The organism is Aquimarina algiphila (assembly GCF_007489275.1).
GTDB classification, from domain to species: Bacteria; Bacteroidota; Bacteroidia; order Flavobacteriales; family Flavobacteriaceae; genus Aquimarina; species Aquimarina algiphila.
In genome coordinates this window covers 1-57,671 of sequence record NZ_VLNR01000033.1, presented here as the reverse complement: position 1 = coordinate 57,671, position 57,671 = coordinate 1, and the positions used below count along the sequence as shown (strand labels likewise).

The following is a 57,671-nucleotide window of genomic DNA, read 5'->3' as shown; positions in this document are numbered from 1 at the left end:
AGTCGCTCTGTTACCTTTGCTGCTGCATCCTGAAATATGTCCTTTTGCAGTTCCTTAGACTTTTGATGCCTTCGATCTTGTCTTTCCTGCTCTTGTGTACTTATGCCTTTCCGCTTATTTCTATATTTTCTAGCATTATGCAGGATGTCATCGCCTTTACTAAAGAAATTGGCAACACCACTCCAAGTAACGATTTTGTAAAATTCTCTTTCAAGCACAGCACTTGTGTTATCCCAGGTTTTCTTCTTATAATGAAGTGCTATACGTGATGTAATAGGATATTTCTTATAGGAAAATGTCTTAGACCTAGCTGGATTTAAGTAAATGGTTTTAGATGGTTTGTTACTAAAAATAATACCTAACTGGGTGCCTGACTTGTTGAAGACTTCAAATTGATTAACGTTTTTGGGTGTGACCTTGATATATTGATCGACTCTAACTCCTTTTTGCCCGTACATGGTTGAAACAGTGAGAAAAATAATAGATAGGGCTAACCACACGCGAAGTGCGTCATTTTTTAATGGTATCATAATGTGATGTTTTTGGGTGTTTTCCTTTATGCGGGGTAGTTAACTTAAAATTAGGCTTTTAGCATAGTTTAAGGAATATTCTCTCTGTTAAATATTTGTTAACCTTTTGATTATAAACTGGTTGTGTGAGAAAATACGGAACGCTAATCATGATAGATAACAACATAAAACAACAAGCTAGAGAGATTGCAAGGGAAGCAATAGCCAGTGACGTGCCAAACTCCACCCAAGAGACGAAAGTGCCTTTAAAAGATTGGGAAATCCTGTGGGAGAATGCCAAAGCCAATCTGGCTAATGATAGTAACACGCTGGATAAGAATGAGAAGAAATATGACAGTGTGATCTTTACCGCTTACATCGATGAGAATGGCGAAGTAAAAGAAACTGCGATTGTAGGACAATATTATTTCGATGATGATGGTAATTATTTTAGTAGAATGAATGAGCTTGGGTATGATCTACTTCCTCCAGATATTCAGGACGCCTTTGGTGAACGCGATGAAGTGGTAGGTAAATGGATCAAATGGACTGAAGAACAACGCACATTACATGATACATTTATTTATTATACCAGAAATGATGAAGGTTATGATACCTGGGAAGAATACCGCGATGCCAAGTTAGGTAAACAAGAAGACATCTCTATCTCTCCAGCTCAGGATGTTGAGGAAATAGAAACACCTAATAACACGCCTTCCGTGGAGGGAGATGAGAGATTAAACATCACCAAATAATACACTAAAAAAGGCGAGCTGACACATCAACCCGCCTCATCATATTCTCAGAATTGCTACCTACTCATCAAACTGCATAATCACCGGACAATAATTTTGCTTTATAAATTCCTGCTCCACATCCGTGAGTGGTTCCTCATTGGTGAAGTAGTTATTCAACTCACTGACCAATTCAGATTTCTTCAATCGGTCAAAGTACCGACCTTTCGCTGCTCCTGATGCTAAACTCATAGCAAGTAATTGGTCTTTTCGGTGCATATTCAGGAAATCGTTATCGGGTTTCCAGTAATCACGTACCCTCACTTCCAGATCACGACCTATGGTATTAAACAAACTGTCTTTCGGTTCTTCATGCTGAAATGTTTCCTGACCAAAACTCATTGCTATCAATATGGATAATAGCTTATCCAATTCCACATCGGTCAGCGTTTTCAGCCTTGCATAAATTTTAGCATAATCACGATGATAGTAGAGTTCAGTTTTCCAGTCCATATCGAGCAAAGTCTGTATTTCAGTGAGTAATACTTCCATTCCTAAGACACCTACTGACTTATGCTTGTTATCATCTGATTGGAATCGGTTAGCTTGATGCCATCCAATGCTCACCTCTCGACCCAAACCTAAACGCTGCAATATATCAATCTCTTTAGCCTTTCGGATATTGAGGGCTAGTACATTCTGTAAGGATACCGTTTTATGATTGGCTACATATTCATAAGCCGTTTTTGTGTAGGCGGATAATGAGCGTTTTTCTTGTTTGTCAGTAGTAGTTGTTTCTGCAGTAGGTTCTTCAGCAGAAACAACCGGCTTTTCTTCAACCTTTTTTATCAAGCCTTCAATGATATCCACCTCACCATCTGGTTGATAAAGGATCACGGCACCGCCTTTCTCGCCTTCTTTGGCATTGTCATAGCGCCATCGCTCAAAGTTATATCCTCGTATCACTTCAACCCAAGGCACATCGGACTTAAAGACATATTCGGCTTCCAATGCTTCGACTGCTTCATCCTGTAATCGTTCAAATTGATCGACATCATCAAAGAAGCTGTCTTTATCCTCACCAAACAAATCGGTTGTAATCGTTCCGGTGTATTTACTCAGATCAAACTTCGCCATAGCCACATTGGGCTTATCAGCAATCAGATAATCATTAATTTCTTCTGCATCCATTTCCCAGCCACTATGAATACGGTCTAAAACATCTTTCTGATCATCATCATTCGCGCGACCTATGGCTTCAGCCTGTGACAATTTTAAGCTTCCACCTCGATATTGCGCCTTAGCATCATCAATCAGGTTATGCAGCAGCAATCGCCGTTTTATGGTGTTAATACTGAGGCCCGATTGTGAGGATACGGTTTCCAAATCCACGCCTTTGCGAGTCAGTGTAAAAAAGGCTTCGGCTTCATCTAGCGGATGCATGCGTTTGCGTTGTACATTTTCAATGACGGCTAAACGCAAACAATCATCGTCGGATTGTTGCAACCTGACAGTAACCGGCACTGGATAGCTTTCATCGATCTCACCTTGTTCGACCAGATGTTTCAATGCCATAAAACGACGTTCTCCAGCAATGATCGTGTAGTGATCCTCTTTCTCATACTCGGTCACGACAAGATTCTGTAATACGCCATTTTCCTTGATACTCTGTGCAAGCTCGGCAATTTCCTCCTCGTTAAATTGTTTACGCGGATTGTTACCACTCACCGCAAGCGAGAATAAAGGCACTTTTTGCAGCCCTTCAGTAACAGAAGTTTTTGCATTAACAGCCTTCTTAGGTGTTCGTTTACGAGTGGATTTCTTTTTAATGGTTTCCATAGATACATATTTATGGGTTAGACAAATGGTTTTTATTTGCCCGTTTAATCAATACCAAAGAGGGCAATACGCCATGAGTGAAACGAAATGGCATTTGCGCTTTTGGTATTAGCCTTGCAAGCTCAAAAAACCGTTTGTCGGACACAAAATACGATCACCATATATGCAAATTTGTCGAAGCTCGTAAATAAGCTACAAGCCTTATATTTCTGCTAATTTTGGTACTTTTTTACTCGCTATATCTCCAGTAATATGCTATATAAAATTAGTAGAAAACAGTTTGTCCAAAGGAGGTATGAAACGATGTTGAATCATCAGATTAAAGAAACACTGGAACATCATCTAAAAACAAATGTTTCAGAGATTTTTATGGTAGAACCTGACGATTATCCGATGGAATGTATCGTGTTCAAGACAACGTTAAATGAAGACAATAAGGGAACTACATTTTCCGAGTTTATAGAGGTCAGTGCGGAAGATGAAAAAAGCGGTATAGCGCAATGCTATACTACTCCTGAAAAACTTGAAGTAATGCACAAATTAGGTACACCAAGCAATGATGTGGTGGTGTATGATCTGAATGGCTAAAGATAAGGGGGCAACAGCCCCCTCACCTCAATCGAATTTCAGCCTTAACTTTTTTGCCCTTTTGAAGTAGAATGAAACAAACTTGCCATAGGCACAATGTCACTCTTCGCAGTGACCGAATGATACAGTCCAGTAACCAACTTCATTTTATAGCGACTGCTCTCTGCTCATAGCGGAATGTCTTACATGTAAAATATGGACATTGGTTTCTTCAATAGAAAATAACACTCGATAATGACCAATTATCAGATGCCGAATATCTTGAGCCACATGTTCACTTTCTGGAGCAGAAGGACAACGTTCAGCTAACTGATCCAGTGATTCAATAGTTTTGATAATGGTTAAATACCAATTAATAGCATCTTGTTCAGAAGATTCTTTGATCTGATGATAACGGGTAGTAATATCCAGTTCAGCAGAAGGTTTTATCTGAACGATATAACTTTTCATCGCGTAATTCCATTATCTTTCTCAAACTCTTGGGTAAATGTTTCAATGGGCCTTCCTTCTTCAGATAATGCCTGTTTCACCTGCATTAAACTTTCCGCATAATCGGCCAGTTCAGCCATTCGTTCATAACTGGCTGCATCCTGTACGACGATAGCTGCTTTTCCATTCAGGGTAAGCACTTCTGGTTTTTTACTGATCGATAACCGTTTGATATGGTCTGAAGGGTTCCGGAAAAACTCTGTTACGGTATGAACATCTGATGTAGAAAACATATTTACCTCTTATATACAATTATAGTTGTATTATAAAACATTTTTAGTTGTTCGTGAAGCTTTAAGAAAAAACTTTTCCCATATAAAACCAGATGGATTCATATGCAGCCAGCCTAGTAAATAAGGGTGTTTACGGCATAATGGTTGAGGTGTTCATTGTGTAATATCACGACAATGAAACGGATTATCACACAGGAATGGTTTGGAATTCTGGCACTGACGATCATATTGATTCCGCAAGTGGCACATACTGTGTATGTCTTCAAGGTGAATAGCCAATATGATGATCCATTCTTTGCGTGGTTTTATGCGATCGGGGTTGATCTGGCGATATTGATATTTACGGTAAAGGGCTGGAAGAAAACGGCATTTATTTATTTGTTTGGAACCATCGCGCATAATGTCGTATATCAATTTTATCCGAATAGCATCTATAGTGCGATACTGATTGCAGTGATGTTATCGGGAACGATTTTCTCCTTCAGCCATTTATTCTATGCTACCAAATCGCAACCTGAAGCCGATGAAAAAGAAGAAAAGCCTAATACATTCGATGTACTTAAAGCAAATCACATAGAAATAGAGTTAAAGCCTTATCGTTGCCCGAAATGCCATAAGTCATTTAGCAGTACCAAACAACTTAACGGGCATATCAGTGGTCATAAACAAACGGGGCAATGGCATCCTGAACAATATGGCGATTGGGAAGAAGAAAACGATAAGCGGGGTAATCTAATCGAACGATTGAACATACTATCGTTCAGTGATAATGAAGTAATGTAATAATTGTTTATTCTTCCTTATTCATGTCTTTAATGGTTTTTGCTGCATAAGCAATTCCTGCACTCGATATGCCTGCCCCAGCTAATATGGCAGCTATAATTTCGCCCACATTATATTCAATGGTGATTTGCGTGTCCGCACTATCTGTGTAATTAAGTGTTACAGCACATATCGTGATGGATATGGCGAGTAACAGCATAAAAATCATTAAATGTTGCCTGTTATTTTTTTTGGTGTTTTTCATATGGTCGTAATTTAAGGGTTGTGTAATTGCACTCAATTTTTCTCGCAGTTTTTTGATGTATTTTTGTTCAGCAATTAGTTCAGCGATTTCCATTATAAAGGATGGTGATTTTCTTATTTTTGGCCATGGATATCCTTTTTTTAGTTCAGGAGAATGGATTTCTTTAGCTTTATGTTCTTTTTTAAACCCCCTTAACAATATCTTAAATGCTTCATCATCATCTTCTTCTTTAATGAAGTCTGATAGAATAGTAATATCAAAACACCCCTCATCATTAAGTTGACGAATATACTTGATGAAGCTGTCCTCAGGGTCTTTTGAAAATTGGGAACTCCAATTGGTTTTTGCTTTCATGATCTTTGGTTTTAAGAGTTAAACATAGAAAAACCCCATATACAGATGACGATCTGCATACAGGGTTGTTTACTTTAAGTATTTTAAAATTAATGGTTTAATTGGTTATTTCTGCCAATTAAATGTTAATAATACTACTGTTACCACTCCAGTTCTTCGTAATCCAGAATCATAAATTGATTGCAAACGGGTTCTCCTGTTTTGATATGGTGTTGAATCTGTGTTTCACTGATTCCAAACCAGAATATTTCTACATCCTTATCAGTCTCAGTGGTATTATCAACGTCCTCATAATCATCATAGTCAGTGACTAAAGCACTAGCCACTATACCATCATCAATCCATTTTAGCTGAATATTAAAATAGCGTTTCATAATGATAGATTTATGAGTTACTAGCATAGCGCTTTATATCCACACGCAGTTTCTCGTTTCTCACCCAATCCTTGATATATTGAGGAACACGAATCAATCCGGATGCTACTATCAGGTCAAAGCGTTTGATTCCCGCTTCATGGACTTCTATTACAGCCTTCTTGGTACAATAACGCCGCTCCCAATGAAGCCGTAGTAATGGTCGATTAGTAGGGATAAATAATATACCGTCTTCGGGGTTGGCATATCCCATACTGGCACAGCACCGTATAGCTCCTTCCCGTTTATAGGTTTCAATATTCCAGTCACAGCCGGAAATGTCATAGATGATAGTCTGTCGATGCCATCCAAGTAAATTACGGTTCACACAATCCTTATGTGAAGTTTCTATAGGAAATTGTTGCTGTTTCATCGTGTTCTGACAATTTGATTATTAAATAATACGAAGTGCTTTCCACATTCACAACTGCCACGATAGACAGGATCACCCGCTATGGTCTGGGCCAGAGTCATTTCACTTCCACAATCACAGGTCATAAATGCCAGTGAATGCATATAACGGACGGTTCTACGATTATTCGTTTTCATCTCTGGAAGTGATTTTTCCTGTGTTTAGGAGTTCAGTAAATTTCGCCAGTCCCTTGTCGTGAACCTCTTCCACGGCTTTTTCTGTGGCACGTCGTTTCTCATCATAGAGTCGGATAAGCGGGTCTTGAAAGAGTATAAAGCTGAATGATTCGTAGCCATCATTGTCTTTTAGTGTTCCCGCTTGCGCAGTACAGCTAATCTTTCCAGAACTCATCTTTAATGTGGTAATGTTCCAGTCATAGCCTAGAATGTCTTTCACAATCGTTTTCGCTTTCCAGCCAAACCCTTTGGTGTTTTTCAGGGTCGTGTGGTACTTGGGTTGTTCTTGATTTTGTTTCATTGTATAAAATTTAATAGTGAATAATGTGGTTTGATTTGCCACATCTCTACTAAAGGGCTGTTGTCCAATACGCCATGAGTGAAGCGAAATGGCATTTGGAGAACCGGCCTTATCCTTGCAGACTCAAACCGCATTATTCATCTATTCAATGAAATCACCTTACATGATTTGGAATTGTTACGGTAAAACCGTAATATTGTGTTGTCAAAATGTAAAAATTGGGGGATTACCCTTAACGTAAACACAGTAGAGTAATTGGTGTAGCCCCTAACTACACCTTTTTTTATGCAAAAATAAAAGCCAGTTGATGTACTGGTTTTGTATCATATATCTCAAAATATTTTTCACGTAACATGACACGGATGAGCTCACGTTCACTGGGTGAAACGTGCTTCTCATCCGCACTAAAATTATCAGAGAGTACCATATCGATATTACTATCCCACGGCTTATCATCTATGAAATACCCATATTTGGTAAACATACGATTGCTCATGGAAGCGGCTTGTCGTTCTTCAGCACTCTGTTCACGGATATAGGCGAGATGTGTTTTACGAAAGATCCATTCCAGATTCTTCATCGGGTTGTGATTGGCATTTTCATAGATGATGACCAGCTCATGTTTGCGCATCACTTTGGGAGTGAGTTTAGCAAACCCGTAATAAACCATCAGTCGTTCAGGGTTTGCTAATACACGATAATAAGGCCGGTTCTTCGGACTCGCCAACATCTCTTCGAGCTGACGATCCCATTCCTGATTTAATATCGCTCTATCGGTCATAGGGCTTTAAGGTTTTATGTGAATTGGTGTGACGAGCTGGTGTTACCGAACCATATTTGGTGCGTATATGATCCATTGATTTACTGCCTTTATGTTTACTGCGATAGGCTTCTGGTCGGAAATACCACGCTTTCTTTTTCGAGGCCCAATAAAAGCCCGCTTCTTTCAACACGGTTTTGTGGACTTTGGTATTGCCTGTAATCCAGATCCATGCCCCGCATATCTCAATCATCAGATCGTCGAGGTGAATAATGGCGTTAAGTGCTTCACTGAGTAAATCACTATAATTGCTCTGTTCATCCTTACTCTCACCGGAATAGTCTTTTAGCACCTCATAGGCTTCATTGATCATTTTCATCAATTCTTCACCTGCGGGATTCACATCGGGGTGATATTTTTTGCTCGCTTCCCGAAATGCTTTCTTCACAATTTTCGGGTTTATTTCTCCTGTTAGCCCTAGTATTCTGGCTGCATCATACACATTCATAAGGTTATGTTTTTACGGTTTCTAATGTGGTTTAATGCGAAAACCCACAAAGCCCAAGAATCCACTAAGCCATGACGTAGGAAATGGTGTGTGGATCCTTGGGCTTTATCTTTGCAACCCTAAAGCCATTAGAAACCGTAAAAAATAGAATGATGCGCTGTCGCGCCGGATTGGCAAAAGAAAAATAAGAGAGGTTAGTTGGTTATCTCAGGTAAGTATTTGTTGAGTAAATGCCCTGTGATGAAGGCTTTGATGTATACCACATTGTCACTATATCCTGTAAAGTGAATTTCCACAAAAAACCGATCAATGGCAAAGAGAATATATCGTTCCTGGTCTTCAATAAAGGTATCGACAAAGGTTCCTTGGGAAAAGACGATTCGATATTGTTGACCTTCCGATAAGCTATTGAATGCTTCGATTGTCATTTGCCAAAGAGTTTTAGAAACCATTTAAGGATAGAAAAACGTACAATCTGCTGACCACATCCTTCACATAGGAAAGGTGGTAGTTCTGGCTCTAAGCCAATTCGATTAGCACAAACGTTACAAAATTCAGCTATAGGTTTTGAATAATGAATGTAAAAATATACATCTTTCTGGGTGTAGAAAAAAATTGCGTGAGGGATTGCAGTGTAAATCCCACAGCCTGACTAGGGGGAAGTGCGAGGAATTGAAGCGTAAAGCCCGACCCTTGTGGTCACGCCCATATCTTGAACAGTAGAATAATCTGCAAAAATGATAGCAATCTTCTAACGGTCAATATCCATTCCCCTGTCTTTGTCTTGGCTTTTGGAGAAGTTTTCAGGAGTAATCCGGTAATCTTTCAGTTGTTCTTTAACTTCTTCGAGACGGGCTTCTCGTCCGTCATTGAAGGTGAGCAGATATACATTATGAACATGAGGGGTTTCCGAAATCTTCTGAGCCAATTCAGGTTCATAACGTTGCGTATAATAACCGTGGTTAAATGCTTTTTCGTATAGTTCCTCTTCGCGTTTTTCTAGGCTTTTCATCAGAGTGCTTTTTTACGGTGACGTTCCAGATAGGCATAAATTGAATCCCTGTCATATAGGATGATCTTGCGTGATGGTTGGCTAAATTCGATCTCCATAGTATCGCGTAGTTTCTGTAATGTGGTATCACTGGAGATATTGAGTATGCGCATTGCTTGCGTAGGGGAAATCCATTTATCTTCCTTGACGTTGTGCTTCTCCTTGATCTGCTCAACGACCTTATCCACCAGCATATAAAGTGCTTGTGATTCCAGACATATGACTTCCATTGTTTTCATATCAGTTATATTACAAAGTATGTGCCATACTGAGAGTTTAGATTGATTTTTTAGTTAACCCTTTGTTAATTAATAATATATACGTATTTTTATTTCATACTTAACATACACCACCCCATATTCAAATTCGTCATTTGAGTATGGGGTTTTGTTGTTTATTCACATAAAATATTTGAGTTATGGAGCAATTAAAATTTAAGAAAAAGGAATTCTTTATAGGGGCTTTTGTAATATTGGTATTGATCATTGCAGTTTTTGTATTGATTGGAAAAAAAGTATCTACCGATGCTTTTGAAACAGGGTATCAGAGAGGAAATAATGACGGATTCTTAAAGGGTAATAGTAGTGGATTCGAACGTGGTCAAATGTATGGTGATAGCCTTGGTTTTCACAGGGGAGATAGTACAGGTTTCGCCAGAGGGTTTGATTCCAAACATGCGGACATTTTAAAAATAGAAGAAGTATTTAAAAAACTGAAATACAAGTTTAAACCCACTATACACTACTCACGTATTATTGATAATGTGGCTTCTGTAGGTTCATCTGGTTCTGATGGAAGCTATAAGGAGTTTTCTACGGTTATGAATTCAATTAATACGGAACTCCTTACATTTCTTTCCGACAATTTTGAGTTAGAGAAGAAGGACAGAAATCACATTCTGGCTATGTACAGAAAGGAAAGTCATAAAATGAATCGTGTAGCCTATAAGCATCTTTCATATCTCAATAAGCAGACTCATCTGGAAAAAGAAAAAACCATTTTCTCGAAAAGAAACATTCAGGGGCTAAATAATTTTGATTCGGTTCTTGGGGATCAGATATGTGATGTGGTGAGCATCTTTATGAAAGCAACGGTTGCTGATCAATATTCTACATTTTTTATGCAAGCTGGAGCAAAGGAGGTATGCCCTTACGTTGCATCATATGCGGTCAGACCTTATTTGGTTAAACTTAAAGAAAAAGGGATTATTAAGGATTATGATAATTTAAAAATAAGTATAAAAAAACAAGTTACCAATCAGATTGCTGAGTTTGCAACCGCAGAAGTAATAACATATGGAGATGAGAAATTTACTTATGTTAAAGAAGGACCAATATTCGACTCAGAAGCAACAGCTCAAACAAGTTCTAAGGCTACAACTAAGTTAGGTTTCGATTTAATGGAACGGTTTGAACTCAAGATTGACCATCTGACCCAAGAAATCAAGATACAACTCCCAACACCTCATATTGTTTCTCATGAGGTTAGTACTAAGATTAGAGATATAGATAATGGCTGGTTAATCAAGATTGGCCCTAGCCAGTTAAATGATATTAATTACAGAATCAATAAATCTTTACGGAAACAAGCATGGGATGACACAAATGTGTATTACGATGCTATTGCCAATGCTGAAGAATTGTTGAAGGTGATATTTAGTCCTATATCATCCTCCATGCCCTATCCTTATTCGGTTAAAGTGAAGTTTGGTAATGGACGGGAGCGTATATTAATTGACCATTCTAATTTATCTATGCCTAAAGTCTTAAATGCATCAACGTTCAAAGGATGATGGATATCTCATTGGAGGTACGTTTTCATCTCTCTGGCTTTCTCTTTCCGTTTTTGCTCCAATGGACTGAATTGATTCTGGATTCAGAATGGGGGCTGTTGCAGTAAGAATATCCTGTTTCAGCTCAGGATTATCTTGGATCAAATCATCCACGATTTGTCGTGCTGATTCGTTAGGGCTATGTTGTGCAATTTCATGATCATCCTTAGAATGATTCAATTGTTTAAAGTAGATTTTCTCTGCTTCTGAGAGAGGTTCATCAATCACTTTGTTTATCGATTTCGCTTGCTCAACGGAGGTATAAAAAAGAACATCTGAAAGAGGTTCACTAAGTGTAATTGTTGCCATATAATGTTCTCGATCCGGTGTACCAAAGGATGATTCAAGTGTATTACTTCTTTCAACGACGCTATATTCAAGATGATTGTGTAGGCTATTGATAACAGCTTCTTCACTATTAACGTGCTCTTTAAATGCTATGGCAATATCTGAGTTTTGATAACGAAGATCGTGGTTGGTAACATTGGTGATATACTCTTTGAGAACATGTTCTTGATTCTTGAGGCTTGCCTCAATGTCACGCCCCTTCAAAATTTGTTCTGCATTAAACTCCTGAAAGGCGTATTGCATTTCCAATTGTACAGTATTTAGTTCTTTTGCCGTTTCTGCGTAAGCTTTGTATATGTTTGGTATGGCTTCACTATTTTCTTCTACCACCTCTTTGAATGATGTGTATTTTTCGTGTTTAAGATTAAATAATTGTTCATATGTATCGAGTTTTTCAGGGTTTGTATCATCTAACCCGTGGCCTAGTAATTCATGCTCAATAACACGATTTAATGTAAGCGGGATAACCTGCAAATCAGCATCTATATATGCCATTTGTTTTAGCATTTTTGGATCTAAAGATACAGTAGCTATACCATCATAGTAATCTGAATAGGATACCTTCCCTGATTCACTCTTGAACTGCACTTTATATTTCCCAGGGTCTTCTGTAGAGAGGAGGTTTTGTCCAGATTCCATACGTCGCCTTTCTTGCAGTGAATCCAGTTTTTCTTGCAACTTTTCCAGCTTTTCCTGACCATCAGGAAAGCTAAAGCGGAAATCCAGAACCTGCTCAATTTTAGAAGCAAATCCCTTATCTTCGATACCTGATAAATCGATTAAATCTCGCCATTCAAGAGGCATTAATATCTCCTTTCATAATGAATACATCTATTAAACCATTAAAACGTTAATAAATGGTAAACAATAAAAAATCCCCTCACAGAGATGTGAAGGGATGGAAGTGTTTAATCAATAAATCGAAGAATCTTGTCTGCTTCTGGATGTATCTTTGCGTAATCCAGCAAATGATAATAGGCATCATTGATATGTTGCCTTTCAAACTGATGCGCCATTTGACCAAGCGCAAATAGGTTCACACCAATACTGGCAGCATCGGCACTCATATCACTGAAAAAATAGTTTTCGTGATTCTCTACACGCATGTCACCTTTCTGATTCAGGCACAGATAAAACCCGCCATTACTGAGTATATAAAAATCCCAGTAACCTCCATTGTACGGTTTGCAAAACTCTTCCATAAATCGAAATACAGCTTGTTCAAAAGCCATTTCGCATCCCGGGAGAAAGGTTGGGTAAAAACGGTGTCGTTTATCAACCGGCCATAAAGTACGTTTGATAGATTCATTTCCTTCAAAGGGTGTCGCTGTAACGGATGTTTTCATAATCGTAAGATTTAGAATAACAAACCCCCTCACAAAGATGTGAGAGGGTTGATGCTATTCAGTTAGACATTACAGTTGAAATTTCACAATCTGTGCTTCGATCTCGGTTTTACGTTCTTCCAACGTATCCTTTAAAATACCTGTTACTAACGTAATCAGATTGTTGTTCGTGGTCTTGAAAGTTTTCCCTTCTTCATCCTTGACGCTAAACTCACAATTTGCCCCGTTATTGAATACAAACTTGTTGAGTTCTTCCAACTTGCTTTTCAGGCGTGTTCGTTGATTAGCCAATCCCGTCAATTGATCGAAAGCGGTCATACGATCCTCAATGCTAATCGGAGTTGTTTTTCCAACCGCTTCCTTAGCTAGTTTTTCGGTCACATCCTTTGGTGTTTCCTCTTTCTTCACGGTAGTTGCAGGTTTTTGAGTCCCTGTCGTGGTCGTTTTAGGCGTTACACCGTTCTTTTTGATGTCAGTGCCATTCTGTTTTGCAGTCGCTTTTGTTGCTGCCATAATCTAAAGATTTTAATGAAACAATTATTTTATCGTTCATATCACATCCAACCAGGATACTTACTGAACATGCCAGCAAATGCCGCAGCGGAGGGAAAGGCAAGGCAACACGCGCCCGTCCCTCACCTGTTATAGTAAAGCGTGTTCTTCAGCTTGCCTTGCAACAGCGCAAAGGCGAACGGCTAGATTTGCATCGGGCAGTAAGTGGAATGGGTGGTGGTTTTAAAATAGACTGGTAATAGAAAAATCAGCTATTGATAACGGCATCTAAAGCATCATCGACATCTTGGTGAATGAAGTTACCTTGATAATTGGTAGTTGTCGATAAATGTTGGTGTCTATATAGCTTTTGTAGTTTACGAGGTGCTATCTTGTCGCTAGCGATATTACCAAATGTATGTCGCGCTATATGCATCGACATTTTCTTAGTAATCTTTAGCTCTTTGGCTATCTTTTTCAGATTCTTATTGAATTTATCCGTTGCGCGTTTTGTGCGGTTGAAGATTTCTTCTTCATTTTTCGGATCAACCCCTTCCAGCTCTGGAAATATGTAGATTGAGTGTTCACCAGAATCGGGTCGATATTGGCTAATGATATGATCTAGCTGTTCTGATATTTTCAAGGACACAATTTGTTGGTTTTTACTCATGCGGTAATAGTAACGTCCGTCATTAAAATCCCTCCATTTGGCTTTAATTACATCTGCAACACGCATTCCTGCTAGATAAAAACTGAATAACCAGATGTTTCTTGCATGATTAAGGTGTTGCTTTTTACCAAAATCTGCCTCTTCCAGTTTAGTGACTTCCTCACGATTCAGTCCGATCTTGATCGACTCTGGTATTTTGATACGGATTTTACCATCACTATCACCAAACGGATAGGATTCACGGTTGGCCAAGTTTTCTGTAATAGCGAGGTTATATATTTTACGAATAAACATGAGTACATTGGCGATACTTCTTTCACCAATCTTGCCTTCTTTCTTCAACTGTACAATCAGATGTTTTATGTAAGGAACCGTGATTTGATTAAATAGCAAATCGCGCCCTGCCCTCATCTCTTTAATTTTTTTCACTAATGGTACTTCACTATCAAGTCGTGAGAATTTTTTCGCAGCTTCCAGATCGTTGAAATACTTATCAGAGAATGTGAAAAAGGAGTTGTTAGCGGATGTTTTCAATCGTAAGGATTTAAAATCATCGATGGTAAAATAATCTCCGAAAGTATGGATCGCTTCTAATATGGAATTATTGATCTCAGATATTTTAGACGAAATGAGGTTATTCATTCTAACGGAATTGGGGTGTGATTTGCGAATGATTTGTTTTTTATCATCCCAATGCTTTTTATCTATAAATTGACCCAACTGAATTATCGTAGATTTCCGTTCCTGGGTCACACGAATTGCTAAAGGATATAATCCTTGTTTGTTTGGTCTTGTTCGTAAGATCGCATGAATACTGGCCATTTTGTCGTATATTTGTTCTATAAAGATACAAAATTTTGGTACAACATTGGTACAACAAATAGTGGTTTTTTATGGATTTATATGAACCTATGTGATGTAACCTCCAGTAAAAACAACCATTTTAAGCCGCATAAAAGCAAATTAATATAGAATCGACTAAGTTCGAGCCCTAGTAGACCAACTTAAATTGAAGGAATTAGTTTTGATCTAATTCCTTCTTTTTTTTTGAAATAAAAATTACTTAGGCAAAGTAAAGTAGTTTATCTTGAGTCGTAGTCCAAGGTACTCCTAAGTAAACAGGTACAACAACCCTTTAAACATAATCGTTTAAAGGGTTGTTTTTTTAGCGATTTATTTTGTAGGCTTTTTTGTCTTAAGGTGATATAGAAGTTTCTTTTTTGAAAAAAGAGGAGAAACTGATGGGATATCCTGAAAATTTTTAAAAAAGAATCCAACAAGTATCAGAGGAAATTAAAATGATATGTGTAAATCTAAGAATTTGTAATTTATTTATGTATTTTAATGTATTGGTTTAAAGGAGGGTAATAGAATGTAAATCTAATAAAACGTAACCTATGAAAATTAGTCATTTTTCACTCTTAATTATAATGCTTTTTCTTTCAAAATTAATTTTTGCTCAAAATCAGGATGTTGATCGAAAAGAAATTGATGAGGTGATTTCAGATTTGTATAAATCAATTTCGTTTGATAAAGGAGGAGCCCCGGATTTGGATAAATTAACATCGATTCATCATGCTGAAGCTATGGTTGGAGCTGTAGATACCTCAAAAGTAAGAATGTTTACCGAGAAAGAATTTAGAGCGGCAAATAAAAAAGCTTTCGAGAAAAATAACATTATTTCATTTCAGGAAAAGGAAATTAATGCAATCACTCATGTGTATGGGGGAGTGGCTATGCGTTTTAGTACTTATGAATTTACGATTAAACGAGAGGGTAAAGAGCGTACTATTAGAGGTGTAAATACTATTCAGCTTATAAAAGATCCAAAAAATGGTTGGCTTATATATTCTGTCATTTTTAGTGATAATCGTTCCTACTCTGATTTGCCTTCGATATATCTAAAGGAATAAAAAGTATATTTCACTTTTTAAATATTAAAGCCAAGCATATCGTTTAAAATTAATCTACATGAGCATCAACCGCACCGCCAATATCATTTTCAGTATATCCTTCAAGTGTTATTTTAAATGAATGAGCGTAAGGAGTGGGTAATTTTTTTGGCACAGTAATAACCAATCCTCTTTCATTTCTTTCCCATTTTATTTTTTCATCACTTCCTAATAATTGGATGTTTTTAATTTTAGAATTTAACAGACCAATTTGCGTGGTCAAAGATTTAATAATTATTTCATCCTTTGGAGCATCCAAGACAATAGCGTAAATCTCTTTATCGGATTTTTTAGTAAATCTAATATCTGTATTTGTATATGCAATTTTTATTTTTTCAACTTTATGCCCTCCTTCAGGTAAGCGTGTTGGACCTTCTCCAAAAATCGTCCAGGGTCGAGTTCCATATATTGCATCTCCATTTACTTTCAGCCAGGCACCCATGTCTTTTAGTAAAGTAGCCATGTCTTCAGGGATAGAGCCATCCGGATTTGGAGGTACGTTTAATAGCATGGCTCCATTTTTTGCTACAATGTCAACTAGGATGTCTATGAGTTCATTAGGTGTTTTAAATTTTGCATTTGGGCGATAGAACCATTGTCCGGGAGAAGTGTCGGTTAACCATGCTGCTTTTTTTGGTTGATTTGGACGGCCTCTTTCATAGTCTTTAATTGCAGTTTTTTCGGTAAAGGTGCTTTCTTTGTAACATATGGCTACTTCTTTATTCCATTCTAATCCTTTATTGTAATAATATGCTAAGAATTGAAGTCTTGATTCTTCGGTCATGTTTTCTAACCACCAATCAAACCAAATTAAATCAGGCTGATATACATCTATAAATTCTTTCAATTTTGCCCACCACTCTGTGTAAAAACGATCAGAAGGGATGTCAGAATCTAACTCGTGAGGGTCGGTATATAGATCGTAATCTTTAGATTTTATTCCGCCATACGCATGTGCGGGAGCAAAAAATTTCCAGGTAAAAGCATGATGAAAAGATCCCATGAATTTCATACCTCTTGCCTCGATTTCTTTTTTCAACTCAGCAGAGGGATCGATCCCTCCATAATTCATAGAGTTCCATCGAGTAGCTTTACTGTCCCACATAGCAAAATTGTCATGATGCATAGCGACTGGTCCGGCAAACCTAGCTCCAGAAAGAGCAAATAAATTAGCCCATTCTTTTGCGTTAAATGCTGTAGGTTTAAATTGTTCAATGATATGTTTGTAGCCGAATTTTTTTGGATCACCATACTTTTTTTTGTGATGCATATAATTTGATGAGGGTTTGGTTTTCTTTCCCTTAGTTAACTTTCCATTTTGATACATTAGCATTCCGTGCCAACCCCCGTAGTATTTGTCCGGATCGGCTCCGGCAAATACTTCTGATACAGGTCCCCAGTGTGTGTAGATACCAAATTTAGCGTCTTGGAACCAATCAGGAGTGGCATTTACTTTGTTTATTGATTCCCAGTTTTCTTTAAATTTTTCTGTGTGCTGGGCATTTATAAATATTGTCATATTCAGTGTCATCAAAATGAACATGAAAGTTTGTGTGTAGCTAATTTTCATAATGTATTGAGTTTTCAGCTTTTTGACTTCAAAATTTGATTTTGCATTATTTCATCTGTTGTGATGAATGTTGATTCTAATCACGATTTTTTTCGTTTATAGAAAACCATCGTCTTTAATCTAATGTTATTACTATTGTTTATGCGGGGTTAGTTATAACGTTTCGGGATGAGTAAATTTAGAGAATTAAGGAATGCGTATTTCAGATTTGAATACAACAAATCATTCAAATATTTGATGATATGGTTAAATTACATGGCTCAATTGTTTTTTGTGTCTTAATTCAATAAAGTCGATAAGCTTTTTTGGGAAAACATAAAAAAAGAAAAATTGAAAATAATATTAAGGGGCTTGTTGATAAAAATTTGAAGACATAGATAGTTGTTCTAGAGGATATTTCTAAAACTTAGAATACTTTATGTGACTCTGTTGATCTTCTTGAAGAAGTAGGGTTATTCTTTTAGTAGTAAAACTTAGTGTTATAACAAATTTATATTTTAAAAGTTAATACAGGTCTTTTTGCATGGTTCACTACATCTTCACCCAGGCTACCGTTGATAAAATGAGATATCCCTTTTCTACCATGAGTGCTAATGCCGATCATTCCTGCATTTACAGAACCTGCAAAATTAAGGATTCCTTTTTCTACCGTAATATCATTGTAAATATTTAAAGAATAGTTGTCTATTGGTAAATTAGAGATCATACCGTTCATTTTCTCCTCGGTTTCATAAGTGGTTTTAAAACCGTTTGCAGTATTTACCCATACCAAGTGAAGTTTTGCACCTATTGCTTTAGCGAATTCATGGGCAGCTAATAAAGAAGGTTTGTCTTCATCATCAAAATTGGTTGCGTATACAAAATCATTAACATCAAAAATATCACAATCTTCTTTGATAACTAGTACTGGTTGCTTAGAGGTACGAACTACTTTTTCTGCATTGGATCCAATAAATAATTCTTCAAAACCAGAAGAGCCATGTGACCCCATGATAATAATGTCCACATTATTTTTTTCACAGGAATCAATAATGCCTCCAAGAACATCTTCAAAACTAACCGTTTCTATAACTTCAATATCTTTTAAGTATTCTTGTTCCATAACTTCTTCAAATTTTTTATGCGTTTGTTTCATGAAGAAGATGGCTTCGGGAGCTGCGGCTGACGCTCCAGAGGACATAAGATCAGAAAGATGTATGGGGAGGTCTAGAATATGTAACAAATAGATTTTGGCACCATTTTTCTTAGCAATTTGCGCGGCCACTTTTAATGCACTTTCAGCTTGTGTAGAAAAGTCAGTTGGAACAAGTATATTTTTAATCATAACAGCACTTTTTTGAAATGAATAACTAATCTTTAATTTACAATTTTAAGCGTATTTGTAATTATTGAATAGTACTTAAGTAGTCAGCTATTACTTTGGGTAAGAAACTATCCAAAATTAAGTATCTTAAATTTACGAATAAATTCATTCTCAGCGATATTTTGAATCTAAGATATTATTACTATCTTTGCACCGTTGAAATTAAAAAACCAGGATGAGGGGACGGAAAGTCCCCTCTTTTTATCTATTTATATCATTAAAGGATCAGGTTCAGGAATTATTAGAAGGGGCGCTTAAAGAAAATCCGTCTTTATTTCTTATCGAAAGTAAAATTCATCCCGATAATAGTATCGAAATTATTATTGATGGAGATGATGGAGTGAAGGTTGAAGATTGTATTGCGGTAAGCCGGGCAATTGAACACAATCTTGACAGAGAAGAGGAGGATTTTTCTCTTCAAGTAATGTCAGCTGGTGTTTCTGAAGGTTTGCAGCACATTCGTCAGTATAAGAAAAATCTTGGTAGGAAAATTAAGATAAAGACAGATGAAGAGGTGTTAGAAGGGGATTTGATTTCGGCAACAGATGATGAAATTACCTTAACATGGAAAGCAAGAGAGCCTAAGCCAGTAGGTAAAGGTAAAGTGACAGTGACAAAAGAGGCTAATGTAGCTTATGAAAATATAGTAGAGGCTAAAGTTATGATAACATTTTAATTATAATATACTGATATGGAAAATATCGCATTAATAGAATCATTTTCAGAATTCAAGGATGATAAGTTTATAGATCGTGTGACGCTGATGTCGATCTTAGAAGATGTATTTAGAAATGCTCTAAAGAAGAAATTTGGTAGTGATGACAATTTCGATATCATTATAAATCCTGATAAAGGAGATTTAGAAATTTGGAGAAACCGTATTGTGGTTGCAGATGGAGAGGTAGAAGATGGTAACCAGGAAATTTCAATAACTGAAGCAAGAAAAATAGAACCAGATTTTGAAGTTGGAGAAGATGTGTCAGAAGAAGTTAAACTGATAGATTTAGGAAGACGGTCTATATTAGCACTTCGTCAGAATTTGATCTCTAAAATTCATGAGCATGATAATACGAATATCTATAAACAGTTTAAAGAATTAGAAGGAGAAATATATACAGCAGAGGTTCATCATATTAGACATAGAGCTATTATAATGTTGGATGATGAAGGTAATGAGATTATATTGCCTAAGGATAGGCAAATTCCATCTGATTTTTTCAGAAAAGGAGAAAATGTAAGAGGAGTTATAGAATCGGTTGAACTTAAAGGAAATAAGCCAGCGATTGTTATGTCTAGAACATCTCCATTGTTTTTAGAAAAGTTATTCGAATCAGAAATACCAGAGGTTTTTGATGGTTTAATTTCTGTTAAAAAAGTAGTTAGAATTCCGGGAGAAAAAGCCAAAGTTGCTGTAGACTCCTATGATGATAGAATTGATCCTGTTGGTGCATGTGTGGGAATGAAAGGTTCTCGTATCCATGGTATTGTTAGAGAATTAGGGAATGAAAATATTGATGTTATTAATTATACAAATAACTTGCAATTGTTTATTACCCGAGCTTTAAGTCCGGCAAAAGTAACTTCGATTAAGATTAACGAAGAAACTAATCGAGCAGAAGTGATGTTAAGGCCAGAAGAAGTTTCTAAAGCAATTGGTCGTGGAGGACATAATATTAGATTGGCTGGTCAATTAACTGGTTTTGAAATAGATGTGTTTAGAGAAGGAGTTGAAGAAGATGTCGAGTTAACAGAGTTTTCTGATGAGATAGACGCATGGATTATAGAAGAATTTTCTAAGATAGGGTTAGACACAGCAAAAAGTATTTTAGAACAAGATATTAGTGATTTAGTAAAGCGTACTGATCTTGAAGAAGAGACAGTAGGTGAAGTGATTAGAATTTTAAAATCTGAATTTGAAGATTAATAGTCACAATTAATTATATTTGAGCATTAAATAAAAGGCATTTATGGCTGAAGCAGGAACAATGAGATTAAATAAAGTATTACGCGAATTCAATATCTCGCTAGATCGGGCTGTTGACTTTTTGAATTCAAAAGGTCACGAGATAGATGCGCGTCCTACTACCAAGATTTCTTCAGAGATCTATAAGCTCTTGTTTGATGAATTTCAAACTGATAAGAGTAAAAAGGTAGCTTCAAAAGAGGTTGGAGAAGAAAAGAAGAAGGAGAAAGAAGCATTGCGAGTGCAGATAGAGCATGAGCAAGAAGAAAAACGAAAACTTGCCGAAGCTCGCGAAGTGGTAAAAGCCAAAGCTCAATTGAGTGGACCAAAACAAGTCGGTAAGATCGAATTAGAAGGAGGTAAAGAAAAAGATACTGCAAAGCCCGAAACTGAAGCAGTTGAAGCTCCTAAGAAAGAAGAGGTGAAGGAAGAGGTTAAAAGTGCTGCTCCAGAGATGGTGTCAAATAGACCTCAAAAGAAAGGTTTGAAAATCACAAAACAAGCACCAAAAGAGGTGAAGCAAGAAAAGCCTGTAGAGACCAAGCCTGTAGAATCTAAGTCTGCAGAGGCTAAAACCGAAGAAGCTAAACCAGTGGTGTCTGTTGATAAACCAGTTAAAGCAGAAGATGCTCAGCCAGAAGTTCCGGCAGAACCTGTAAAGGTTAAAACACAATATAAAAAGTTAGATGGTCCTAATTTTACAGGTCAAAAAATTGATTTAGCTCAATTTAAAAAACCTGCTAAAAAGAAGGATGATAAATCTGATAAAAAGACTTCTAATGCAGGAGATGCGGCAAAGAAACGTCGTCGAAGAATAAGTAAAGAAGGAGGTTCTCCTGGATCAGGTGGAGGAAGACCAGGTGGTCAAGGTGGTGGAAACCGTGGAGGCGGAAATCGAGGCGGTGGAAACCGAGGACCTGCAAAAGGAAGAAAACCAGCTGTTGTAAAAGAAGAGCCAAGCGAAGAAGAAGTACAAAAACAAGTTCGTGAGACTCTTGAAAAATTGCAAGGGAAATCAAATAAATCTAAAGCGGCTAAATATCGTAGAGATAAAAGAGATCAACACCGTCAAAAAGCAGAAGATGATGTGGCTCAACAAGAACAAGAAAGTAAGGTTCTTAAAGTTACAGAATTTGTTACAGCTGCAGAGGTTGCGACAATGATGAGTGTGCCTACTACAGATATTATATCTGCTTGTATGTCTCTTGGGATAATGGTTACAATGAATCAGCGTCTGGATGCTGAAACACTTTCTATTGTTGCAGATGAATTTGGTTATGAAGTTGATTTTGTAACAGCAGATATAGAAGAATCTATAGAAGAGATTGTAGATGCACCAGAAGATTTAAAAGCAAGAGCTCCTATAGTAACTGTGATGGGACATGTTGATCACGGAAAAACATCGTTGCTGGATTATATTCGAAAAGAAAATGTAATAGCAGGAGAAAGCGGTGGAATTACACAGCATATTGGAGCATATGGAGTTCAGTTAGAAAATGGGCAAAAGATCGCGTTTTTGGATACGCCAGGTCACGAAGCATTTACAGCGATGCGTGCTCGTGGTGCGCAAGTGACGGATTTAGCAATTATTGTAATTGCTGCAGATGATGACGTGATGCCTCAGACCAAAGAGGCAATTAGTCATGCTCAAGCTGCCGGAGTTCCAATAATATTTGCAATTAATAAGGTAGATCGACCAGAAGCAAATCCAGAAAAGATAAAAGAAAAATTAGCTTCTATGAATTTATTGGTAGAAGATTGGGGTGGTAAAATACAGTCTCATGATATTTCTGCTAAAACTGGATTAGGAGTTAAAGAGCTGCTTGAAAAAGTACTTCTTGAAGCTGAGATACTCGAACTTAAAGCAAATCCAAATCGATTGGCCTCAGGAACTGTGGTTGAAGCGTTTTTGGATAAAGGACGAGGTTATGTGTCAACAATATTAGTACAAACCGGAACATTGCGTGTAGGAGATTATGTTCTTGCAGGAAAAAATAGTGGAAAGGTGAAGGCGATGCAGGATGAGCGTGGTAATAATGTAAAAGAAGCCGGACCATCAGCACCAGTATCTATTTTGGGACTTGATGGTGCTCCACAGGCAGGGGATAAGTTTAGTGTGTTAGAAGATGAGCGTGAGGCAAAAGATATTGCTTCAAAACGAGCTCAGTTGCATAGAGAACAATCTGTTCGTACGCAACGTCACATAACATTGGATGAAATTGGACGAAGAATTGCATTAGGAGACTTTAAAGAACTTAATATTATTCTAAAAGGAGATGTTGACGGTTCTGTTGAGGCACTTACTGATTCGTTCCAGAAATTATCGACAGAAGAAATTCATGTAAATATTATTCATAAAGCCGTAGGTGCAATTACAGAAAGTGATGTGTTACTTGCGTCAGCTTCTGATGCAATTATTATTGGATTTAATGTTAGGCCTGCTGGTAATGCAAGACAGGTTGCTGATAAGGAAGAAATCGATATCAGAACATATTCTATTATCTATGATGCGATCAATGATCTTAAAGATGCAATGGAAGGAATGTTGTCACCGGTAATGAAAGAAGAAATTACAGGTACAGCAGAGATTAGAGAAACCTTTAAGATTTCTAAGGTCGGTACTATTGCTGGATGTATGGTGTTGACAGGTAAGATTTATCGTAACTCAGGAATACGTTTGATACGAGAAAGTGTTGTTGTGTATACAGGTGAATTTGCTTCCTTGAAAAGGTTTAAAGATGATGTAAAAGAAGTTGCTAAAGGATATGATTGTGGTCTTCAGATTAAAAATTACAATGATATTAAGGTTGGTGATATAGTAGAAGCTTACCAGGAAGTAGCAGTAAAGAAGAAACTATAGGTTGTATAAATATAGTATTGAACAAAACAAAAGCCCGATGTTTTTACATCGGGCTTTTGTTTTGTTATTGTATGTAGTGGTATTTATTTTTTCTCTGGTTTGAATATAAAAGCATTTGGAAACTTTTCATGCACCTCTTTTAAGGCTCTGTCGGCTTCGAGTCTTGTACGAAAATTACCTAGCCATACTTTATAATTTGGAGTCTCCCATTGAATAGTAGATTCCCATTTTTCAAATGATTCTTTAGATGATTTTACAATTTCATTAGCTTTATTTAGGTTCCCGTAGTATAATTGAATCTTATAACGGTCGCTAAAATCACCATCTTTTTCCATTTTTAACTTTATATCAAGTAATCTTTTTATTCTTGGATCTTGATTAATAGTAACGGTTGCTTCTGGTGGTGGTAAAATATTAACAGGTACAAAATTGCTCTGATTTAAGTTTTCAGAACTAGGATTTGGGCTATCTTGAGCAGTTAAAGTGCTGGTAGCGATAAGGTAAAAACCAAATATAAAAATACAGTTTGTGGTGTTTAACATTCTCATTACAAATTAATTTGAAGCAAAGGTATGGTTTAATAACTCAAAACAGATTAAAAATATTATTTAGAATTATTATAAATTAATACTTAACGCTTCTCTAACATTTCCAAAATCGACTTATTATAGTACTTTTGTCGTCGAATTAAAAGTGCTGGTTTTTATGTCTTTTTTAAAGAGATTAAAGAAAAAACCATACCAAAATTAAGACGATAATTCTACTTGATAATATGAGACAGGTGAAACACCGAAATTCAGCCTCTAAAATCCTAATCCTAGGAACTGTTTTTTTATTTACTTTTTTTAACCCTGTTTTTGCACAGGATGAAGCGGCCGTTGATAATGTTGCCGCTACTGAAGCTTCGTCTGGAGGAGATGTAGCTAAAGGGGAAGAGTTGTTTAAATCTCTTTGTGCTGCTTGCCATAAGCGTTATAAAAAGATGACAGGTCCTGCTCTTTTTGGAGTAGCTGATAAGTACGAAAGAGAATGGATATACTCTTGGGTAAAGAATAGTGCAGCAATGGTCGCTTCTGGTGATCCTCAAGCTGTTGCTATTTATGAAGAGTATAACAAAACTGCGATGAATGCATTCCCGCAGTTGTCCAATACAGACATTGATAACATCATGGCTTACGTGATGGTGCCTAAAGTAGAACCTCCTACTCCGGCGCCTGGCAATGAATCATCTACTGCTTCAGGAAGTGGTTCAGGAGTTTCAATGAATGTTATTTTGGCAATATTGGCATTGGTATTCCTAATGTTATTGGTTGTATTGTTCTTAGTGAATAAAACACTTAGAAGTTTTGCTGCAGCTAATAATGTTGAATTGCCAGAGTCAGAAGCAAGAACTCCTATCTGGAAAGCATTTATTCAAAATCAATTTTTAGTATTGGTTACAGCAATTTTCTTGTTGTTGTCTAGCGGATACTTTGTGTATGGGTATTTTATGCAAGTAGGAGTTGATCAGGGATATGCTCCTATTCAACCAATTCATTACTCGCATAAAATTCATGCTGGAGATAATCAAATCGAATGTAAATACTGTCACTCTTCTGCAAGAGTCAGTAAAACATCTGGGATACCATCTCTTAATGTTTGTATGAACTGTCATAAATCTATAAGTGAGGTTGCGGATGCTACTGCGACACCAGATCATTCTAAAGAATTTTATGATGGTGAAATTCAAAAGCTTTATGATGCAGTAGGTTGGGATGCTAGCGCTCAAGCGTACACTGGTAAAACGAAGCCGGTAAAATGGGTGCGTATTCACAATCTTCCGGATTTTGCATATTTTAATCACTCTCAGCACGTAAGTGTTGCAGGAGTAGAATGTCAGACATGCCATGGGCCTGTAGAAGAAATGGAAATTATGTATCAACATGCTCCACTTACTATGGGGTGGTGTATTAACTGTCACAGAGAAACTAACGTGAAGGTTGCTGATAATAAATATTACGAGAAAATTCATAAAGAACTTTCTAAGAAGTATGGTGTAGAGCAATTAACGGCAGCTCAAATGGGCGGTCTGGAATGCGGTAAATGCCATTATTAATAATAAACATTTGATTCCGGATATCGGAAAATAATAGTAAGAAGCTAATATCAATTATATATGTCATCAAACAAGAAATACTGGAAAAGTGTTGAAGAGCTAAACGAAGATAGCTCTATTGTTGAGACGCTACAACAAAACGAGTTTGTTCAGGAGATTCCTACAGATGAGTTTTTAGGTGATAAATCATCTTTAGAAAATTCTTCGACTTCTCGTCGTGATTTTCTTAAATATGTAGGTTTTAGTACTGCTGCTGCAACATTGGCGGCGTGTGAAGGGCCTGTTAAGAAATCAATCCCTTACGTGGTTCAACCAGAAAGAATTGTTCCTGGTGTAGCAAATTACTACGCTACCACTATAGCAGATGGATATGATTTTGCTAGTGTTTTGATTAAAACAAGAGAAGGTAGACCAATTAAAGTAGAGAATAATAACCTTGCAGTGTCAAATGGTGATGCTAATGCAAGAGTACATGCCTCTGTTTTATCATTATATGATAGCTCACGTCTTCAAGGGCCTAAAAAAGGTGCTGAAGATATCAGTTGGGATTCATTAGATAAAGAAGTGGGAGCTAAACTCAATGGATTAGGAAGTAAACAAATTGTTTTACTAACTCAGACATTTGCAAGTCCTTCTACTTCGAAGTTAGTTTCTGATTTTAGAGCAAAGTACCAAAATGTTAAGCATGTGGTGTACGATGCTGTATCAAACAGTGAGGCTTTGGATGCTTATCAGATGATGTATGGTGAAAGAGCACTTGCCGATTATGATTTTGCTAAAGTAAATACCATTGTAAGTATTGGTGCTGACTTTTTAGGAGATTGGCAAGGAGGAGGATATGATAGTGGTTATGCAAAAGGACGTATTCCTAAGAATGGAAAAATGTCAAGGCATATTCAATTCGAAGCTAATATGTCTTTATCTGGTGCTAATGCAGATAAAAGAGTTCAGGCAACTCCATCACAACAAAAACAAGTACTGGCTGCATTGTATAAATATGTAACAGGATCTGGTTCAAAAGGAGCTTTGGATTCTGGATTAGATACAGAAGTAGTTAAAGCTGCTAAACAAATCCAAAAAGCAGGAAGTAACGCATTAGTAGTTACGGGTATTCAGGATGTTGATGCACAATTGGTAGTTTTAGAAATAAATAAAGCCATAAAGAGTAAAGCTTTTAATGAAAGTACTCCACGTACTATCCGTAAAGGTGATGCAAAAGCAGTAGCTCAATTGGTAAAAGATATGAATGCAGGGCGCGTTGGTGGTCTTTTGATTGCTGGTGTTAACCCAATGTATTCTTTACCTAATGCAAGCGAGTTTAAAAGTGGTCTTGAAAAAGTAGATGTATCTGTAGCTTTTAGTATGCATAATGATGCAACTGCAGAGTTATGTCAATATGTTGCTACTACTCCGCATTATCTTGAGTCTTGGGGAGATGTAGAGTTGAAAAAAGGAAGCTATAGTTTAATGCAGCCTACAATTCGACCATTATTTGATACTAGGCAGTTCCAGGAAACTTTATTAAAGTGGACAGGGAATACAGCAACGTATCATGATTATATAAAAAATGCATGGACTGGTATTTTAGGAGGTACATCCTGGAATCAGGCACTGCATGATGGAGTATTAGTAAAGCCAATACTTCCAAAACAAGAATTAGTAGATGCTCTTGATGCTCCAGAAGGAGATATTGCAGATATAGAAGCAGTTCCAGCTCCGACAGTTGTTGGACCTAATGTAGGTGCTGCAGCAAGAAGGCTTTCTGTGACGAAATCAAATGATGGTCTAGAGCTTACATTATATACTAAGACATCATTAGGAGATGGTCAGCAGGCAAACAATCCTTGGTTACAAGAGATGCCAGATCCTATTACCAGAACATCATGGGATAATTACCTTACAGTTTCCAAAGCAGATGCGGATCAATTAGGATTAACTAATGAGAATGTTGCAAATGGAGCTTTAAATGGTAGTTATGCTAAAGTAGTTGTTGGTGGAGCAGAAGTTACTGTTCCTGTAATTATTCAACCAGGGCAGGCCAAAGGTTCTGTAGGGTTGGCATTAGGATATGGTAAGTCCAAAGGGCTTAAAGAAGATATGAATGTTGGTGTTAATGCATATCCTCTATATCAAAACCTTAATGCAGTACAGACTGTTTCTGTTACTGCAGCAGAAGGAACACATGAGTTTGCATGTGTGCAATTGCATAATACATTAATGGGTCGTGGAGATATTGTAAAAGAGACGACTCTTGAGATATTTAATACAAAAGATCACCACGAATGGAATGCTATTCCTGAAGTGAGTAAAAATCATATTGAATATGAGGTTACTTCTCCTGAAGTTGATCTTTGGGATGAATTTGATCGTTCTGTAGGACATCACTTTAATCTTTCAATAGATTTAAACGCTTGTACAGGATGTGGAGCGTGTGTGATCGCTTGTCATGCAGAAAATAATGTTCCTGTGGTTGGTAAATCAGAGGTGCGTAGATCTCGTGATATGCATTGGTTGCGTATTGATCGTTATTATTCTTCTCAGGATAGTTTTGAAGGGGATGATAATAAAAAGAATGCTATTGCTGGTCTTGGTAGTTCATTATCTGAATTTGGTGAGATGGAAAATCCATCAGAGAATCCTCAGGTAGTATTTCAACCAGTAATGTGTCAACATTGTAATCATGCTCCTTGTGAGACTGTATGTCCTGTTGCAGCGACATCACATGGTAGACAAGGACAAAATCATATGGCATATAACCGTTGTGTAGGTACAAGATATTGTGCAAACAACTGTCCTTATAAAGTTCGTAGATTTAACTGGTTCTTGTATAATAACAATGACGAGTTTGATTATCATATGAACAATGATTTAGGTAGAATGGTTCTTAATCCTGACGTTACTGTACGTTCGAGAGGGGTTATGGAAAAATGTTCTATGTGTATCCAGATGACTCAAAAAACTATTCTGGATGCAAAACGAGATGGAAGAGCAATTAAGGATGGAGAATTCCAAACGGCTTGTTCTGCGGCTTGTTCATCAGGTGCTATGGTATTTGGTGATGTCAATGATAAGGATAGTGAAGTAGCTAAACTTAAAGAGGATGATCGTATGTATCACTTACTTGAACATGTTGGGACTAAGCCTAATGTGATGTATCACACCAAAGTAAGAAATACTACAGAAGCCTAATTAACTAAATAAAGAATCAATTCAATTATAAAGGATTATGTCTCATTACGAAGCACCTATAAGAAAGCCTTTAGTAACCGGCGATAAAACATATCACGATGTAACTGTGGATGTAGCCGCACCGGTTGAAGGTAAAGCAAATAAATCTTGGTGGATTGTGTTCACCATCGCGCTTATTGCTTTCCTTTGGGGGATAGGTTGTATTATATATACAGTTTCTACAGGTATAGGAACCTGGGGATTAAATAAAACAGTAGGATGGGCCTGGGATATCACCAATTTTGTTTGGTGGGTAGGTATAGGTCACGCCGGAACCCTGATTTCTGCGGTATTATTATTATTCCGTCAGAAATGGAGAATGGCAATTAACCGATCTGCAGAAGCGATGACCATTTTCTCGGTTATTCAAGCAGGTCTATTCCCTATTATTCACATGGGACGTCCTTGGTTAGCATATTGGGTATTACCTATTCCTAACCAGTTTGGATCATTATGGGTAAACTTTAATTCACCATTACTTTGGGATGTATTTGCGATCTCTACGTACCTTTCGGTATCATTAGTATTCTGGTGGACAGGTTTATTACCAGATTTTGCGATGATCAGAGACCGCGCTATTACACCATTTAATAAAAAGATATATAGTTTACTTTCTTTTGGATGGAGTGGAAGAGCAAAAGATTGGCAACGTTTTGAAGAGGTATCTCTTGTATTAGCAGGTTTGGCAACTCCACTTGTACTGTCGGTACATACAATTGTATCGTTTGACTTTGCTACTTCAGTAATACCTGGATGGCATACAACCATATTCCCACCATACTTCGTTGCAGGTGCGATTTTCTCAGGATTTGCTATGGTAAATACTCTTCTTATTATTATGAGAAAAGTATCTAACCTTGAAAATTATATTACCATTCAACATATAGAATTAATGAATATTGTGATCATGATCACAGGTTCTATTGTTGGAGTCGCCTATATTACCGAACTGTTTGTTGCCTGGTACTCGGGTGTAGAGTATGAACAATATGCATTCCTTAATAGGGCAACAGGACCTTATTGGTGGGCATATTGGGCAATGATGACATGTAACGTGTTCTCACCGCAGTTTATGTGGTTCCCAAAATTGAGAAGAAGTATTATGTTCTCATTCTTTATCTCTATTGTAGTAAATATAGGAATGTGGTTTGAGCGTTTCGTAATTATTGTGACATCTCTTCACAGAGATTACTTGCCATCATCCTGGACAATGTTCTCTCCTACATTTGTGGATATTGGAATATTTATAGGAACGATAGGATTCTTCTTTGTATTGTTTTTATTATATGCTCGTACATTCCCGGTAATAGCACAAGCAGAGGTGAAAACAATTTTAAAATCTTCTGGAGAGAAATATAAAAAACTTAGAGAAGCAGGAATTGATCATAGAGATGAACTCCCAAAGGGTAAAGCAGAAGTAACTAAAGAAGAAACAAAACCTGAAAAAAAAGCTGAAACAAAAGAGGCAAGTCAGGAAGATATAAATAGTTTATTAGGTAACTTAGGAACATTTGATCCTTCAACCCAAAAAGCTGATGATCTTAAAAAAGTTAATGGCATTGGACCTGTAATGGAAAAGAAACTTAATGAGATCGGAATATTCACTTTCGATCAAGTAAGTAAAATGACCACGACAGAGTACGATTTATTAGATAGTATCACTGGATCTTTTCCTGGTAGAGCACAACGCGATGATTGGGCAGGACAGGCAGAACAACTTAAAAATAACTAAGAGTATGGCATCAAAAGTTATACATGCATTATATATAGACGACGATGTCCTGATGGACGCTGTCAAGAAAGTTCGCGCAGAGCATTATCATATCGAAGAGGTATTTACTCCTTTTCCGGTTCATGGACTTGATAAAGCGATGGGATTACCTCATACACGATTAGCAATCACATCTTTTATGTACGGATGTGTTGGGTTAACTGTTGCAATTTTGATGATGAATTTTATCATGATCGAGGATTGGCCGCAAGATATTGGTGGTAAACCAAGTTTTAGTTATCTGGAAAATATGCCAGCATTTGTTCCTATTATGTTCGAGCTTACTGTGTTTTTTGCAGCCCACTTAATGGTAATTACTTTTTACATGAGAAGTAGATTATGGCCATTCAAAGAAGCTGAAAATCCTGATTTAAGAACAACAGACGATCACTTTTTAATGGAAGTAGACGCTGGAAATCACGACGTAGATACACTTACAAGTTTATTAAGTGATACAGGAGCAGTAGAAATTAAAGTAATAGATAAGGAAGAAGATAACCATTAGTAATAATGAAGAATACTATAAAAATATTAGCAGCGGCAGTAGTGATGATTAGTGTTGTTTCTTGTCAAAAAGATTCAAAACCTAATTATCAATATATGCCTAATATGTATGAACCAGTAAGTTACGAGGCTTATGGGGAGTATGGTGTTTTTCCTGGAGGACAGGAGGCTATGTTACCAGCAGAAGGTTCTATCCCAAGAGGATGGATGCCTTATGAAATTGAAAACTCAAATGTAGGATACCAGTTTGCAAAAGATTCTCTTAAAAATGCCATTCGGTATACCAAAGAAAATGAAGATGCTGGTAAAGAGTTATATAATATCTATTGTGCAATATGCCATGGTGAAAAAGGAGATGGAAAAGGAACATTGGTGAAAAGAGAAAAAATTCTTGGAGTGCCAAGTTATGATGATGTAGGTAGAGCAATCACAGAAGGAAGTATCTATCATGTGATGTACTATGGAATTAATTCTATGGGGTCTTATGCTTCTCAAACAAGTGAGCATGAACGCTGGCAGATTGTTCAATATGTACAGAAATTAAAGGCAGACTTAGAGGGGAAAACCCCTAGAATAGATACAGATGTTGTTGTTGCAGAGACAAAGCTGGAAGAAGAACATCATGAGTCAACAGAAGATCATAGTAACGCACACTAGTGCACTAGTATAAAGTTAAGAATAACGATATTAAGATATGTATACGCTATCAAATAGATTAAGATTATTTTCTATCATTCTAATGGTTGTAGGTGGGATCGGACTTGTTTCTGGTTTTCTTACTACCCCAGGAACTGTTGAAGAAGTAAAAGAAATGATGGCAGCGCACGATGCTCACGGTGGTGGTCATGGTGAATCGCATGCAGAAGAAAGTGGTCATGGTAATCAAAATCATGGTGAGGCAGCAGCAGATGCACATGGTGGTGATGAACACTATAAGCATGTTTTACACCAGTTACAAAATAAACCCTGGGCTTCTCTTTATGTAGCTGCATTTTTCTTTTTTATGATTGCGCTGGGAGTATTAGCATTTTATGCTATACAATTTGCAGCACAGGCAGGTTGGTCTCCAGTGCTGTTTAGGGTTATGGAAGCTATTACAGCATACTTGGTGCCTGGTGGAATCATCTTATTTGTAATATTGGCATTATCAGGATTTCATGTAAATCACTTGTTTGTATGGGCAGATCCTAAAGTTGTGGAACATGATGCGCTTATTCAAGGTAAATCAGGTTGGTTAAATGGTACTGGTTTTATTATAAGAGCAGCAATCTTTTTAGGAGGTTGGTTATTATATCGTCATTTTGCAGTAAAATATTCTAGACTACAAGACGAAGATGCGACAGGAAACAAATGGTACAAAAAGAGTTTTAAGATATCAGCAGGGTTTTTGGTATTCTTTATCTATACAGAATCTATGATGTCTTGGGATTGGATTATGAGTTTTGATCCACACTGGTTTAGTACATTATTTGGATGGTACGTATTCGCTAGTTTATTTGTATCCGGAATTACAACTATAGCATTAATTACAATTTACCTAAAGTCTAAAGGATATATGGAATTTGTAAATAATAGTCATATTCATGATTTAGCTAAATTTATGTTTGGAATAAGTATATTCTGGACATACCTTTGGTTCTCTCAATTTATGTTGATCTGGTATTCTAATATTCCTGAAGAAGTTACATATTTCATTACTCGTATAGAAGATTATAAATTACCATTCTTTGGGATGCTAGCAATGAATTTCATCTTCCCACTTTTAGTGTTAATGAATAGTGACTTTAAAAGAGTAAACTGGTTTGTAGTGATGGCAGGAATTGTAATTCTTTGTGGTCATTATATTGATGTTTATAATATGGTTATGCCAGCTACAGTTGGAGAATCATGGTTTATTGGTGTTAGTGAGATTAGTGCGGTGTTATTATTCTTAGGATTGTTCTTATTTGTAGTATTTAGAGCGTTAACTAAAGCTCCATTACTGGCAAAAGGAAATCCATATATAGAGGAGAGTAAACACTTTCATTATTAATAAATAGAATTGTAAAAAAGAAGATAGATAAAAATGACTGTATTCTTAACCATAGTAGTTATAGCGCTTTTTGGAATCACATTGTGGCAAATGTCAAAGATTTTGAAATTGTCTCAATTGAAAGACGCTGATAATTCTCAAGTAGCGAATGATAAGGATAATAATTTACATGGTAAGCTTATGCTTGCGTTTGTAATATTTCTTTACTTATTAACCATATATTGTTTTGTACAGTATCATACTTTTTTCCTTCCAGAATCGGCGTCTGAACATGGAGTGGACTATGATCAACTAATGTTGATTTCGATGGTACTGATTTTCATTGTACAATTCATTACGCAAGGGCTATTACATTTCTTTGCATACAAATACCGTGGAAAGAAAGAAAATAAAGCCTTGTTTTTTGCCGATAATGATAAGTTAGAATTTATTTGGACAATTATTCCTGTGATTGTATTAGCAGGGTTAATCATTTACGGATTATTTACCTGGACAGATATAATGAATATTGATGAGGAAGATGGTGATCCATTAATAGTAGAGTTATATGCATATCAATTTGATTGGCGTGCAAGATATTCTGGAGAAGATAACGAATTGGGTAAAGCTAATGTTCGTTTTATAGAAGGGATTAATACATTGGGAGTAGATGTTTCTGATTCCTATGGTAAGGATGATAAAATAACCAATGAATTACATCTTCCGGTGAATAGAAAGGTTATCTTCAAAATGAGATCTCAAGACGTATTACACTCAGCATATATGCCTTTCTTTAGAGCGCAAATGAACGTAGTACCTGGTATGATTACAGAATTTTCATATACACCTACTCTTACTTCTGAAGAAATGAGAAATAGTGAGTTTATGGTAGAAAAAGTAGCTACTATTAATAAGATCAGAAAAGAAAAGAGTAAGAAATTAGTTGCTGCAGGTGATGAAGCATTAGAAACATATGCATTTGATTATTATTTATTATGTAATAAAATATGTGGAACTTCTCACTATAATATGCAAATGAAGATTATTGTAGAGTCCGAAGAGGACTATGAAGCTTGGTTAAAAACACAACCAACTTTTGGAGAGCAATTATCAGCTCAAGCAAGTAACTAGAAGAAAAGAAGAATTAATATATTATATTAAAAAAGAATAGCGATATGTCAGCAATAGCACACGCAGATGATCATGCCCACGACGATCACGGACATCATAAAGAGACATTTATTACCAAATATATTTTTAGTCAAGATCATAAAATGATCTCTAAGCAGTATTTAATTACTGGTTTGATAATGGGTATTATTGGTATTGCAATGTCTATTTTGTTTAGAATGCAATTAGCATGGCCAGATCATAAATTTACAATTTTTGAGGTGCTGTTAGGTGATAAGTTTGGTGCAGATGGTGTAATGGATCCAGGAATCTATTTGGCATTAGTAACCATTCATGGTACAATAATGGTATTCTTTGTATTAACAGCAGGACTTAGTGGTACATTTAGTAACTTACTTATTCCTTTGCAGATTGGAGCACGTGATATGGCTTCAGGGTTTTTAAATATGATATCGTATTGGTTGTTCTTCTTAAGTAGTGTAATCATGGTATTGTCTTTATTTGCTGAGGCAGGACCAGCATCAGCTGGTTGGACAATTTATCCTCCTTTAAGTGCATTGCCACAGGCAATTGGTGGTTCGGGAATGGGTATGACCCTTTGGTTAGTTTCTATGGCAATATTTATTGCTTCCTCATTGCTTGGTTCTTTGAATTATGTAGTGACTGTAATTAACTTAAGAACGAAAGGAATGTCAATGACTCGTTTACCATTAACGATTTGGGCATTTTTTGTTACAGCAATTATTGGTATTGTTTCTTTCCCTGTATTATTATCTGCAGCATTACTTTTGATTATGGATAGAAGTTTTGGGACTTCGTTTTTCTTAAGTGATATCTATATCCAGGGAGAAGTGTTGCATAACCAAGGTGGTTCACCGGTTCTTTTTGAACACTTATTTTGGTTCTTGGGACATCCAGAAGTATATATTGTATTATTGCCTGCATTAGGGATCACCTCAGAAATAATTGCTACAAATGCACGTAAGCCTATATTTGGTTATAGAGCAATGGTTGCTTCTATTCTGGCAATTGCATTTTTGTCAACCATAGTTTGGGGTCACCATATGTTTATTTCAGGAATGAATCCTTTCTTAGGTTCGGTATTTACATTTACTACGTTATTGATTGCAATACCTTCTGCGGTAAAAGCATTTAATTATATCACCACTTTATGGAAAGGTAATCTACAGCTTAATCCTGCAATGTTATTTTCTATTGGATTGGTATCTACATTTATAACGGGGGGTCTAACGGGTATTATTCTTGGAGATAGTACATTAGATATCAATGTACATGATACGTATTTTGTGGTAGCGCATTTCCACTTGGTAATGGGTATTTCTGCACTTTATGGATTATTTGCAGGGGTATATCACTGGTTCCCTAAGATGTATGGTAAGATGATGAATAAAAACCTTGGGTACGTTCATTTTTGGGTAACTGCGATAGGAGCGTATGGGGTATTCTTTCCGATGCACTTTATAGGCATGGCAGGATTACCACGTCGTTATTATACAAATTCGAATTTCCCATATTTTGATGATTTAGCAGATACTAATGTATTAATTACTGTTTTTGCAATTATTACTGCTGCAGCTCAATTAGTATTCCTATATAACTTTATTGTTTCGATATTTTATGGTAAGAAAGCTGTACAAAATCCTTGGAGATCAAATACGTTAGAATGGACTACTCCAGTAGAACATATGCACGGTAACTGGCCAGGAGAAATACCTTCTGTTCATAGATGGGCATATGACTATAGTAAAACTAGAGAGGATGGCGAATATGTGATCGCAGGTCAGGATTTCGTATCTCAAATTATTCCACTTCAAGAAGGAGAGGAAGAAATGCATCATTAATAATGATGTTTAAAAAATATAATGAAGCCCTTTCAAAATTTTGAAAGGGTTTTTTTATCTTATAGTAATAGAAGCGTTCATTTTGGAAGATTCATATACAGCATCTTGTATCTGTAATGTTTTAAGATAATTCTGTCCATTAGTTTCAAAGGGCTTTCCTGATATAAACTTGTCAATACAATCTCTTTGAAAAATATAACAACAATCTCCAGCAAATCCAACATCATTATGAACATAGAAATGTTCTTTTTCTATATCACCTAGTTTTTGTACTGTTATTTTTCCATTCGAGTATAGACGAAGAGAACCTTTTGACCCGTCAATCAGATATTCTCCGAATGTATATCTGGATTTTATAAAGTTATTCTCGTTATATCGATTTGCATCCCAAACGGCATGGGCATCATTTTCAAAATTTAAAATCATCATAGCAGCATCTTCTCCTTTAATCACAGGATTTAGTTTTTTGAGGATTGCGTATACACTTTTAACTTCACCAGCATGATATCTGAAAGTGTCTATGTAATGAACTCCTGTCTCATAAATAAGTAACTTTTCATAATCTCTAAAATAAGGTTGCCTTGCCAGGTAAGCATCTTTTCCCCAACCATCACCCATACGGGACCTAAAATTCAAATTAAATAAATCTCCGAGTTCACCTTGATCTATGATTTTTTTGATTTCCCTATGCCAGGGTTGGAAACGAAAATTTTCATGTACTACAAAACGAACTCCTTTTTTCTGTACGTGATCTACGATTTTTTTGGATTCCTCATAGGACGGTGCTAAAGGTTTTTGACATATGATATGCACAGCTTGATCGGCAGCAAATACACACATTTCATAATGTGTCTCTGGAGGAGTAATGATATCTACAAAATCTGGTTTTTCTTTTAGAATCATTTCTTTGTAATCGGTATAGTGTTTTTTAATGCCATAACTATTCATGATGATAGTGGCTCTATCTACATCAGAATTACAAAGCGCAGTAATTTCTACTTCAGGTATTCGTGTCCAGGCTTCATATTGAAACTTACTAAAATAACCTGCTCCAATGACTACGCCTTTTAACTTCTTAATCATCTATTAATTTTTTATTGGGGTTCATAAACAACCAGAGTATAATTGCTATACCTGCAAGTATTGCTGCGAGGTAAAAGAAAGGTTCGTCTGATCCTGTCCATTTTTGCATATAAGGAAAAGCAAGTGCCGTGGTAAAGGCCCCTAAATTTCCTGCCATATTCATCATTCCGGATACTTTACCTGAGTTTTCTTGGCCTATATCCATGCAAAAAGACCAGGATGGGCTAAGTGTCATGTCCGCTCCAAAAATGGCAATAGATAGGCATAGAACGGCTCCTAGAGCTGTATTCATATATAGGCTGGAAATGATTCCGATAATGACAAAACTAAAACCTATAATTGCTGGGATTCTTCTGGAAAGCTTCCATTTTCCTTCTCTATAAATAATATCTACCATATAACCAGAAACCCAATTGCCAACGGCTCCAGCTAATAAAGGAAGCATTGCATAGAATCTTGTATCAATCAAATTAAGTTGATATTTTTGCTTTATATATGGAAATAACCATGTTAGCATAAAAAAGAAAATAAAATTACTGCCTATGTATTGACCCATAGCCAATAGCACATTGCTCGAACTTAAAATTGTTCCAATTCCTATTCCTTTAGTTTTTTTGGTATCAGTCTTTTGTTGTCGATTTTGGATAATGAATTGTTTCTCCTCATCAGATAATGCAGGATGATCTTCAGGCTTGTTTCTAAATACAAAGTAGAATATGACAGCAAATATAATCCCAATGAGTCCAAAGAAATAAAAGATATATCTCCATCCCCAGGCCTCAATTAAATAGGCAACCAAGGGTAAAGCAAATGCAGCGCCCAAGCGTGATCCTGAAAAATTAATTCCTTGAAATATTCCTCTTTCTTTAAGAGGTACCCAAGAGAATGCTGCTCTTGAAATATTAGGGAAAGCTCCTGCTTCCCCTGCACCAAATATGAATCTAAAGAATAAGAGAGAGAGATAATTCCAGGCAGCTCCGGTTAGAGAAGTGAATAATGACCAAAGTATCATGATACTCGCCATTACTTTTCGAACGCCATATGTATCTCCTAACGCACCTCCGGGAACTTGAAATAATGCATAACCCAGAGCAAAAGCTCCTAAAACCCAACCCATTTCTGTATCAGAAAGACTTAAATCGTTACCAATAGCGTCTTTTGCTGTAGATATGCATACTCTATCAACATACAACAGTAATGTTATTAAAAAAGAACCGGCAAAAAAACCATATCTTTTGAAAGATGTACCCATATCAAGATAGTTTTTGTGTTATAGTATATAATAATGTGTCATCTCCTACATTCCCGGGAAAAACAATATAAGGTAGTTTAGGAAACATGGTTGTTGCACCCATTTCCCATACAGGAACTCCGGGAGCTATTTGCCCCATAACTTTTGATCGTCGCATTCTTAATCCTTTTATTGCTAGATCGTGAGAGGTAATACCTCCTTTTGCTAAGATATATTTTGGGGAAACACTAATTCCTTTGATGATCTTTACTAAAGCCTCAGAAACTTTAGAACCTATATTTAAATTATCGTCAATATCAGATCCGGTAATTAATTTTCTGCTGGTATAGAGAACTACATCTTTACCAGAATTTAGTTTTTCCTCTATTTGTTTACTGATAACATTAAGATATGATAAAGCATTATCATTAAGTATTTTCTCGACATTAACCTCTATGGTATTATTGTTATCAAAGTACTTTAAAAGGTAATTAAGCTGAGCTGAGGATTTAGGAACATATGATCCTACTATAATTAAACCACCGCTTTTAACATTTTTAGGAATAAGATCCTCTGTGGTTAGTAGTTTTTTAGGTGTAATTCCAATGTAAGAAGGAATAAACGAACTAGAAGTACGATACAATATTTTTTTGCCAGACTTTTCTGCTAATAATAGAGCATGTGTTATTTTGTCGAGATCATGATAGTTAATTGCATTTACAATGCAGTAACTGCCGGGAGTGAGAGCTTGTACTTGCTTAGATAATAATTGCACACTATGTGTTCTTATATTCTCAATAGAAAATGAAAATACTTTAGAAGCATTTATTTGCCCTTCAGTTTTTTCCTCTATCCATTCACTAAGGTTGGCTTTAGTATATCCAAAAGAGTGATCTTGAGCAAATGGAGTTTTATCTACAGGAATTAAAGTTTCTTTATCGGAAATATAATGGATATCATTCACGGTAACTCTTCCTCCTTCAAACATCACAGGGATAAAAACTAGAATTACTTTATCTAGATTACTTGCTTGTTTTATGGTATTCGTTTCTACGGGAAAATGTCCTCTCAAAGTAGAATCGCTGCGACTAATTATAGTATACTCTCGATTTGTCATTGTCGAAGCGACAAGGATATTTTTTGAAATTTCCTGATATATGATTGAGACCTTGGCTTGTGGTAAACTCCTGGAATTGGTTAGTAAAAAGAATACGGGAGTTTGTTTTTTAAATTCTTGTATCAGGGTGTCTTGATCCCATTGCGCTAATAATGGGATGTCATATACGGTTTGATTTCCAGTGGGATCATCATCAATAATAATACAAGTATGGTTCTGCTTTTTAAAAAGTTCGTGATTAAGCTTTCTGTATTCGGTTTGATCTACAGGAGGTAATAATTTTGATATGTCAGATAATAGTAAAGTCACTCGTATTTTTCTATAGCAATTACTCTGGCAGGAGCACCATCTCCACCAATTATTTTTATCGGTAATGCGATTAAATCTACACAGTTAGATTGTAGCTTGTTAATATTCGTAAGTCCTTCTATAATAACAACTCCTTTTAATAGGATTTGGTGGATTTTGGTAACTTCTTCCAGATTATTTACATCAGCTACAGAAGGAGGTTCAACACCAATCATTTTTATTTTTTTTTCTAAACACCATATAGCAAACCGCTCGCTTATTCTAGGTAATTCATTTCGATAAGCAGAGGTGTTGATTTGTCGTGACCAATTTGTCCATAGAATTAGACTGTCACCTTCAATGATTTTTTTTTGAATATCCGCCGGGATATGTGTTGGATTGATTAACCCTCTGGAACCAATATGACGTAGATCAATGACCCAAGCTCTACCTACAAAATCAGAAACCGGAATTTGATCAATAGTTTGATTACTTACATTAAAATGAATTGGGGCATCCATATGAGTACCGCAATGAGAATAGAAAGTAAGAGTACTGGCATTCCAACCATCTTTTTGGATAGTTTTGCTAGTTTTTTTTGAGAAACCATCTATCTGATTTGTATAGGTAAGCGTAAGATCAACGATGTTTTTCATACAAAACCTATTAAAGATTTTTGATTACTGCATCTGCTACATCAGAAGTACTGGCATTACCTCCTAAATCAACAGTGAGTATACCTTGTTGAGTGGATGTGTCAATAGCCTGCATAATATTATTGGCAGCTTTTGTTTCTCCTAAGTGCTCTAATAATAAAGCGCCAGACCATATTTGACCATATGGATTTGCAATATTTTTACCAGCAATGTCAGGTGCAGATCCATGAATAGGTTCAAACATAGATGGGAACTCTTTTTCGGGATTAATATTTCCACTACCTCCAAGTCCAAGACTACCCATAACGGCTCCGCCAAGATCACTAAGAATATCTCCAAAAAGATTGGTAGTCAATACCACATCAAAAATTTCTGGTTTTAAAACAAAGTTAGCAGTAGAATTATCGATATACATTTGATCATGCTCTATATCAGGATATTGCTGTGCGATTTCTTTAATGACTCTATCCCAATAGGTTAGGCTGTTAATCAATGTATTAGATTTTGTGATATGAGTTACTTTTTTTCTTCGAGTACGAGCAAGTTTAAAGGCATAATGAGCAATCCTTTCGATCCCTTTTCTTGTAAAAATACTAGTATCCACTCCCATTCCGTTTTCAGAATCAGGGAGATACTGATCTCCGACCTGTACAAATTCCCCTTCTGTATTTTCTCTAATGATAACAAAATCAATATGTTTTTCACTTCTAAGAGGACGTTGTACGCCAGGGTAAGTGCGTACTGGTCTGTAGTTAACGTATTGATCAAAATGTGTACGTACTTTGAAAGTATAATCTTTGGCAGGAAGTGTATCATCAACCTCGGGTAAACCTACAGATCCAAAATAAATAGCATCAAATTGTTTGAGAGTATCTAAGCCATCTTTTGGTAAAAACTCTCCATTTTTGATATAGTATCCGGCTCCCCAATCAAAATGTGTTGTCGAAATAGTAAAACCATGTTTTTGGGCTACTACCTCAAGAACTTTTATTCCTTCTGGGACAATTTCATTTCCTATACCATCTCCTGGTACAACTGCAATATTATAATTATTCACTTTTATGGTTTTTATATTGGTCAATTAATAATTCTCTCGATTTTCTAATGTGCTCCCTGGCATATCGTTCTGCATCATCAGGATTTCCTTGTTCGATAGCGGTGATAATTTTAAAATGCTCTTCTAAGGTTTCTTCCGGCGGACGTACTAATCCATGCCCAATTACCTTGTCATGAATATTGCTGAAAAAGTAAATTTTATCTAGAGGAGCATTTTCTGTGAGTTTAATGAGAAGCTTATGGAAATTTTCATCTGCTTTAGTATAGGTTTGAGAATCAATATTTTCATCTTCTAAAAAAGGCGTAAAACACTTTTTTAAAGCATCAGTGTTATTATCGTTCTTATACGTTGCTAATAACCGAGCAGCCATACCTTCGATAGCTTCCCTACATATATATACATCTATGATTTCTTTTAGGTCTCTGGTTTTTACAAACATTCCCCTTCTGGGAATACTCTCAATCAAATACTCGTTTTCCAGGGTGAGTAAGGCTTTCATCAGAGGAGTTCTGCTAACTCCTAAAGTTTCAGCAATTTTTTCCTGAATTATTTTTTCACCGGGCTTTAGATCCCCATCAAGAATCATTTCTTTTAACCGTATATAAATCGGTCTGCTAAGATCTGCGTGTTCTATCACAATTATTTTGTATTTTGTATACAAAATGCAATTTACAATTTAATTTTGGATTTAGATGATCGGAAACGGATGGACTTTTTCTATTATCTTTGTGGAGATTTAAAAAAATCATTTCACATTTATTATTATTTTTCTTTTTTTGAATATATCTTATGAATGAAAACCTCGATCCAACAAATGAACATTTTTCTGGCGAAGACCTTGATATAGAGAGAGCGTTAAGACCACTGGCATTTGAAGATTTTGCAGGACAGGATCAGGTATTAGAAAATCTTAAGATTTTTGTACAGGCAGCTAACCTTAGAGATGAAGCTTTGGACCATACCTTATTTCATGGTCCTCCAGGTTTGGGAAAAACTACATTAGCACATATTTTGGCTAATGAGTTAAGTGTTGGTATCAAAGTGACATCAGGTCCAGTACTCGATAAGCCGGGAGACTTAGCAGGATTGTTGACTAATCTTGATGATAGAGATGTATTATTTATAGATGAAATTCATAGATTAAGTCCTATAGTAGAAGAGTATTTATATTCTGCTATGGAAGATTATAAGATTGATATCATGATCGAAAGCGGTCCAAATGCGAGGACTGTGCAGATTAATCTCAATCCATTTACATTAGTTGGAGCAACAACGAGATCAGGATTACTAACCGCTCCCATGAGAGCGCGTTTCGGGATTCAATCTCGATTACAATATTATACTACAGAATTACTATCAACTATAGTAGAAAGAAGTGCTCATATTCTTAATGTGCCTATTTCTATGGAAGCTGCTATAGAGATTGCCGGAAGAAGTCGAGGTACACCTAGAATTGCAAATGCCTTATTACGTAGAGTTCGTGATTTTGCCCAAATCAAAGGAAACGGAAAAATTGATATCGAAATTTCTAAATTCGCTTTAAAAGCACTTAATGTGGATGCACATGGATTGGATGAGATGGATAATAAAATCTTGACAACTTTGATCGATAAGTTCAAAGGGGGACCGGTAGGTATAACTACTCTTGCTACTGCTGTTAGTGAAAGTGCAGAAACTATAGAAGAAGTATATGAACCTTTTTTAATACAGCAAGGGTTTATTATGCGTACTCCGCGCGGTAGAGAAGTTACAGAGGCAGCGTATAAACATCTTGGACGCATAAAAGGTGGAATTCAAGGTGGATTATTTTAATAGTATTAACTTTTCCAAACAAATTATTTTGTAATGGGTAACGATATCCCCAAAGTTTCTTTTTTTAATGTACTTAACAATGCCAATCGTATTCTCAAGAATCCGCTTCCTTTTCATCATGAGAATTTTGAAAAACATGGAGATGTTTTTGAAGTAAAATTAGGATTCGGGAAATCTGTAATTTTTACACGAGATGCAGGTTTTGCTAAACATATGTTGCAGAAACAACATAGAAAATATAGTAAGTCATCACTGCAAACCAAAGATCTTGCTAAATATATAGGAGAAGGCTTATTGACAGCTGAAGGTGAAAAATGGCTGAAACAAAGAAGACTTATTCAACCTGCTTTTCATAAGAAAAAATTAGAAACTCTAATAGATACAATTACCGAAGTAATTAGAGAAGAACTTTTAAAAATAAAACCTAACAAAGAATTAGATGTTTTTCCCTTAATGAGTGATTTAGCATTTAAGGTAGTTGCAAAATCATTGTTTAGTTATACCGATGAAGGTGAAACCATATCTCGATTGCAACACATAACAGAAGCTGCACAACAATTTCTCATCAAAGAAATAAGACAACCCTATAAACGGTGGTGGTTTTATCTTACAGGAAAGGTCAAAGATACCCTTACATTAACAAGAGAATCCAGAGATATTCTCAATACTATTATTGAAGAAAGAAGAGCGTCTAAGGTAGAATACAATGACCTGTTGGATATGTTGTTAGCATCTCGATATGAAGATGGAACCGCAATGGGTAATGAACAATTAATTGATGAAATTCTGATATTGTTTACTGCAGGTCATGAAACTACTTCTAATGCTTTAACATTTACCTTGCTGTTGCTTGCAAAACATCCTGAGATTCAAGAAAAAATATACAAAGAGGTTTCTGGAGATGAAGAAAATAAATCACCAATAGAACAGATTGCAAAGTATCAATATACAAAACAATGTATCGAAGAAGCAATGCGATTATATCCTCCTGCATATTTTTCTGATAGAGTTGCCATAGAAGACGATTCATATAATCATCTTTTTCTTAAAAAAGGAACTACCGTGCTTATTTCTTTTTTTGAAATACATAGGCATATGAATTTTTGGGAAAACCCAGAAAGTTTTAATCCAGAGCGATTTAGTCCAGAAGTTGATAAAAAAGAGTATTCTGATCAATATTTCCCTTTTGGCTTAGGGCCACGGATGTGTATTGGTAATAATTTTGCGATGTACGAAATGATTCTGGCAATAAGTAGTATGATCAGGAAATATAAAATTCAAACCAGTCTTGATAGTATTGAAGTAAAACCTTTGATTACATTAAAACCAATGGAAGCCCCCTTAACTTTTACTTCCAGATAAGTATTTTTAAGGGACTTTATGTTATTTGTTTTAGAATCTCTGTGTGGTATTTTAGGAAATATACCAATGTGATAATGACAAGTATTAAAGCTAACACGAGCCACCATTTTATTTTCTTTTTTCTTTTTTCATGAATAGGACCTTTAGATTCTATGTCAGAAAGTAATAATCGAAAATTTTGTGAATCATGATCTTCAGTTATTCTTTTAAGATTTCCCTGAAATTCAATTTCATTCTCTATACCTGCATTCAGGTTTTTAAGTTGTTGTGTACAAAGTGATTTTTTGTTTTTTACTACAGTGATATTTTCATATCCTGGTCTGTCGGCAATCTCCTCTATAGCTAGACCTCTATAATAAAATAATATTAATATTTCCTGACAGCGCTCTCCAAGTGTGCCAAAAAACTGATGTAAAACTTTTTGTTCCTTAGATAATGTAATGGGTGCATCTAATTCTACTTCCACAAATTTGCTATCCGTAGAAGAAAATTGTAAATCAGGAGAAGTGCTGTCTTCTTGGTAGTTAGATAACATGGTCTTGCCAATTCCAAATAAATAAGGCTTAATAGAGCCTTTGATTTGATTCAGTTTTCCTTGTATACAATGTTTTCTTAGTACAACAAATGCTTCCTTATAAATATCAATTATGATATCAGCTTCGGTTTTATGTTTCTTACCAAAATTTAAGAAAGCTTTCTTATAAGAAAAATACAACCGACTAATTTCTTTTGGACTGCTGTTAGTTAAAATATGGATAAGCGATGGGTTCATTAGGGGGAGTTTGTATTCCTCTAAGGTATAAAAAACATTTTTTCTTTTTTGGTAGAAAGAAAAAAGTAATAGATTTTAGAAAATAATAGCAGTATCAATTTTAATCTATATTGAGCAATCGTTGTACTTTAGCAAAAACACAGTAATAATATTTTATCGAATTGAATTCTAAAGCCAAACATACCCAATTGATAAAAGCAGAGGCAAAACGCCTTGGTTTTTTATCTTGTGGAGTTTCTAAAGCAGAATTTCTTGAACAAGAGGCTCCAAGGTTAGAGCAATGGCTTAATAATAATATGCATGGCCAAATGCAGTATATGGAGAATCATTTTGATAAACGACTGAACCCGACTCTACTTGTTGATGATGCTAAGAGTGTCATATCCTTACTCCTTAATTATTTTCCTTCTGAAGTACAGCAAGACTCAGAAGCTCCCAAAATTTCAAAATATGCCTATGGTACCGATTATCATTTTGTAATAAAAGACAAATTAAAACAGTTGCTATCTTTTATTCAGGAAGAAATAGGAGATGTCTATGGGCGTGCTTTTGTAGATTCTGCTCCGGTTTTGGATAAAGCCTGGGCGGCAAAAAGTGGTTTGGGATGGATTGGTAAAAATAGTAACCTACTTACGCAACAAGTTGGTTCTTTTTATTTTATTGCAGAATTAATCGTCGATCTCGAATTAGAATATGATACCCCGGTTACTGATCATTGCGGAACGTGTACAGCCTGTATAGATGCATGTCCTACTCAAGCTATAGTAGAGCCATATGTAGTAGATGGAAGTAAATGCATTTCTTATTTTACTATAGAATTAAAAGAAGAGATACCTAATGGTTATAAGGGACAATTTGATGATTGGATGTTTGGCTGTGATGTATGTCAGGATGTATGTCCTTGGAATCGTTTCTCTAAACCTCATAATGAACCTTTGTTTCATCCAAAACCAGAGTTGTTAGAAATGACCAAAAAAGATTGGCAAGAAATTACTCAGGAAGTATTTTCAAAAGTTTTTCAGAAATCTGCAGTAAAAAGAACCAAGTTCTCTGGGTTACAAAGAAACATTCGATTTTTAGAGGATTAACAGAGTTTTTATTACAAATTTCATAATACAAACGTTTGCATTTTGAGTTGAGGCTATTTTGAATATCAAAATCGTATCCAATTTTGAATTATCTTGTATATTCATCAGATAATTTAACAAAAAGTAAACAATTTTAGTTTTTAAGGTACCCCCTAGATCTTATTCTTTGAAAACAAATATTCTTTGATTTAGCATAAAACACTTCACACATGAACGAATTATCTTATATCGACATTGCGGTAATCGTAGTATATTTAGTCGGTATTATTATTTACGGGATTTCCAAATCCAAGAGAGGGAGTTCTGAGGATTATTTCCTTGGAGGTAGAACGATGACATGGCCTATTGTAGGGATTGCTTTGTTCTCAGCAAATATTTCGAGTTCTACATTAGTTGGACTCGCTTCAGACGCATATCAAACCAATATAAATGTGTATAATTATGAGTGGTATGCAGTAGTGGTTCTGATATTTTTTGCCATATTCTTTTTACCTTTTTATCTAAGATCAGGGGTATATACTATGCCAGAGTTTTTAGAAAGGAGATATGATAGTAGATCCAGATATTATTTTTCTTTTATAACAGTAGTGGGTAATATTTTAGTAGATACTGCTGCCGGATTATATGTAGGTAAAATTGTTTTAACCTTATTGTTTCCATCAATGGATTCGACATTGATCCTTATTATTCTTGCTGTGGCTGCGGCTGCATATACGATTCCCGGAGGGTTAAACTCTGTAATCCAGACAGAGGTTATCCAGGCAATATTGTTAATTTTGGGTTCATGTCTATTAACGTATTTTGCTTTTGACCAATTAGGAGGAGGATGGTCTGGTATGATGGCCAAACTCGACACTATGTTATCAGCAGGGGATGTTAATTTTGGAGATCGAGCAGCAGAAGGAAAATTTATACCAAAAAATTCTAGTGAAGTATTTAGTTTAGTAAGACCTTCTAATGATGAGTTTATGCCTTGGTGGGGATTACTTACTGGTGTTCCTTTGTTAGGGTTTTATTTCTGGGCAAATAATCAATTCATGGTACAACGTGTATTAGGAGCTAAAGATTTAAATCATGGCCGATGGGGAGCTCTTTTTGCAGGGTTGCTTAAATTACCTGTAATTTTTATTATGGTAGTTCCGGGTGTTTTAGCACTGCTTTTATTTAGTACATTAGATATAACAGGACTTAATTATGAATTGACCAATGGTGAAATTTGTAATAATCTTGCAGATTGTCCTAATCTAACTTATCCTGTATTACTATTTCAGTTGTTACCCGTCGGAGTTTTAGGATTGGTAGTTGCAGGCTTAATGGCAGCGATGATGTCATCTGTTTCGGCAACATTTAATTCGGCTTCTACATTAGTGACTATGGATTTTGTAAAACAAATGAGACCTGATTTAACAAGTAAGCAATTAGTAAGGGTTGGTCAGGTTACCACGATAATTCTTGTGGTTTTAGCAATTTCCTGGGTTCCGTTTATAGAAAGTGTCAGTGATTCTCTATGGACATATTTACAATTAGTAATTGCGTATACTTGTCCACCAGCAGTGTCTACATTTATTCTTGGTTTGTTTTGGAAACGTGCAAATGGAACAGGATCTATTGTGAGTTTACTAACAGGTTTTTCCCTTGCCATATTTATGATTTTGTCACAGTCTTTTGATTGGGTACTAGAAATCAATGAATTGCACTTTCTGGCAAAGGCGACTTGGTTATTTGTAATTTGTATATTGATCCATGTAATTGTGAGTTTATTCACTAAACCGCAATCAGAACAACAAATAAAAGAATACACATACAAGAAAGCTATGTTTGCAGAAGAATCAAAAGAACTTGCCGGAATATCATGGTATAAAAATTATAGGATATTATCAGTTATTCTTTTGATCTTAACAGCAATTGTAGTAGGTTTTTTTTGGTAAGAAAATAAGATGATGAATACTATTAAATTCAAATATATACTTGGGCTATTTGTGATAGTAATTTTGGTAGCTTGTCAACAAGAACAGAAACCTGAATATTTAAATCATGCTTTTCTGTTAGAAAAATTAATCAAACAAGAAGACACTGATGGAGATAAGAAAATTACTATAGAAGATAAAGGGCCTAAAAGATTTGAATTTGTTAACCAAAAAGGAGTGTCTTTTTTAATAGAGGGGACATACCAATTGTCAAACCTTCTTCAAGAGCTAGCAATCACCGGGGATGATGAATCCATTGATATCGATAAGATTACTGAGAAACCTACAGATCGTATTTCAAGATTAATCAAAACTCGATTTTGGAATAACCTAACTCGATCTATTGATAAACAAGGATTAGCAAAGGTTTTAGAAGATACAAAATCTACTACCGATACACTGCGACTATACATCCCACATCGAGATACTGCAGCTGCAAAATATTTTAATACCCTTACAACAGAGTTTTCAAAACTGGAGGTTGTTATCCTTCCAGAAGAAATCACGCCTGAATATGTGAACAAAATAAATCAAAAACCAGGAATCCTTAACCTTGCTCATGATGCAATTGATAAAGAATATAAAGGAAAACTGTTTGTAGTGCCAGGAGGAAGGTTTAATGAAATGTATGGATGGGATAGTTATTTTGAATCTATAGGATTGTTAATTGATGGCAGGGCAGATTTGGCTATGGTTATGGCAGATAATTTTGCCTACCAGATTAAACACTATGGGAAAATTCTTAATGCCAACAGAAGTTATTACTTAACTCGTACACAGCCTCCTTTTTTTAGTTCTTTGGTTAAAGAGGTCTATCTTAATAACCCTAAAGTTTCAAAAGAATGGATAGCCGAAAACCTAAAAATGGTCATTCAGGAATATGAAACAGTCTGGATGAAAAAAGGGATTAGGTTAACCAATACAGGACTTAATCGTTTTTATGGAGAAGGTATAGGAATGCCTCCAGAAACAGAAGAAGGTCATTTTGATTTTGAACTAAAAAAGTATGCAGAAAAACATCAATTATCTCTAGAAGAATTTAAAGAAAAATATAGAAATCGAGATTTAATCGATACAGAATTAGATTCCTATTTTACTCATGACCGTTCGATGAGAGAAAGCGGTCATGATACATCTAATCGATTGGATGGAGTATGCGCCAATTTAAATACCGTTGGCTTAAATAGCCTATTGTATAAATATGAAACTGACATTGCATATCTTATAAAGAACGTGTTTGATAATGCTTTTGAGGTCAATGGAACGAAATATGAATCAGCGATTTGGTTACTAAAAGCAGAAGAACGAAAAAAAATGATGAATGTATTGATGTGGAATGAAGAAAAAGGTTCTTTTTATGATTATGATTTTATAATCCAAAAGCAAGTACCTGTGGTGTCTGCAACCAATTTTTATCCATTATGGGCAGGAATCTGTAGTAAAAAGCAAGCATCTGTTTTGTTGGAAGGATTATTCGAAAATTTGGTTCAAAAAGGAGGGATTTCGGGGACTACAGATATCACAGACAAAAATGACCCTAATGCCCCACAAAGGCAATGGGACTATCCAAATGGGTGGGCTCCACATCAAATGCTACTTTGGAAAGGATTGATGACTTATGGATATGATAATGAAGCACAAGAACTAATATATCGTTGGTTATGGACGATTACCAAAAATGCAGTAAATTATAATGGTACGATACCCGAAAAATATGATGTAGTGGATGCTACACATAAGGTATATGCAGAATATGGTAATGTAGGAACAGAATTCGATTATATCACTCCCAGTGGTTTTGGGTGGATGAACGCCTCTTATCAACTAGGATTAAGTCTTTTACCAATAGATCTTAAAAATAAACTAGATCAACTCATAGATCCAGACGAAATTTTTACAAAAACAAATATGTGATTACATGATTGGTAATAGATACGTTAGAAATAATAGTCCTTTTTTCTATTTGTTATTTTTTAAAGTCTAAATTCACAACGAGCTAAGTTTATATTACTTAAATGAACTAAGAAGTTCATGAACCTGGTTGGTGTCTTCGACATAATATCGAGCAACAGTTTTCTTTAAACCAACTTTAACCGTATATGCCAAATCAGGTAATTCTTTAAACATATATTCATCGGTCCAATCGTCGCCTATAGCAAATATAAAATCATAGCTTTGTCCGACTAACATTTTTGCAGCAGATTTTCCCTTGTCAACGCCACTTACCTTAATTTCTAATACCTTATCTCCTTCTAGAATTTCAAGATTGTGATTTGCTATTAAATGTTGGATAGTCATTTTGAGTTCCATAGCTCTTTTTTTACCAAGATCTGGATCTACACTTCTAAAATGCCAAGCCAGAGAATAGTTCTTTTCTTCTATCAAGGATCCAGGAGTACGATCTGTAAAGGATTCTAATACTGGCGAAATGGACTCAAACCATTTGTTGGTTACTCTTTCAAGTAGTTCCCAATCTTTTTCTGTTTCTTTAAGCCAAACACCATGTTCTGTAATTAGTGTGTAGTCTTTATGGCCAAACCATCTGTTAAAGGTGTCCTTGTCTCTACCCGTTATGATAATTAATTTTGTATTAGGAGCTTTATGAATAGCATCTAGGATATCAAATATTTTTTGAGTTGGTTTGGCATTTTCAGGTAATTTTTCAAAAGGCGCTAATGTTCCATCATAATCGAGGAAAAATATTTTTTTGTTAGCGTTTAAAAAATCAGACAGTATAGCGTCTTTGATAGAGGGAGTTAATTTTTTTAATAATATTTTTTTTGCATTGGTTTTGGTGTTTTCTAATGCTTCCATAAAGTCATTAGCCCATTTTTCGACATTGTATCTCTTTAGTCGTTTCTGTAAAGCAGTGTTTCTTTTAATTTGTTCTTCCTCAGGCATTTCGAGAGCAAACTTGAGGGTGTCTGCAATCTCTTCAAAATTATTTGGATTAATAATCAAAGCCTCACTCATTTCTTTAGAAGCTCCTGTCATTTCACTCAAAATCAACACCCCTTTTTTATCTACTCTAGAGGCTACGTATTCTTTGGCAACCAAATTCATACCATCTCTTATGGGTGTTAGTAAAGCAACTTCACTCGAAGTGTACAGGTCGATCAGGTTTTCAAAAGGCATTGAGCGATAGAAATACCAGATAGGTGTCCAACTAACTTCTGCAAACTTTCCGTTAATACGACCTACTAATTGGTCAATTTCATTTTTTAAGATTTGATATTGTGGTACGTCAGATCGAGATGGAACCGCAAGCATTACCAATCTTGCTTTACCTTTAAATTGAGGGTATTTTTCCAAAAAATACTCAAAAGCTCTCAACCTGTTTGCAATTCCTTTGGTATAGTCAAGCCTATCAATAGATAATATAAGTTTTGCGTTATAATGTTTATCTATTTCTTGTTGAATTTCAGTTTTTTCCTTTTTCTCTTTTTGGTCGTGGTCTAAAGCAGCATTGTAAAATTTTTCATAATCAATACCCATTGGAAAAGAATCAACTTTTACAATTCGATTATCAAGATGTACATTATTAAAATTAATTTCATGACCTAATATACGCTGAGTAGCACTTAAAAAATGACGTTCATAATCGTATGTGTGAAATCCAATAAGATCAGCCCCTAACATACCCTTGAGAAGTTCTTTTCTGTAAGGAATTGTTCTAAAAACTTCATATGATGGAAAAGGGATATGTAAAAAGAATCCTATAGAAACGTTAGGTTTCTTTTTTCGAATCATTTCTGGCAATAACAATAATTGATAATCATGAACCCAAATAGTATCTCCTTCATTAAGATTTTCTATGACAACATCTGCAAATTTTTGATTTACGTCATAATAGGCGTCCCAAGTATCTTTTTCAAACTCTGTGTATTCCATAAAATAATGGAATAATGGCCATAAGGTGTTATTGCTAAAACCAAAATAAAATTTATCAATATCATATTCAGTCAGAGGAACCCCTACACATTGATGTTTTTTTAAGGCATTAGCAACTAATTCTTCTAAGTTTTTATCTAGTTTTTCTTCTGGAAGACCGCTCCAGCCTATCCATATACTATCACTACCAGAATGTACCGATTTCATACCTGTTGCTAATCCGCCAACACTGGGAGTAGTTTCAATAGAATTATTATCGATTCTTAATTGAAGTGGTAGTCTATTTGAGATTATAATAGTTTTACTCATAAACAGTGTTTAAATTTGGTTTTTTGTTTTTGTTTTTTGCTAAATTTCGGAAAAAAGGATTTAAAAACAGCAATTAAAAAGAACTTTGAGCCTATGGATAATCTCGATTATGGAATTATTGGAAATTGTAGAAGCGCAGCCCTAATTTCAAAAACCGGATCTTTGGATTGGTGTTGCTTGCCTAACTTTGATTCTTCTTCGGTATTTGCAAAAATTTTAGATGAACAAAAAGGTGGTTCTTTCGAAATCCTGGTTTCTGATGATTACAAAGTATCACAAAAGTATATTCATAAAACCAATATCCTGGTCACAGAGTTCAACAATGGAACAGATATTTTTGAGAGTATAGATTTTATGCCCAGATATCAAAATGAAGATGGGAGTTATCATAATCCGGCAGATATTATAAGGTATATCAAATTAATTGCCGGAAAACCTACTTTCAGAGTAAAATATAATCCAAAGCTTGAATATGCAAAGGAAGAAACGTATTCAAAAAAAACAGAAAATTACATAAAAAGTATTACCAATAAGGATAAATATGACACCTTATATTTGTACTCAGATTTGGATTTGGAGGGCATACTGAGCGGAGAAAAAATTACATTAACCGATCATGCTTATTTTCTGATTAGTTACCATGAAAAAATTCTGGAACAAACTTTAGAGCGCTGTTATCTTAAATTACAACGAACCCGTGTGTATTGGTTAAATTGGAGCGAAAAAACAACCACATATGCAAAATATAATGATGAAATATTAAGAAGTGCTCTTGTGCTCAAGTTATTGAGTTATGAAAAATCTGGAGCTGTATTAGCCGCTGCAACTACTTCATTGCCAGAAACCATAGGCGAAGTTCGTAATTGGGATTATCGCTTTTGTTGGATTCGAGATGCTTCTATGGTTATTAAAGTAATTTCAGATCTTGGACATAAAAATGTTGCACAACGTTTTCTAAGGTTTATCATTGATATCATACCGGATAAGGATGAGAAAATACAGATTATGTATGGAATTAATGGAGAAAAAGACCTTACAGAAAAAACATTAGATCATTTAAGCGGATATAAAAACTCTAGTCCGGTTCGTATCGGAAATGCTGCATTTCATCAAAAACAAAATGATATTTATGGAATTTTAATGAATGTGATTTATCAGCAATTTGTAAAGTTTGAATGTACCGTAGATGATAACGAGAGTTTATGGACAATTAGTAAAAGTATTGTACATATTGTAAATGTAAATTGGGAAAAACCAGATAAGGGTATTTGGGAATTTAGAACCGAAGAACGACATTTTACTTTTTCTAAATTGTTATGTTGGGTAGCTGTTGACAGAGCAATTAAAATTGGTGAACTTATTAATAAAAAAGGGAAGAACAAACGTTGGAAAGCACTTCGGGATCGTATTTATAATGATATTTATGAAAATGCCTGGAATGAAGAAGTACAAGCATATACACAATCTTATGGGTCTAGTGATTTAGATGCTTCTACTTTATTAATGGAATCTTATGGATTTATAGATGCAAAAGATCCACGTTTTATAAGTACGGTAAAGGCAACAGAAAAAGAATTGTGTAATGATGGCTTATTATATAGATACAAAAATAAAGATGACTTTGGATTGCCATCCTCTTCTTTTACTATTTGTAGTTTTTGGTTTATCAATAGTCTGTTTAAAATAGGAGAAGAGGAAAAAGCAAAAAAACTTTTTGATCAATTACTTTCTTACAGTAATCATCTAGGGCTTTTTAGCGAGGATATTGATTTCAAAACCAAACGTTTATTAGGTAACTTTCCACAAGCATATTCTCACCTAGCATTAATAGAGACAGCTGTTAATTTTTCTGAAATGGGAGTTAATGAGAAGTGTTCGTGATAAAAAAAGTAAACTTAAAGAATACAAACTATTAGGAATATTCTGTTTATCTATAATTTGATTGATATTGTTATAGATTGTTTTTAAAAATAAATTAAACCAATGTGTGTATCCTGACGAAATTTCTATGAAAACAGGTATATGATTGCACAATTAGCAATAGATACGTTAAAAAAACAACTTCTTTTTTCTATTTGTTATTTTTTGAAAGATTAAGCACTATAAATTTCTGCATCTCAATCGGACTTGTACCTTTGTATATGTAATAGTTTAATACAATTTATTGTATTCGCACATTTATCTAAATTTAGTATGAGTATCGAAAGTAAAAGAAGAGAGGCTTTAGTGTATCACGCAAAGCCCACCCCCGGCAAAATAAAAGTCGTTCCTACTAAAAAATATGCAACTCAAAGAGATCTGGCATTGGCATATTCCCCAGGTGTTGCAGAACCTTGTTTAGAAATAGAAAAAGATATTTCTAATGCGTATAGATATACTGCAAAAGGTAATCTGGTTGCAGTAATATCTAATGGAACCGCAGTTTTAGGACTAGGAGATATTGGTCCCGAGGCCTCTAAACCAGTAATGGAAGGTAAAGGATTATTATTTAAAATCTTTGCAGATATTGATGTATTTGATATTGAGGTAGACACCAAAGATGTGGATGCTTTTATTGAAACGGTAAAAAATATTGCACCAACCTTTGGAGGAATAAACCTAGAAGATATTAAAGCTCCTGAAGCTTTTGAAATCGAAAGAAGACTAAAAGAAGAGTTAGATATACCAGTAATGCATGATGATCAGCATGGTACCGCAATAATTTCTGCTGCGGCTTTACTTAATGCTTTAGAGATTGCAGGTAAAAAAATCGAAGACGTAAAAATAGTAGTGAGTGGAGCAGGTGCTGCAGCGGTTTCCTGCACCAGGCTCTATAAAGCTTTCGGCGCAAAAGCAGAAAATATTGCAATGACCGATAGTAAAGGAGTTATACGTAAAGACCGCGATAATCTTACCAAAGAGAAAGCAGAGTTTGCAACTGATAGAGATCTAAATGAATTAGAAGATGCTATGAAAGATGCAGATGTCTTTATTGGTCTGTCAATGGCAAATCTTGTGACTCAAGAGATGTTGGTATCTATGGCAGATAACCCAATTGTTTTTGCAATGGCAAATCCAGATCCTGAAATAAAATATGATCTTGCTATAAAAGCTCGTAAAGATGTGATTATGGCTACAGGAAGAAGCGATCATCCTAACCAGGTAAATAATGTCTTGGGATTCCCTTTTATCTTTAGAGGAGCATTGGATGTTCGTGCAACAGGAATCAATGAAGAAATGAAAATGGCAGCTGTAAAAGCATTAGCAGAATTGGCCAAAGAACCTGTTCCTGAGCAAGTAAATATTGCCTATGGAGAAACACGTCTTAACTTTGGAAGAGAGTATATAATTCCGAAACCGTTTGATCCACGTTTGATTGCAAAAGTACCTCCGGCAGTTGCAAAAGCCGCAATAGAAAGTGGTATAGCAACAGAGCCAATTACAGATTGGGAGAAATATGAAAATGAGTTGCTTGAGCGTATGGGTAATGATAATAAATTGGTGAGATTACTACTCGACAGAGCAAGAACAAATCCAAAACGAGTTGTCTTTACAGAAGGAGACCACTTGGATGTTTTAAAAGCTGCACAAACTGTAAAAGAAGAGGGTATTGCTTTTCCAATTTTATTGGGACGTAGAGATATTATTCTGGAACTGATGAAAGAGATTGATTTTGATCCAAGTGATATTACTATCATCGACCCTAAAGCAGACGAAGAGTATGATCGCAAAAATGCATACGCCAAAAAATATTGGCAAACCCATAAACGTAAGGGGATAACATTATATGATGCAGAGAAATTAATGCGAGAGCGTAATTATTTTGCTGCTATGATGGTTAATGAAGGAGATGCCGATGCATTACTTTCTGGATATTCTAGAAGTTATGCTTCAGTAGTAAAACCGATGCTAGATCTTATAGGGCTGGCAAAAGGAGCTACTCGTATTGCTACAATGAATGTTATGATGACCGATAAAGGACCATTATTTATAAGTGATACCTCAATTAATATAGATCCTTCTTCAAAAGAATTGGCTAAAATAGCACAGATGACAGCCAGAACAGTAGAGATGTTCGGAATCAAACCTGTAGTAGCTATGATTTCTTATGCCAACTTTGGATCATCAAAACATGATAATGCTTCAAAGGTACAGGATGCAGTATCGTATTTGCATCGATATTATCCAAATCTGGTTGTTGATGGAGGATTACAAATGAATTTTGCACTGAATAGAAAAATGCGAAAAGATAAATTCCCATTTTCTAAGCTTAATGGGCAAAAAGTAAATACTCTGGTGTTTCCTAATTTGGATGCAGCAAATAGTAATTATAAACTATTAAGTGAATTAAATAATGCAGAATCTATTGGTCCTATTATGATGGGTATGCGTAAACCGGTACATATTTTGCAGTTGGGGGCAAGTGTAGAGGAAATGATTAATATGGCTGCAGTAGCTGTTATTGATGCGCAAGAGAAAGAAAAAAGAGACTTGCATTTATCTGCAATGTCTAAGGATATTTAGAATATAAGATACATATATTTAACCCGTTGTGCATTTAGAAAAAGTTGCGCAAACTGCTAAAAGGCAGTAAATTGTAGTTACGACACTATAATTCATATGCACAACTTTCAAGCAAATTACGATAAAATACTCAAGGTTTTAAAA

The 57,671-nt window shown here is 35.6% G+C and carries 51 protein-coding genes (1 of these 51 running past the window's edge); 23 read left to right on the top strand and 28 right to left on the bottom strand.

The annotated features are described in order from the left end of the window. Positions 1-530: the 5' portion of a hypothetical protein gene (locus tag FOF46_RS15995; RefSeq protein ID WP_143917149.1), read on the bottom strand. The gene continues 94 nt to the left of window position 1, outside the view; the window shows 530 of its 624 coding nt (coding positions 1-530); the start codon lies at positions 528-530; its stop codon lies off the left edge, out of view. A 212-nt stretch (positions 531-742) separates the two neighbouring features. On the opposite strand from FOF46_RS15995, the gene FOF46_RS15990 reads away from it, so the two are divergent. Continuing rightward, on the top strand, positions 743-1,264 hold the full coding sequence (locus FOF46_RS15990; RefSeq protein ID WP_143917148.1) for a hypothetical protein: 522 nt from the start codon (positions 743-745) through the stop codon (positions 1,262-1,264). Positions 1,265-1,324: 60 nt separating this feature from the next. Here FOF46_RS15990 and FOF46_RS15985 read toward each other — a convergent pair whose 3' ends face one another. After that, positions 1,325-3,082 (bottom strand): ParB/RepB/Spo0J family partition protein, encoded by a 1,758-nt coding sequence (locus FOF46_RS15985; RefSeq protein WP_143917147.1) that lies wholly within the window; start codon positions 3,080-3,082, stop codon positions 1,325-1,327. A 252-nt stretch (positions 3,083-3,334) separates the two neighbouring features. Here FOF46_RS15985 and FOF46_RS15980 point away from each other — a divergent pair, with 252 nt between their 5' ends. Continuing rightward, entirely contained in the window at positions 3,335-3,670 is a 336-nt protein-coding gene (locus FOF46_RS15980; RefSeq protein WP_143917146.1) for a hypothetical protein, read from the top strand. A 147-nt stretch (positions 3,671-3,817) separates the two neighbouring features. Here the strand turns inward: FOF46_RS15980 and FOF46_RS15975 are convergent, their stop codons facing one another. Both FOF46_RS15975 and FOF46_RS15970 read right to left on the bottom strand, forming a co-directional pair. Next, positions 3,818-4,120, bottom strand: a complete 303-nt coding sequence (locus tag FOF46_RS15975) for a type II toxin-antitoxin system RelE/ParE family toxin (protein WP_143917145.1) — start codon at positions 4,118-4,120, stop codon at positions 3,818-3,820. After that, positions 4,117-4,392, bottom strand: a complete 276-nt coding sequence (locus tag FOF46_RS15970) for a type II toxin-antitoxin system Phd/YefM family antitoxin (RefSeq protein ID WP_143917144.1) — start codon at positions 4,390-4,392, stop codon at positions 4,117-4,119. Before FOF46_RS15970 ends, FOF46_RS15975 begins: the two co-directional genes overlap by 4 nt. 174 nt (positions 4,393-4,566) lie before the next feature. Between FOF46_RS15970 and FOF46_RS15965 the strand changes: the two genes are divergently transcribed. Then, a complete protein-coding gene (locus FOF46_RS15965; RefSeq protein WP_143917143.1) occupies positions 4,567-5,175 on the top strand; it encodes a C2H2-type zinc finger protein in 609 nt (202 codons plus the stop codon). Positions 5,176-5,182: 7 nt separating this feature from the next. Here the strand turns inward: FOF46_RS15965 and FOF46_RS15960 are convergent, their stop codons facing one another. From FOF46_RS15960 to FOF46_RS15920, 9 genes are all read right to left on the bottom strand, one after another. Further along, entirely contained in the window at positions 5,183-5,773 is a 591-nt protein-coding gene (locus tag FOF46_RS15960; RefSeq protein WP_143917142.1) for a hypothetical protein, read from the bottom strand. 140 nt (positions 5,774-5,913) lie between these two features. Next, positions 5,914-6,147, bottom strand: coding sequence for a hypothetical protein (locus FOF46_RS15955; protein ID WP_143917141.1), 234 nt, complete (start codon positions 6,145-6,147; stop codon positions 5,914-5,916). A 10-nt stretch (positions 6,148-6,157) separates the two neighbouring features. After that, positions 6,158-6,559 carry a hypothetical protein gene (locus FOF46_RS15950; RefSeq protein ID WP_143917140.1) on the bottom strand — a complete coding sequence of 134 codons (402 nt, stop codon included), beginning with the start codon at positions 6,557-6,559 and terminating at the stop codon, positions 6,158-6,160. A 162-nt stretch (positions 6,560-6,721) separates the two neighbouring features. Continuing rightward, positions 6,722-7,075: a hypothetical protein gene (locus tag FOF46_RS15945; RefSeq protein ID WP_143917139.1), complete on the bottom strand. Its 354-nt coding sequence runs from the start codon at positions 7,073-7,075 to the stop codon at positions 6,722-6,724. Positions 7,076-7,358: 283 nt separating this feature from the next. Continuing rightward, positions 7,359-7,856: a hypothetical protein gene (locus FOF46_RS15940; protein ID WP_143917138.1), complete on the bottom strand. Its 498-nt coding sequence runs from the start codon at positions 7,854-7,856 to the stop codon at positions 7,359-7,361. Beyond that, complete coding sequence (locus FOF46_RS15935) at positions 7,846-8,343, bottom strand: J domain-containing protein (RefSeq protein WP_143917137.1); 498 nt, start codon at positions 8,341-8,343, stop codon at positions 7,846-7,848. Before FOF46_RS15935 ends, FOF46_RS15940 begins: the two co-directional genes overlap by 11 nt. Positions 8,344-8,537: 194 nt before the next feature. Beyond that, the gene (locus FOF46_RS15930; protein ID WP_143917136.1) at positions 8,538-8,771 is read right to left on the bottom strand and encodes a hypothetical protein; all 234 of its coding nucleotides are present in this window, start codon (positions 8,769-8,771) and stop codon (positions 8,538-8,540) included. 323 nt (positions 8,772-9,094) lie between these two features. Beyond that, the gene (locus FOF46_RS15925; protein ID WP_143917135.1) at positions 9,095-9,355 is read right to left on the bottom strand and encodes a hypothetical protein; all 261 of its coding nucleotides are present in this window, start codon (positions 9,353-9,355) and stop codon (positions 9,095-9,097) included. Next, positions 9,355-9,633 (bottom strand): helix-turn-helix domain-containing protein, encoded by a 279-nt coding sequence (locus tag FOF46_RS15920; protein ID WP_208746785.1) that lies wholly within the window; start codon positions 9,631-9,633, stop codon positions 9,355-9,357. The genes FOF46_RS15925 and FOF46_RS15920 overlap by 1 nt, the downstream gene beginning before the upstream one ends. Before the next feature lie 179 nt (positions 9,634-9,812). On the opposite strand from FOF46_RS15920, the gene FOF46_RS15915 reads away from it, so the two are divergent. After that, the gene (locus tag FOF46_RS15915) at positions 9,813-11,186 is read left to right on the top strand and encodes a DUF4230 domain-containing protein (RefSeq protein ID WP_143917134.1); all 1,374 of its coding nucleotides are present in this window, start codon (positions 9,813-9,815) and stop codon (positions 11,184-11,186) included. On the opposite strand, the gene FOF46_RS15910 is transcribed toward FOF46_RS15915, so the two are convergent. From FOF46_RS15910 to FOF46_RS15895, 4 genes are all read right to left on the bottom strand, one after another. Then, entirely contained in the window at positions 11,169-12,377 is a 1,209-nt protein-coding gene (locus tag FOF46_RS15910) for a hypothetical protein (RefSeq protein ID WP_143917133.1), read from the bottom strand. The two genes, FOF46_RS15915 and FOF46_RS15910, sit on opposite strands and share 18 nt — an antisense overlap. 104 nt (positions 12,378-12,481) lie before the next feature. After that, positions 12,482-12,919: an antirestriction protein gene (locus tag FOF46_RS15905; RefSeq protein WP_143917132.1), complete on the bottom strand. Its 438-nt coding sequence runs from the start codon at positions 12,917-12,919 to the stop codon at positions 12,482-12,484. A 69-nt stretch (positions 12,920-12,988) separates the two neighbouring features. After that, a complete protein-coding gene (locus FOF46_RS15900) occupies positions 12,989-13,432 on the bottom strand; it encodes a hypothetical protein (protein ID WP_244299629.1) in 444 nt (147 codons plus the stop codon). Positions 13,433-13,679: 247 nt separating this feature from the next. Next, the gene (locus FOF46_RS15895; RefSeq protein ID WP_143917131.1) at positions 13,680-14,903 is read right to left on the bottom strand and encodes a tyrosine-type recombinase/integrase; all 1,224 of its coding nucleotides are present in this window, start codon (positions 14,901-14,903) and stop codon (positions 13,680-13,682) included. 575 nt (positions 14,904-15,478) lie between these two features. On the opposite strand from FOF46_RS15895, the gene FOF46_RS15890 reads away from it, so the two are divergent. Beyond that, positions 15,479-15,994 (top strand): hypothetical protein, encoded by a 516-nt coding sequence (locus FOF46_RS15890; RefSeq protein ID WP_143917130.1) that lies wholly within the window; start codon positions 15,479-15,481, stop codon positions 15,992-15,994. Positions 15,995-16,043: 49 nt separating this feature from the next. Here the strand turns inward: FOF46_RS15890 and FOF46_RS15885 are convergent, their stop codons facing one another. Continuing rightward, the gene (locus tag FOF46_RS15885; protein ID WP_244299628.1) at positions 16,044-17,552 is read right to left on the bottom strand and encodes an alpha-L-fucosidase; all 1,509 of its coding nucleotides are present in this window, start codon (positions 17,550-17,552) and stop codon (positions 16,044-16,046) included. Positions 17,553-18,093: 541 nt separating this feature from the next. Further along, positions 18,094-18,927: a universal stress protein gene (locus FOF46_RS15880; RefSeq protein ID WP_333925538.1), complete on the bottom strand. Its 834-nt coding sequence runs from the start codon at positions 18,925-18,927 to the stop codon at positions 18,094-18,096. A 214-nt stretch (positions 18,928-19,141) separates the two neighbouring features. On the opposite strand from FOF46_RS15880, the gene rimP reads away from it, so the two are divergent. The 3 genes from rimP to infB are packed head-to-tail and all read left to right on the top strand — an operon-like array spanning position 19,142 to position 23,789. Beyond that, entirely contained in the window at positions 19,142-19,642 is a 501-nt protein-coding gene (gene rimP, locus FOF46_RS15875) for a ribosome assembly cofactor RimP (protein WP_143917128.1), read from the top strand. A gap of 15 nt (positions 19,643-19,657) precedes the next feature. Then, a complete protein-coding gene (nusA, locus tag FOF46_RS15870) occupies positions 19,658-20,890 on the top strand; it encodes a transcription termination factor NusA (RefSeq protein WP_109435626.1) in 1,233 nt (410 codons plus the stop codon). Between the two features lie 43 nt (positions 20,891-20,933). Further along, entirely contained in the window at positions 20,934-23,789 is a 2,856-nt protein-coding gene (infB, locus tag FOF46_RS15865; RefSeq protein ID WP_143917127.1) for a translation initiation factor IF-2, read from the top strand. Between the two features lie 83 nt (positions 23,790-23,872). Here infB and FOF46_RS15860 read toward each other — a convergent pair whose 3' ends face one another. Continuing rightward, entirely contained in the window at positions 23,873-24,337 is a 465-nt protein-coding gene (locus FOF46_RS15860) for an SPOR domain-containing protein (RefSeq protein WP_109435624.1), read from the bottom strand. A gap of 224 nt (positions 24,338-24,561) precedes the next feature. Between FOF46_RS15860 and FOF46_RS15855 the strand changes: the two genes are divergently transcribed. From FOF46_RS15855 to FOF46_RS15820, 8 genes are read left to right on the top strand one after another with little or no spacing between them, the layout of a single operon-like run. Next, positions 24,562-25,884: a cytochrome c3 family protein gene (locus FOF46_RS15855; RefSeq protein WP_143917126.1), complete on the top strand. Its 1,323-nt coding sequence runs from the start codon at positions 24,562-24,564 to the stop codon at positions 25,882-25,884. 60 nt (positions 25,885-25,944) lie between these two features. Then, complete coding sequence (locus tag FOF46_RS15850) at positions 25,945-29,073, top strand: TAT-variant-translocated molybdopterin oxidoreductase (RefSeq protein WP_143917125.1); 3,129 nt, start codon at positions 25,945-25,947, stop codon at positions 29,071-29,073. Between the two features lie 34 nt (positions 29,074-29,107). Further along, positions 29,108-30,844 carry an NrfD/PsrC family molybdoenzyme membrane anchor subunit gene (nrfD, locus tag FOF46_RS15845; RefSeq protein ID WP_109435621.1) on the top strand — a complete coding sequence of 579 codons (1,737 nt, stop codon included), beginning with the start codon at positions 29,108-29,110 and terminating at the stop codon, positions 30,842-30,844. A gap of 4 nt (positions 30,845-30,848) precedes the next feature. Beyond that, complete coding sequence (locus FOF46_RS15840; protein WP_109435915.1) at positions 30,849-31,388, top strand: DUF3341 domain-containing protein; 540 nt, start codon at positions 30,849-30,851, stop codon at positions 31,386-31,388. Positions 31,389-31,393: 5 nt separating this feature from the next. Continuing rightward, a complete protein-coding gene (locus FOF46_RS15835; RefSeq protein WP_143917124.1) occupies positions 31,394-32,044 on the top strand; it encodes a c-type cytochrome in 651 nt (216 codons plus the stop codon). A gap of 37 nt (positions 32,045-32,081) precedes the next feature. Beyond that, positions 32,082-33,419, top strand: a complete 1,338-nt coding sequence (locus tag FOF46_RS15830) for a quinol:cytochrome C oxidoreductase (RefSeq protein WP_143917123.1) — start codon at positions 32,082-32,084, stop codon at positions 33,417-33,419. Positions 33,420-33,452: 33 nt separating this feature from the next. Continuing rightward, on the top strand, positions 33,453-34,529 hold the full coding sequence (locus FOF46_RS15825) for a cytochrome c oxidase subunit II (RefSeq protein WP_109435618.1): 1,077 nt from the start codon (positions 33,453-33,455) through the stop codon (positions 34,527-34,529). A gap of 44 nt (positions 34,530-34,573) precedes the next feature. After that, a complete protein-coding gene (locus FOF46_RS15820; protein ID WP_143917122.1) occupies positions 34,574-36,391 on the top strand; it encodes a cytochrome c oxidase subunit I in 1,818 nt (605 codons plus the stop codon). 54 nt (positions 36,392-36,445) lie between these two features. Here FOF46_RS15820 and FOF46_RS15815 read toward each other — a convergent pair whose 3' ends face one another. Genes FOF46_RS15815 through FOF46_RS15790 form a run of 6 tightly spaced genes read right to left on the bottom strand, consistent with a single transcriptional unit; the run spans position 36,446 to position 42,460 of the window. Then, entirely contained in the window at positions 36,446-37,474 is a 1,029-nt protein-coding gene (locus FOF46_RS15815; RefSeq protein ID WP_143917121.1) for a Gfo/Idh/MocA family protein, read from the bottom strand. Continuing rightward, entirely contained in the window at positions 37,467-38,726 is a 1,260-nt protein-coding gene (locus FOF46_RS15810; protein ID WP_143917120.1) for an MFS transporter, read from the bottom strand. Before FOF46_RS15810 ends, FOF46_RS15815 begins: the two co-directional genes overlap by 8 nt. Position 38,727: 1 nt before the next feature. After that, on the bottom strand, positions 38,728-40,131 hold the full coding sequence (locus tag FOF46_RS15805) for a four-carbon acid sugar kinase family protein (protein ID WP_143917119.1): 1,404 nt from the start codon (positions 40,129-40,131) through the stop codon (positions 38,728-38,730). Next, the gene (locus FOF46_RS15800) at positions 40,128-40,766 is read right to left on the bottom strand and encodes a cyclase family protein (protein WP_143917118.1); all 639 of its coding nucleotides are present in this window, start codon (positions 40,764-40,766) and stop codon (positions 40,128-40,130) included. Before FOF46_RS15800 ends, FOF46_RS15805 begins: the two co-directional genes overlap by 4 nt. A 10-nt stretch (positions 40,767-40,776) precedes the next feature. Beyond that, positions 40,777-41,823: a tartrate dehydrogenase gene (locus FOF46_RS15795; protein WP_143917117.1), complete on the bottom strand. Its 1,047-nt coding sequence runs from the start codon at positions 41,821-41,823 to the stop codon at positions 40,777-40,779. Beyond that, on the bottom strand, positions 41,816-42,460 hold the full coding sequence (locus tag FOF46_RS15790) for a GntR family transcriptional regulator (protein ID WP_143917116.1): 645 nt from the start codon (positions 42,458-42,460) through the stop codon (positions 41,816-41,818). Before FOF46_RS15790 ends, FOF46_RS15795 begins: the two co-directional genes overlap by 8 nt. Before the next feature lie 152 nt (positions 42,461-42,612). Here FOF46_RS15790 and ruvB point away from each other — a divergent pair, with 152 nt between their 5' ends. Together ruvB and FOF46_RS15780 are read left to right on the top strand one after the other, a co-directional pair. Next, positions 42,613-43,635, top strand: a complete 1,023-nt coding sequence (gene ruvB, locus FOF46_RS15785; RefSeq protein WP_109435611.1) for a Holliday junction branch migration DNA helicase RuvB — start codon at positions 42,613-42,615, stop codon at positions 43,633-43,635. A 33-nt stretch (positions 43,636-43,668) separates the two neighbouring features. After that, positions 43,669-44,997, top strand: a complete 1,329-nt coding sequence (locus FOF46_RS15780; RefSeq protein ID WP_109435610.1) for a cytochrome P450 — start codon at positions 43,669-43,671, stop codon at positions 44,995-44,997. 16 nt (positions 44,998-45,013) lie between these two features. On the opposite strand, the gene FOF46_RS15775 is transcribed toward FOF46_RS15780, so the two are convergent. Beyond that, a complete protein-coding gene (locus FOF46_RS15775) occupies positions 45,014-45,769 on the bottom strand; it encodes an RNA polymerase sigma factor (protein ID WP_143917115.1) in 756 nt (251 codons plus the stop codon). 161 nt (positions 45,770-45,930) lie between these two features. Between FOF46_RS15775 and queG the strand changes: the two genes are divergently transcribed. The 3 genes from queG to FOF46_RS15760 all read left to right on the top strand — a co-directional run bounded on the left by queG (position 45,931) and on the right by FOF46_RS15760 (position 50,738). After that, positions 45,931-46,857, top strand: coding sequence for a tRNA epoxyqueuosine(34) reductase QueG (queG, locus tag FOF46_RS15770; protein WP_109435608.1), 927 nt, complete (start codon positions 45,931-45,933; stop codon positions 46,855-46,857). Positions 46,858-47,066: 209 nt separating this feature from the next. Further along, positions 47,067-48,785: a sodium:solute symporter gene (locus FOF46_RS15765; protein WP_143917114.1), complete on the top strand. Its 1,719-nt coding sequence runs from the start codon at positions 47,067-47,069 to the stop codon at positions 48,783-48,785. A 12-nt stretch (positions 48,786-48,797) separates the two neighbouring features. Beyond that, positions 48,798-50,738: a trehalase family glycosidase gene (locus FOF46_RS15760; protein WP_143917113.1), complete on the top strand. Its 1,941-nt coding sequence runs from the start codon at positions 48,798-48,800 to the stop codon at positions 50,736-50,738. Positions 50,739-50,831: 93 nt separating this feature from the next. On the opposite strand, the gene FOF46_RS15755 is transcribed toward FOF46_RS15760, so the two are convergent. Continuing rightward, positions 50,832-53,024, bottom strand: coding sequence for a bifunctional alpha,alpha-trehalose-phosphate synthase (UDP-forming)/trehalose-phosphatase (locus FOF46_RS15755; RefSeq protein WP_143917112.1), 2,193 nt, complete (start codon positions 53,022-53,024; stop codon positions 50,832-50,834). A gap of 93 nt (positions 53,025-53,117) precedes the next feature. Here FOF46_RS15755 and FOF46_RS15750 point away from each other — a divergent pair, with 93 nt between their 5' ends. Together FOF46_RS15750 and FOF46_RS15745 are read left to right on the top strand one after the other, a co-directional pair. After that, complete coding sequence (locus FOF46_RS15750) at positions 53,118-54,905, top strand: glycoside hydrolase family 15 protein (RefSeq protein ID WP_143917111.1); 1,788 nt, start codon at positions 53,118-53,120, stop codon at positions 54,903-54,905. Between the two features lie 312 nt (positions 54,906-55,217). Further along, on the top strand, positions 55,218-57,527 hold the full coding sequence (locus FOF46_RS15745; RefSeq protein ID WP_109435604.1) for an NADP-dependent malic enzyme: 2,310 nt from the start codon (positions 55,218-55,220) through the stop codon (positions 57,525-57,527). The last annotated feature ends 144 nt before the right edge of the window (positions 57,528-57,671 follow it).

Excerpts from the sequence above, each read along its gene's own strand:
- FOF46_RS15985 (WP_143917147.1), bottom strand. The coding sequence starts at position 3,082 with ATGGAAACCATTAAAAAGAAATCCACTCGTAAACGAACACCTAAGAAG.
- FOF46_RS15980 (WP_143917146.1), top strand. The coding sequence starts at position 3,335 with ATGCTATATAAAATTAGTAGAAAACAGTTTGTCCAAAGGAGGTATGAA.
- FOF46_RS15975 (WP_143917145.1), bottom strand. The coding sequence starts at position 4,120 with ATGAAAAGTTATATCGTTCAGATAAAACCTTCTGCTGAACTGGATATT.
- FOF46_RS15970 (WP_143917144.1), bottom strand. The coding sequence starts at position 4,392 with ATGTTTTCTACATCAGATGTTCATACCGTAACAGAGTTTTTCCGGAAC.
- FOF46_RS15965 (WP_143917143.1), top strand. The coding sequence starts at position 4,567 with ATGAAACGGATTATCACACAGGAATGGTTTGGAATTCTGGCACTGACG.
- FOF46_RS15960 (WP_143917142.1), bottom strand. The coding sequence starts at position 5,773 with ATGAAAGCAAAAACCAATTGGAGTTCCCAATTTTCAAAAGACCCTGAG.
- FOF46_RS15955 (WP_143917141.1), bottom strand. The coding sequence starts at position 6,147 with ATGAAACGCTATTTTAATATTCAGCTAAAATGGATTGATGATGGTATA.
- FOF46_RS15950 (WP_143917140.1), bottom strand. The coding sequence starts at position 6,559 with ATGAAACAGCAACAATTTCCTATAGAAACTTCACATAAGGATTGTGTG.
- FOF46_RS15945 (WP_143917139.1), bottom strand. The coding sequence starts at position 7,075 with ATGAAACAAAATCAAGAACAACCCAAGTACCACACGACCCTGAAAAAC.
- FOF46_RS15940 (WP_143917138.1), bottom strand. The coding sequence starts at position 7,856 with ATGACCGATAGAGCGATATTAAATCAGGAATGGGATCGTCAGCTCGAA.
- FOF46_RS15935 (WP_143917137.1), bottom strand. The coding sequence starts at position 8,343 with ATGAATGTGTATGATGCAGCCAGAATACTAGGGCTAACAGGAGAAATA.
- FOF46_RS15930 (WP_143917136.1), bottom strand. The coding sequence starts at position 8,771 with ATGACAATCGAAGCATTCAATAGCTTATCGGAAGGTCAACAATATCGA.
- FOF46_RS15925 (WP_143917135.1), bottom strand. The coding sequence starts at position 9,355 with ATGAAAAGCCTAGAAAAACGCGAAGAGGAACTATACGAAAAAGCATTT.
- FOF46_RS15920 (WP_208746785.1), bottom strand. The coding sequence starts at position 9,633 with ATGAAAACAATGGAAGTCATATGTCTGGAATCACAAGCACTTTATATG.
- FOF46_RS15915 (WP_143917134.1), top strand. The coding sequence starts at position 9,813 with ATGGAGCAATTAAAATTTAAGAAAAAGGAATTCTTTATAGGGGCTTTT.
- FOF46_RS15910 (WP_143917133.1), bottom strand. The coding sequence starts at position 12,377 with ATGCCTCTTGAATGGCGAGATTTAATCGATTTATCAGGTATCGAAGAT.
- FOF46_RS15905 (WP_143917132.1), bottom strand. The coding sequence starts at position 12,919 with ATGAAAACATCCGTTACAGCGACACCCTTTGAAGGAAATGAATCTATC.
- FOF46_RS15900 (WP_244299629.1), bottom strand. The coding sequence starts at position 13,432 with ATGGCAGCAACAAAAGCGACTGCAAAACAGAATGGCACTGACATCAAA.
- FOF46_RS15895 (WP_143917131.1), bottom strand. The coding sequence starts at position 14,903 with ATGGCCAGTATTCATGCGATCTTACGAACAAGACCAAACAAACAAGGA.
- FOF46_RS15890 (WP_143917130.1), top strand. The coding sequence starts at position 15,479 with ATGAAAATTAGTCATTTTTCACTCTTAATTATAATGCTTTTTCTTTCA.
- FOF46_RS15885 (WP_244299628.1), bottom strand. The coding sequence starts at position 17,552 with ATGACAATATTTATAAATGCCCAGCACACAGAAAAATTTAAAGAAAAC.
- FOF46_RS15880 (WP_333925538.1), bottom strand. The coding sequence starts at position 18,927 with ATGATTAAAAATATACTTGTTCCAACTGACTTTTCTACACAAGCTGAA.
- rimP (WP_143917128.1), top strand. The coding sequence starts at position 19,142 with ATGAGGGGACGGAAAGTCCCCTCTTTTTATCTATTTATATCATTAAAG.
- nusA (WP_109435626.1), top strand. The coding sequence starts at position 19,658 with ATGGAAAATATCGCATTAATAGAATCATTTTCAGAATTCAAGGATGAT.
- infB (WP_143917127.1), top strand. The coding sequence starts at position 20,934 with ATGGCTGAAGCAGGAACAATGAGATTAAATAAAGTATTACGCGAATTC.
- FOF46_RS15860 (WP_109435624.1), bottom strand. The coding sequence starts at position 24,337 with ATGAGAATGTTAAACACCACAAACTGTATTTTTATATTTGGTTTTTAC.
- FOF46_RS15855 (WP_143917126.1), top strand. The coding sequence starts at position 24,562 with ATGAGACAGGTGAAACACCGAAATTCAGCCTCTAAAATCCTAATCCTA.
- FOF46_RS15850 (WP_143917125.1), top strand. The coding sequence starts at position 25,945 with ATGTCATCAAACAAGAAATACTGGAAAAGTGTTGAAGAGCTAAACGAA.
- FOF46_RS15840 (WP_109435915.1), top strand. The coding sequence starts at position 30,849 with ATGGCATCAAAAGTTATACATGCATTATATATAGACGACGATGTCCTG.
- FOF46_RS15835 (WP_143917124.1), top strand. The coding sequence starts at position 31,394 with ATGAAGAATACTATAAAAATATTAGCAGCGGCAGTAGTGATGATTAGT.
- FOF46_RS15830 (WP_143917123.1), top strand. The coding sequence starts at position 32,082 with ATGTATACGCTATCAAATAGATTAAGATTATTTTCTATCATTCTAATG.
- FOF46_RS15825 (WP_109435618.1), top strand. The coding sequence starts at position 33,453 with ATGACTGTATTCTTAACCATAGTAGTTATAGCGCTTTTTGGAATCACA.
- FOF46_RS15820 (WP_143917122.1), top strand. The coding sequence starts at position 34,574 with ATGTCAGCAATAGCACACGCAGATGATCATGCCCACGACGATCACGGA.
- FOF46_RS15815 (WP_143917121.1), bottom strand. The coding sequence starts at position 37,474 with ATGATTAAGAAGTTAAAAGGCGTAGTCATTGGAGCAGGTTATTTTAGT.
- FOF46_RS15810 (WP_143917120.1), bottom strand. The coding sequence starts at position 38,726 with ATGGGTACATCTTTCAAAAGATATGGTTTTTTTGCCGGTTCTTTTTTA.
- FOF46_RS15800 (WP_143917118.1), bottom strand. The coding sequence starts at position 40,766 with ATGAAAAACATCGTTGATCTTACGCTTACCTATACAAATCAGATAGAT.
- ruvB (WP_109435611.1), top strand. The coding sequence starts at position 42,613 with ATGAATGAAAACCTCGATCCAACAAATGAACATTTTTCTGGCGAAGAC.
- FOF46_RS15780 (WP_109435610.1), top strand. The coding sequence starts at position 43,669 with ATGGGTAACGATATCCCCAAAGTTTCTTTTTTTAATGTACTTAACAAT.
- FOF46_RS15775 (WP_143917115.1), bottom strand. The coding sequence starts at position 45,769 with ATGAACCCATCGCTTATCCATATTTTAACTAACAGCAGTCCAAAAGAA.
- FOF46_RS15765 (WP_143917114.1), top strand. The coding sequence starts at position 47,067 with ATGAACGAATTATCTTATATCGACATTGCGGTAATCGTAGTATATTTA.
- FOF46_RS15760 (WP_143917113.1), top strand. The coding sequence starts at position 48,798 with ATGAATACTATTAAATTCAAATATATACTTGGGCTATTTGTGATAGTA.
- FOF46_RS15755 (WP_143917112.1), bottom strand. The coding sequence starts at position 53,024 with ATGAGTAAAACTATTATAATCTCAAATAGACTACCACTTCAATTAAGA.
- FOF46_RS15750 (WP_143917111.1), top strand. The coding sequence starts at position 53,118 with ATGGATAATCTCGATTATGGAATTATTGGAAATTGTAGAAGCGCAGCC.
- FOF46_RS15745 (WP_109435604.1), top strand. The coding sequence starts at position 55,218 with ATGAGTATCGAAAGTAAAAGAAGAGAGGCTTTAGTGTATCACGCAAAG.